Source organism: Fibrobacter sp. UWR3 (assembly GCF_900143055.1).
In the GTDB taxonomy this organism is placed as follows: Bacteria; Fibrobacterota; Fibrobacteria; order Fibrobacterales; family Fibrobacteraceae; genus Fibrobacter.
On the sequence record NZ_FRCW01000002.1, the window covers coordinates 230,686 to 286,943 of the forward strand.

General features: G+C 52.2%; 55 protein-coding genes and 1 tRNA gene (1 of these 56 running past the window's edge). 33 read left to right on the forward strand and 23 right to left on the reverse strand.

All coding sequences use genetic code 11. The features are described from left to right. Positions 1–95: 95 nt before the first annotated feature. The 11 genes from rpsP to BUA44_RS03135 all read left to right on the forward strand — a co-directional run bounded on the left by rpsP (position 96) and on the right by BUA44_RS03135 (position 8,340). Entirely contained in the window at positions 96–545 is a 450-nt protein-coding gene (rpsP, locus tag BUA44_RS16050) for a 30S ribosomal protein S16 (RefSeq protein WP_072808458.1), read from the forward strand. Between the two features lie 164 nt (positions 546–709). After that, complete coding sequence (gene rimM, locus BUA44_RS03095) at positions 710–1,303, forward strand: ribosome maturation factor RimM (protein WP_072808462.1); 594 nt, start codon at positions 710–712, stop codon at positions 1,301–1,303. Continuing rightward, positions 1,303–2,007 (forward strand): tRNA (guanosine(37)-N1)-methyltransferase TrmD, encoded by a 705-nt coding sequence (gene trmD / locus BUA44_RS03100; RefSeq protein WP_072808882.1) that lies wholly within the window; start codon positions 1,303–1,305, stop codon positions 2,005–2,007. Before rimM ends, trmD begins: the two co-directional genes overlap by 1 nt. Positions 2,008–2,023: 16 nt before the next feature. Continuing rightward, on the forward strand, positions 2,024–2,371 hold the full coding sequence (gene rplS, locus BUA44_RS03105) for a 50S ribosomal protein L19 (protein ID WP_072808466.1): 348 nt from the start codon (positions 2,024–2,026) through the stop codon (positions 2,369–2,371). 24 nt (positions 2,372–2,395) lie between these two features. Then, positions 2,396–3,307: a Crp/Fnr family transcriptional regulator gene (locus BUA44_RS03110; RefSeq protein WP_072808468.1), complete on the forward strand. Its 912-nt coding sequence runs from the start codon at positions 2,396–2,398 to the stop codon at positions 3,305–3,307. Then, positions 3,307–4,233, forward strand: a complete 927-nt coding sequence (locus tag BUA44_RS03115; RefSeq protein WP_072808470.1) for a cyclic nucleotide-binding domain-containing protein — start codon at positions 3,307–3,309, stop codon at positions 4,231–4,233. Before BUA44_RS03110 ends, BUA44_RS03115 begins: the two co-directional genes overlap by 1 nt. A 75-nt stretch (positions 4,234–4,308) precedes the next feature. Beyond that, the gene (yajC, locus tag BUA44_RS03120; protein ID WP_072808472.1) at positions 4,309–4,695 is read left to right on the forward strand and encodes a preprotein translocase subunit YajC; all 387 of its coding nucleotides are present in this window, start codon (positions 4,309–4,311) and stop codon (positions 4,693–4,695) included. Continuing rightward, the gene (def, locus tag BUA44_RS03125; RefSeq protein WP_072808474.1) at positions 4,695–5,237 is read left to right on the forward strand and encodes a peptide deformylase; all 543 of its coding nucleotides are present in this window, start codon (positions 4,695–4,697) and stop codon (positions 5,235–5,237) included. The genes yajC and def overlap by 1 nt, the downstream gene beginning before the upstream one ends. A 119-nt stretch (positions 5,238–5,356) precedes the next feature. Next, positions 5,357–6,850, forward strand: coding sequence for a SpoIID/LytB domain-containing protein (locus BUA44_RS03130; protein WP_143151844.1), 1,494 nt, complete (start codon positions 5,357–5,359; stop codon positions 6,848–6,850). 123 nt (positions 6,851–6,973) lie between these two features. Beyond that, positions 6,974–7,135, forward strand: a complete 162-nt coding sequence (locus BUA44_RS15545) for a hypothetical protein (protein ID WP_178348731.1) — start codon at positions 6,974–6,976, stop codon at positions 7,133–7,135. Beyond that, entirely contained in the window at positions 7,111–8,340 is a 1,230-nt protein-coding gene (locus tag BUA44_RS03135) for a MiaB/RimO family radical SAM methylthiotransferase (protein ID WP_072808476.1), read from the forward strand. Before BUA44_RS15545 ends, BUA44_RS03135 begins: the two co-directional genes overlap by 25 nt. Positions 8,341–8,806: 466 nt before the next feature. On the opposite strand, the gene BUA44_RS03140 is transcribed toward BUA44_RS03135, so the two are convergent. Then, positions 8,807–11,569: a fibro-slime domain-containing protein gene (locus tag BUA44_RS03140; RefSeq protein WP_072808478.1), complete on the reverse strand. Its 2,763-nt coding sequence runs from the start codon at positions 11,567–11,569 to the stop codon at positions 8,807–8,809. 216 nt (positions 11,570–11,785) lie between these two features. Here BUA44_RS03140 and BUA44_RS03145 point away from each other — a divergent pair, with 216 nt between their 5' ends. Next, positions 11,786–12,400, forward strand: a complete 615-nt coding sequence (locus BUA44_RS03145) for a hypothetical protein (protein ID WP_072808481.1) — start codon at positions 11,786–11,788, stop codon at positions 12,398–12,400. A 306-nt stretch (positions 12,401–12,706) separates the two neighbouring features. Here BUA44_RS03145 and BUA44_RS03150 read toward each other — a convergent pair whose 3' ends face one another. Continuing rightward, the gene (locus BUA44_RS03150) at positions 12,707–13,582 is read right to left on the reverse strand and encodes a DUF3078 domain-containing protein (protein ID WP_072808482.1); all 876 of its coding nucleotides are present in this window, start codon (positions 13,580–13,582) and stop codon (positions 12,707–12,709) included. A gap of 105 nt (positions 13,583–13,687) precedes the next feature. Between BUA44_RS03150 and BUA44_RS03155 the strand changes: the two genes are divergently transcribed. Next, positions 13,688–14,239 carry a hypothetical protein gene (locus tag BUA44_RS03155; protein WP_072808485.1) on the forward strand — a complete coding sequence of 184 codons (552 nt, stop codon included), beginning with the start codon at positions 13,688–13,690 and terminating at the stop codon, positions 14,237–14,239. Positions 14,240–14,481: 242 nt separating this feature from the next. On the opposite strand, the gene BUA44_RS03160 is transcribed toward BUA44_RS03155, so the two are convergent. From BUA44_RS03160 to BUA44_RS03170, 3 genes are read right to left on the reverse strand one after another with little or no spacing between them, the layout of a single operon-like run. Next, the gene (locus BUA44_RS03160; protein ID WP_072808487.1) at positions 14,482–15,753 is read right to left on the reverse strand and encodes an argininosuccinate synthase; all 1,272 of its coding nucleotides are present in this window, start codon (positions 15,751–15,753) and stop codon (positions 14,482–14,484) included. Positions 15,754–15,795: 42 nt separating this feature from the next. Continuing rightward, positions 15,796–16,659, reverse strand: coding sequence for a hypothetical protein (locus BUA44_RS03165; protein WP_143151845.1), 864 nt, complete (start codon positions 16,657–16,659; stop codon positions 15,796–15,798). A gap of 47 nt (positions 16,660–16,706) precedes the next feature. Next, complete coding sequence (locus BUA44_RS03170; protein ID WP_072808491.1) at positions 16,707–17,456, reverse strand: acid phosphatase; 750 nt, start codon at positions 17,454–17,456, stop codon at positions 16,707–16,709. Positions 17,457–17,535: 79 nt separating this feature from the next. Here BUA44_RS03170 and BUA44_RS03175 point away from each other — a divergent pair, with 79 nt between their 5' ends. From BUA44_RS03175 to BUA44_RS03185, 3 genes are all read left to right on the forward strand, one after another. Continuing rightward, positions 17,536–17,946: a very short patch repair endonuclease gene (locus BUA44_RS03175; RefSeq protein ID WP_255370442.1), complete on the forward strand. Its 411-nt coding sequence runs from the start codon at positions 17,536–17,538 to the stop codon at positions 17,944–17,946. Positions 17,947–17,998: 52 nt separating this feature from the next. After that, a complete protein-coding gene (locus BUA44_RS03180; protein WP_072808495.1) occupies positions 17,999–18,931 on the forward strand; it encodes a bile acid:sodium symporter family protein in 933 nt (310 codons plus the stop codon). Between the two features lie 94 nt (positions 18,932–19,025). Next, positions 19,026–19,430: a GNAT family N-acetyltransferase gene (locus BUA44_RS03185; RefSeq protein WP_072808497.1), complete on the forward strand. Its 405-nt coding sequence runs from the start codon at positions 19,026–19,028 to the stop codon at positions 19,428–19,430. Between the two features lie 8 nt (positions 19,431–19,438). On the opposite strand, the gene BUA44_RS16115 is transcribed toward BUA44_RS03185, so the two are convergent. The 6 genes from BUA44_RS16115 to BUA44_RS15550 all read right to left on the reverse strand — a co-directional run bounded on the left by BUA44_RS16115 (position 19,439) and on the right by BUA44_RS15550 (position 22,074). Further along, positions 19,439–19,774, reverse strand: a complete 336-nt coding sequence (locus BUA44_RS16115) for a type II toxin-antitoxin system RelE/ParE family toxin (protein WP_072808499.1) — start codon at positions 19,772–19,774, stop codon at positions 19,439–19,441. Continuing rightward, the gene (locus BUA44_RS03195; protein WP_072808501.1) at positions 19,761–20,039 is read right to left on the reverse strand and encodes a type II toxin-antitoxin system Phd/YefM family antitoxin; all 279 of its coding nucleotides are present in this window, start codon (positions 20,037–20,039) and stop codon (positions 19,761–19,763) included. Before BUA44_RS03195 ends, BUA44_RS16115 begins: the two co-directional genes overlap by 14 nt. A gap of 64 nt (positions 20,040–20,103) precedes the next feature. Then, positions 20,104–20,364 (reverse strand): HTH domain-containing protein, encoded by a 261-nt coding sequence (locus BUA44_RS03200; protein ID WP_072808503.1) that lies wholly within the window; start codon positions 20,362–20,364, stop codon positions 20,104–20,106. A 214-nt stretch (positions 20,365–20,578) separates the two neighbouring features. Further along, on the reverse strand, positions 20,579–21,112 hold the full coding sequence (locus tag BUA44_RS03205; protein ID WP_072808505.1) for a MarR family transcriptional regulator: 534 nt from the start codon (positions 21,110–21,112) through the stop codon (positions 20,579–20,581). Positions 21,113–21,268: 156 nt separating this feature from the next. Further along, positions 21,269–21,760 carry a CdiA C-terminal domain-containing protein gene (locus BUA44_RS03210; protein WP_072808508.1) on the reverse strand — a complete coding sequence of 164 codons (492 nt, stop codon included), beginning with the start codon at positions 21,758–21,760 and terminating at the stop codon, positions 21,269–21,271. Positions 21,761–21,900: 140 nt separating this feature from the next. Further along, the gene (locus BUA44_RS15550) at positions 21,901–22,074 is read right to left on the reverse strand and encodes a hypothetical protein (RefSeq protein WP_173382104.1); all 174 of its coding nucleotides are present in this window, start codon (positions 22,072–22,074) and stop codon (positions 21,901–21,903) included. A gap of 797 nt (positions 22,075–22,871) precedes the next feature. Here BUA44_RS15550 and BUA44_RS03215 point away from each other — a divergent pair. Beyond that, positions 22,872–25,145, forward strand: coding sequence for an N-6 DNA methylase (locus tag BUA44_RS03215; RefSeq protein WP_072808509.1), 2,274 nt, complete (start codon positions 22,872–22,874; stop codon positions 25,143–25,145). 42 nt (positions 25,146–25,187) lie between these two features. On the opposite strand, the gene BUA44_RS03220 is transcribed toward BUA44_RS03215, so the two are convergent. Beyond that, complete coding sequence (locus tag BUA44_RS03220; protein ID WP_072808510.1) at positions 25,188–26,525, reverse strand: ATP-binding protein; 1,338 nt, start codon at positions 26,523–26,525, stop codon at positions 25,188–25,190. Between the two features lie 197 nt (positions 26,526–26,722). Between BUA44_RS03220 and BUA44_RS03225 the strand changes: the two genes are divergently transcribed. Beyond that, positions 26,723–27,004 (forward strand): addiction module antidote protein, encoded by a 282-nt coding sequence (locus BUA44_RS03225; protein WP_304456031.1) that lies wholly within the window; start codon positions 26,723–26,725, stop codon positions 27,002–27,004. A gap of 43 nt (positions 27,005–27,047) precedes the next feature. Here the strand turns inward: BUA44_RS03225 and BUA44_RS03230 are convergent, their stop codons facing one another. Further along, on the reverse strand, positions 27,048–31,652 hold the full coding sequence (locus tag BUA44_RS03230) for a DUF4011 domain-containing protein (RefSeq protein WP_072808515.1): 4,605 nt from the start codon (positions 31,650–31,652) through the stop codon (positions 27,048–27,050). Positions 31,653–32,040: 388 nt separating this feature from the next. Between BUA44_RS03230 and thrS the strand changes: the two genes are divergently transcribed. After that, entirely contained in the window at positions 32,041–33,978 is a 1,938-nt protein-coding gene (thrS, locus tag BUA44_RS03235) for a threonine--tRNA ligase (RefSeq protein WP_072808517.1), read from the forward strand. A gap of 143 nt (positions 33,979–34,121) precedes the next feature. Here thrS and BUA44_RS03240 read toward each other — a convergent pair whose 3' ends face one another. Then, the gene (locus BUA44_RS03240) at positions 34,122–35,168 is read right to left on the reverse strand and encodes a hypothetical protein (RefSeq protein WP_072808519.1); all 1,047 of its coding nucleotides are present in this window, start codon (positions 35,166–35,168) and stop codon (positions 34,122–34,124) included. 265 nt (positions 35,169–35,433) lie between these two features. On the opposite strand from BUA44_RS03240, the gene BUA44_RS03245 reads away from it, so the two are divergent. Then, positions 35,434–37,299, forward strand: coding sequence for a glycoside hydrolase family 9 protein (locus tag BUA44_RS03245; RefSeq protein ID WP_178348732.1), 1,866 nt, complete (start codon positions 35,434–35,436; stop codon positions 37,297–37,299). A 92-nt stretch (positions 37,300–37,391) separates the two neighbouring features. On the opposite strand, the gene coaE is transcribed toward BUA44_RS03245, so the two are convergent. Beyond that, positions 37,392–37,979: a dephospho-CoA kinase gene (gene coaE / locus BUA44_RS03250; RefSeq protein ID WP_072808523.1), complete on the reverse strand. Its 588-nt coding sequence runs from the start codon at positions 37,977–37,979 to the stop codon at positions 37,392–37,394. Between the two features lie 61 nt (positions 37,980–38,040). Beyond that, a complete protein-coding gene (locus tag BUA44_RS03255; protein WP_072808525.1) occupies positions 38,041–38,913 on the reverse strand; it encodes a DMT family transporter in 873 nt (290 codons plus the stop codon). 83 nt (positions 38,914–38,996) lie between these two features. Here BUA44_RS03255 and mscL point away from each other — a divergent pair, with 83 nt between their 5' ends. Further along, entirely contained in the window at positions 38,997–39,437 is a 441-nt protein-coding gene (gene mscL / locus BUA44_RS03260; RefSeq protein ID WP_072808527.1) for a large-conductance mechanosensitive channel protein MscL, read from the forward strand. Between the two features lie 103 nt (positions 39,438–39,540). On the opposite strand, the gene BUA44_RS03265 is transcribed toward mscL, so the two are convergent. Genes BUA44_RS03265 through BUA44_RS03280 form a run of 4 tightly spaced genes read right to left on the reverse strand, consistent with a single transcriptional unit; the run spans position 39,541 to position 44,172 of the window. Beyond that, positions 39,541–40,812 (reverse strand): DNA replication/repair protein RecF, encoded by a 1,272-nt coding sequence (locus tag BUA44_RS03265; RefSeq protein ID WP_072808529.1) that lies wholly within the window; start codon positions 40,810–40,812, stop codon positions 39,541–39,543. After that, positions 40,809–41,909 (reverse strand): PorV/PorQ family protein, encoded by a 1,101-nt coding sequence (locus BUA44_RS03270; RefSeq protein ID WP_072808531.1) that lies wholly within the window; start codon positions 41,907–41,909, stop codon positions 40,809–40,811. Before BUA44_RS03270 ends, BUA44_RS03265 begins: the two co-directional genes overlap by 4 nt. Beyond that, positions 41,906–43,534, reverse strand: a complete 1,629-nt coding sequence (locus BUA44_RS03275) for a hypothetical protein (protein WP_072808533.1) — start codon at positions 43,532–43,534, stop codon at positions 41,906–41,908. The genes BUA44_RS03270 and BUA44_RS03275 overlap by 4 nt, the downstream gene beginning before the upstream one ends. A 2-nt stretch (positions 43,535–43,536) precedes the next feature. Then, on the reverse strand, positions 43,537–44,172 hold the full coding sequence (locus BUA44_RS03280; RefSeq protein WP_072808535.1) for a LolA family protein: 636 nt from the start codon (positions 44,170–44,172) through the stop codon (positions 43,537–43,539). Between the two features lie 107 nt (positions 44,173–44,279). Between BUA44_RS03280 and BUA44_RS03285 the strand changes: the two genes are divergently transcribed. Both BUA44_RS03285 and opgC read left to right on the forward strand, forming a co-directional pair. Continuing rightward, positions 44,280–45,422, forward strand: a complete 1,143-nt coding sequence (locus BUA44_RS03285; protein WP_072808538.1) for a hypothetical protein — start codon at positions 44,280–44,282, stop codon at positions 45,420–45,422. A 34-nt stretch (positions 45,423–45,456) separates the two neighbouring features. Continuing rightward, positions 45,457–46,515, forward strand: coding sequence for an OpgC domain-containing protein (gene opgC, locus BUA44_RS03290; RefSeq protein WP_072808540.1), 1,059 nt, complete (start codon positions 45,457–45,459; stop codon positions 46,513–46,515). 71 nt (positions 46,516–46,586) lie between these two features. Here opgC and BUA44_RS03295 read toward each other — a convergent pair whose 3' ends face one another. Beyond that, on the reverse strand, positions 46,587–47,648 hold the full coding sequence (locus tag BUA44_RS03295; protein WP_072808542.1) for an LptM family lipoprotein: 1,062 nt from the start codon (positions 47,646–47,648) through the stop codon (positions 46,587–46,589). 146 nt (positions 47,649–47,794) lie between these two features. Here BUA44_RS03295 and BUA44_RS03300 point away from each other — a divergent pair, with 146 nt between their 5' ends. The 5 genes from BUA44_RS03300 (at position 47,795) to BUA44_RS16055 (ending at position 51,693) form a co-directional block, all read left to right on the forward strand. Next, positions 47,795–49,225: a glycogen synthase gene (locus tag BUA44_RS03300; RefSeq protein ID WP_072808544.1), complete on the forward strand. Its 1,431-nt coding sequence runs from the start codon at positions 47,795–47,797 to the stop codon at positions 49,223–49,225. Continuing rightward, positions 49,216–49,289 (forward strand) — tRNA-Ile (locus tag BUA44_RS03305). The genes BUA44_RS03300 and BUA44_RS03305 overlap by 10 nt, the downstream gene beginning before the upstream one ends. Positions 49,290–49,382: 93 nt before the next feature. Further along, a complete protein-coding gene (locus tag BUA44_RS03310; RefSeq protein ID WP_072808546.1) occupies positions 49,383–49,574 on the forward strand; it encodes a 4Fe-4S binding protein in 192 nt (63 codons plus the stop codon). After that, positions 49,567–50,784: a geranylgeranyl reductase family protein gene (locus tag BUA44_RS03315; RefSeq protein ID WP_072808548.1), complete on the forward strand. Its 1,218-nt coding sequence runs from the start codon at positions 49,567–49,569 to the stop codon at positions 50,782–50,784. The genes BUA44_RS03310 and BUA44_RS03315 overlap by 8 nt, the downstream gene beginning before the upstream one ends. A gap of 150 nt (positions 50,785–50,934) precedes the next feature. Further along, on the forward strand, positions 50,935–51,693 hold the full coding sequence (locus BUA44_RS16055; RefSeq protein ID WP_072808550.1) for a type II secretion system protein: 759 nt from the start codon (positions 50,935–50,937) through the stop codon (positions 51,691–51,693). Between the two features lie 55 nt (positions 51,694–51,748). Here the strand turns inward: BUA44_RS16055 and BUA44_RS03325 are convergent, their stop codons facing one another. Both BUA44_RS03325 and BUA44_RS03330 read right to left on the reverse strand, forming a co-directional pair. Then, a complete protein-coding gene (locus BUA44_RS03325; RefSeq protein ID WP_072808552.1) occupies positions 51,749–52,456 on the reverse strand; it encodes an NAD(P)H-binding protein in 708 nt (235 codons plus the stop codon). A gap of 9 nt (positions 52,457–52,465) precedes the next feature. Then, a complete protein-coding gene (locus BUA44_RS03330) occupies positions 52,466–53,119 on the reverse strand; it encodes a fibrobacter succinogenes major paralogous domain-containing protein (protein ID WP_072808554.1) in 654 nt (217 codons plus the stop codon). Positions 53,120–53,341: 222 nt separating this feature from the next. Between BUA44_RS03330 and BUA44_RS16120 the strand changes: the two genes are divergently transcribed. The 5 genes from BUA44_RS16120 to BUA44_RS03355 all read left to right on the forward strand — a co-directional run. Beyond that, a complete protein-coding gene (locus tag BUA44_RS16120; RefSeq protein WP_072808556.1) occupies positions 53,342–53,677 on the forward strand; it encodes a type II toxin-antitoxin system RelE/ParE family toxin in 336 nt (111 codons plus the stop codon). 3 nt (positions 53,678–53,680) lie between these two features. Continuing rightward, a complete protein-coding gene (locus BUA44_RS03340) occupies positions 53,681–53,992 on the forward strand; it encodes a helix-turn-helix domain-containing protein (protein WP_072808558.1) in 312 nt (103 codons plus the stop codon). Between the two features lie 18 nt (positions 53,993–54,010). Continuing rightward, positions 54,011–54,262: a hypothetical protein gene (locus tag BUA44_RS03345; RefSeq protein ID WP_072808560.1), complete on the forward strand. Its 252-nt coding sequence runs from the start codon at positions 54,011–54,013 to the stop codon at positions 54,260–54,262. Further along, positions 54,255–55,289, forward strand: a complete 1,035-nt coding sequence (locus BUA44_RS03350; protein ID WP_072808562.1) for a hypothetical protein — start codon at positions 54,255–54,257, stop codon at positions 55,287–55,289. The genes BUA44_RS03345 and BUA44_RS03350 overlap by 8 nt, the downstream gene beginning before the upstream one ends. 127 nt (positions 55,290–55,416) lie before the next feature. Further along, positions 55,417–56,258: the 5' portion of a glycogen/starch/alpha-glucan phosphorylase gene (locus tag BUA44_RS03355; protein WP_072808564.1), read on the forward strand. Its footprint extends 1,633 nt past the window's final position; 842 of the gene's 2,475 nt are visible here — the first part of the coding sequence; it begins with the start codon at positions 55,417–55,419; the stop codon falls past the right edge of the window.

The window sequence follows — 56,258 nt, forward strand, 5'->3', positions numbered from 1 at the left end:
TACATTTCCGTCCTTTACACACAAAAGTTTTATTTCTATATTGCCCCGGCAAAAACAATAACCCCGCATTGCGGGAACCCCAAAAAGAGGTTAAAATGGCAACTGTTATCCGTCTCGCCCGCTTCGGCAAGCGTCACAACCCCATCTACCGTGCCATCGTCATCGACAACCGCAAGGCTCGCGACGATAGCTTTATCGAACAGGTCGGTTTCTACAACCCGAACCTCAAGAAGGCCGAAATCCGCTTCGACCAGGAAAAGATCCTCAAGTGGCTCTCCGTCGGCGCCCAGCCGTCCGACACCGTCCGCAACCTCCTGAAGCAGGTCGGCATCCTCGACCTGTTCCACGAGATCAAGGCCGGCCGTTCCATCGAAGGCAAGACCGCCAATCCGCGTCCGGAAAAGAAGAAGGCCGTGAAGCTCGGCCCCAAGGCCCTCGCCAAGATCGAAGCCGAAAAGGCCGCCAAGGAAGCCGCCGCTGCTGAAGCTGCCGCTGCCGCCGAAGCCCCGGCTGAAGCTGCTGCCGAGGCTCCCGCCGAAGCATAATCATGCTTTTCTAAAGAGTCCTGTGCCCCGCGCACGGGACTTTTTTTATCCCGATCGTCACTAGTCGTTAGTCAATGGTCATTGGCTTCTAGCCAGGCGGCAGAGCCGCGATTATTCAACTAACAACTAATGACTAAAGACCAATAACCATATCCCGATAAGCAATGTCCGACTCTCAGGAATACATCACCGTCTGCCAGCTCATGCGCACGCATGGCGTGAAGGGTTACATCAAGGCGATGCCCCTCACCCACGACATTACGCGCCACAAGAGCCTCAAGGACGTGCGCCTCAAAAAGACGAACGGCGAGGAACTGGACCTGCGTATCGAGGATTCCAAGCAGGCGAACGACATCTGGCTCCTGAAGTTCGAGGGCTACGATACGCCCGAATCGCTTACGCATTTCGTGAACGGCGACGTGATGATTCCGGAATCGGAGAGGTTGCCCGCACCCGAGGGCGAGTACTACATCGACGACCTGGAAGGCTTCCGCGTCCATACGGAAGACGGCAAGGACATTGGCGAAGTGCTCGAGGTCCAGGAACTGCCTACGGTCAACGCTTTCAACATCAAGTTCGACGACGCGTTCAAGTCCGAGTTCAGCGCGAAGTCCATCCTCGCCCCGTGGATAGACGACTGCGTGCTCGAAATTGACGAGGACGGCGGGTTCATCGTGTGCGACGCGGCCTACCTGAAGGCGCTCTGCCCCGAGGACCACTCCGCGGAAGCGCTGCCCGAAAAAAGCGCGGAGGCATGATGGTCATCGACTGCATTACCATATTCCCCGAGATGTTCGCCCCGATGAAGCAATCCATCATGGGGCGCGCACAGGCGAAGGGCCTGCTGGAATTCAACACGGTCTACCTGCGTGACTTCGCGATAAACGACTACGGCCAGGTGGACGACGTGCCCTACGGGGGCGAACCGGGCATGGTGCTCCGGCCCGAACCGCTCGCCGCCGCCATCCGCAGTACCGGCGTAAAGCAGGACGGCGGGAAGGTCATCTACCTCACGGCAGACGGCGTGCCCTTTACGCACAAGATTGCGGAGGAACTCTCGCACGAATCCCACCTGGTTCTCGTGTGCGGGCACTACAAGGGCATCGACGACCGCATCCGCCAGACCGAGGTCGACATGGAGATTTCCATAGGCGATTTCGTAGTCAGCGGGGGCGAACTGCCCGCAATGCTCGTGACCGACGCGGTCGTGAGGCTCATCGACGGCGCCCTCGGGAACCGCGAGAGCGGCGATACCGACTCCTTCGCGCAGGGCGTACTGGGGTGGCCGGTCTATACCCGCCCGGAGGAATTTGAGGGAAAAAAGGTGCCCGAAGTGCTGCTTTCGGGCCATCACAAGAACATTTCTGAGTGGCGGAGGCAAGAATCTTTAAAAAGAACGCAAGAAAGACGCCCCGACATCTTTGAAAAACTGAAATTAAATACTAAATTTGGCGACAAATAAAAAGAGGTACACAATTATGTCCCTGAACATCGAAGCAATCCACAGCGAAAACGTTAAGTCCGACGTGCCTGCCTTCCGTGCCGGCGATACCGTCACTGTCAACGTCAAGGTCATTGAAGGCACCAAGGAACGTATCCAGCCGTTCAAGGGTGTTGTCATCCAGCAGAAGAACTCCGGCATTTCCAAGACCCTCACGGTCCGCAAGATGTCCGGCTCCGTGGCCGTTGAACGTATTTTCCCGATCAACAGCCCCCGCATCGATTCCTTCGTTCTCGACCGCGCCGGTAAGGTCCGCCAGTCTCGCATCTACTACATGCGCAACCTCCGCGGCAAGGCTGCCCGTATCGAAGAACGCGAAGCCTAATCAGGCTTCTGGGGTAGTTTCCCGATGTACGGGAATTCCCGGCAACAAGTTATCCCGCCCACGCGCTCCCGCGTGAAGGCGGGTTTTGTTGTTTATTCTCCCGAATCGGACACGCGGGAACTCATAATCCTGGACGAGGGCGAGCTCATTGCCGTCGACAAGTCGGGGGGCAACCGCGACATCAAGTTCAAGATGCACCCGGGCGATATCGTGGGCGTCGCAGCGCTTTTCGAACGCGAACCGCTCCGTTACACCATCGAGGCCTCCGAGGATTCCGTCATCACCGTGCTCTCGGAAGAATGCCTTGAGTCCGAACTCAAGAACATCCCCGTCTGGCTGCTCGCCATCCTCAAGAACCTCTCCGTCCGCACCCGCGAGTTCAAGCACGATTCCAGGCGCACGCCCGTCGAGAACACGCTCAAGAGCCTCGCCGAATACTGCGCCCACCTAGATTCGAACATCAAGTACCCGCTGGAAGAATTCATCCGCGAGTTCAACTGGCTCACGCGCATTCCGGCGGCAACGGTCAAGGGCGATATCAAGGCGCTGCTCCGCCGGAGTTTCATCGGCCTCGTGAAAGATGGCGAAGACCTCTACGTGCAGGTCCACAACGCCACGCTCATGCAGATTTATTCCGACTACCTGCAGGCACAGGACGATGGCGCGCTCTGGGCGCCGCTCCGGCTGAACCTCGCACAAAAACGCATCCTGGTGCACCTCACCACGCTCGACGAACACGTGCAGATGGAAGCGCCGGAATGGATAGCCTACCTCAACCGCAAGGGACTTGCCATCGACGTATCGCAGTGGATAACGCTCGAGGACCTCGGTTGCTTTGCCACCGGCGAAGAGAGCAAGTACCATATTGACCAGGCGAAGGTGGAATACTACCTCACCGCCATCCGTTACGATTCCAACCTCCGGGGGGCCGTCTGATGCTCGTGAGAGAAGGCGAATACCTGTTCCTGGAAGGCGACAAGGCCTCTAGCCTCGTCATCGTGAAGTCGGGCATGCTGGTGGGCACCTCCAAGCAGTTCCGCATGAGCCGCTTCCAGAACTTCGGGCCCGGTTCCCTCATCGGGGAATTCAGCATTCTCGAAAGCAGCCCGAGGGAATTCACCGTACGCGCCGTCGAAAACAGCGAGGTGCTGTTCATCGAGCAGAAAGACCTGATGCGCGAACTCGAGCACAAGCCAGGCTGGTTCCGCTCCACGCTCACGTTCCTCGCAAGCCATTGCCACCTCGCCGAAGAAACCAGCAAGAAGATGCGGATTGTGCAGGCGCTCCCCTCGCTCCTGTTCCTGTTCAAGAACCACCTCGAGACATCGGGTTCAGACAACATAACGCTAGCAGTTCTGCAGCAGAAGATGCTCGTTCTCGACAACGTCGACTACTCCGATACCGAAAAGCTCTTGCAGATTCTCGAAGGGCTCGAACTGCTCCGCATCGAGGGCGACACCGTGCGCGTCTCAAACCTGCAGATTGTACCCATGCTCTACGAGGCACTCCGGTTCCGCGCCATCAACAAGCAGGTATCGCCCGAGATACTCCCCATTACCGACCAGTTCGTGCTTACCACGTTCGTGAAGGCGGTGCGCGAAAACGGCATTCCTATCCGGAGTGCACGCACGACCGTCAGCGCCCCCCTGTTTATCGCGCAGGCGAAGAAGACCATGTTCGGGAGCCTTACCATGCGCACGCTCGCACCGCTACTGCAAAGCGGCGTGCTCTCGACCGAGCCCGCCTACAGCGAGGCCACCACGCTCGAGACCATCGAGAGCATCTCCGGCGACTTCGAGCATATCCTCGACCTGCTCGAACTCAACCGCATATTCCCGCTGCTGGATAAGAAGCTGGTGTAGAGGCGCTGCGCGCCTTCTGGCACATTTTCTATATTTACATCTGTAATAAACCATCACCTTAAAACAAGGCAAAACATGAAACTTTCCGCACTCATCGTGACCCTCTCCTCTATCGCCGCATTCGCCCAGGAAGCCGCAGAACAGGCTGAACAGCAGCCCGGTCTCCTTGGCAGCCCCATCATAATGATGGTGCTCATCTTCGGCGTGATGTGGCTGTTCTTCATCCGCCCGCAGAGCAAGGAAAGGAAGAAGATGGACGAAATGCGCAAGGCCCTCAAGAAGGGTGACAGGGTCATGACCACCGCCGGCATCCTCGGCACCGTCACCAACATCGACGAAACCGGCACGACCGTCACCGTCCGCACGGGTTCCACCACTTTTATCGACTTTGACAAGCAGGCTATCCTCCGCGTGATTAACGCCGAAGTGAAGGCCGAAGAAAAGAAGGACGAAAAGAAGTAATGGCTCTTCTCCCTATCAAGACTTACGGCGACCCGGTGCTCCGCAAGAAGAGCGAACCGATTACCGAGATTACGCCGGAACTCCGCCAGCTCGCGCAGGACATGCTCGAGACCATGTACGACGCGCCGGGTTGCGGGCTTGCCGCTCCGCAGATTGGCAGGAACATCCGCCTGGTCGTCATCGACACGGCGATTCCCGACGAAGAGGAACCGCGCCCCTACATCATGTTCAACCCGGAATGGGAACCTGAAGAAGACGCGAAACCCGCCTGCCACGAGGAAGGCTGCCTCTCGCTGCCGGATATCTTCTGCAACGTGACACGCCCCGACAAGGTGTGCGTGCGGTTCTTCGACATCAACGGCGAACCGCAAGAAATCCATGACTGCGAAGGGCTCTTTGCCCGCTGCATCCAGCACGAGACGGACCACCTGAACGGTGACCTGTTCGTGGACAAGATTTCTACCGCCGACCGCACGATGAACCAGTCCAAGCTCCGCAAGATGGCAAAAGAAACCCAGGCGAAGCTGAAGAAGAAGAAGTGACATTTTCGCCGCAGGCGAAAATGTCATCCTGAGCCCTTCGACAAGCTCAGGGCAGGCTCTGCAACAAAGTCGCGGAGTCGAAGGATCTAGAAGTGAGTGTTACAGTTGTGTTTTAAACAATGTCCAGCGCACGTCTTAAAATTTTCTGGCTTTGCCTGCTCGCATTCCCGGCGATAGTTTTCGCCGGCGATTTTGACTTGCCGGAACTGCCCGAAGCAAAGAACGCTCCGGCTAAAGACACACAAATCACTCCGGAACCGGCGAAAGCATTCAAGCCGATTGCCGAACCGGCCGCAAAACCAGCCCCTGCAGGAGATGCTAAAGATGCGACTAATGATGCGTCTAAAGATGCACCTAAAGATGCGCCGGCAAAAAATATGCACAAGGACGCACCTAAAGATGCGCCGGAGCAATCGGATTACGACGGTCCCGTAAACTTCGCGCCCATCGAAGCGACAAACGTTTCCGACGCGCACAGCGCGGGCGCAAATTTACCCGCAGGCATCATCGCGAAGAAGATTCCCGCGAACCTGAACCGCCCCCTGCAGGTGGGCGTATTCACCGGAGTGAAGGAACTCCTCTGGAAATCGCACGACGCTACATACAAGTTCACCGCAGAGGGGAACAAGGTTATCGCCTCCGGACCGGGGAAACCGCAACCCGATAGCAAATACCAAATCAATACGGACGGAGCCTGCATTGCGCTCGCCCCCTCGCAAAAGGAGCTTGCCTCCTCGTGCTACCCGGGCAGTTTTACCCTCACGGCAAAGGGCGGGCTCTTGACCGCAGTGAATACCGTCGACGTGGAAGAATACCTGCGCGGCGTGGTGCCCTACGAAATCGGCAAGCTCGACAGCAGCAGGTTCAGCGCACTCGAATCGCAGGCGATTGCCGCACGCACGTACGCCTACAAGCACTTCGGCAGCCGCGAATCCATGGGATTCGACGTGTACGCCGACACCAAGGACCAGGTTTACAAGGGGCTCGCGAGCGCAACCCCGCTTACCGACAGCGCCGTGAAGGCCACCGCCGGAATCGTTATGACATACAACGGCGAGTTCATCATCGCGTACTACCATTCCACCTGCGGGGGCATGAGCGAGACGCTCGCCACATGGGGCCGGCCCGACCTCCCCTACCTCAAGAGCAAGCCGGACCTGCGGCCCGATGGAACGCCATGGTGCAACGAATCGAGTTACAGCAAGTGGGAACGCAACTTTAGCGAAAAGGAACTCCCCGCGCTCTTCAAGAAGAACGGCAAGGAAGCAAACGCGAAGGTGCCCGAGTTCAAGCACGTGAAGGCGATTGGCGTGAAGGATACGCTTGCTAGCGGAAGAATCCTCACGCTCGAAGTCACTACGGACAAGGGAAAGTTCACGGTCGCGGGCGACAAGGTGCGCTGGCTGTTCAAGAAGAACGGGACAATGCTGCCCTCATCATTCTTCAGGGTAAAGCACCACAAGCAGGAATGGAAAATCGAGGGCAAGGGGTTCGGGCACGGAGTCGGAATGTGCCAGATGGGCGTGCGCGCCCGCAGCGCCGCAGGCCAGGACTTCGCGACCATACTCACGCACTACTACCCGGGAATCACGCTGGAGCGTTTCGAGAAATGAGCGCCGAAAATCCGGTATTTGCCGTACTGAGCCAGGGATGTGCCGCGAACTTCGGGGACGGGGAAAAGATTGCGCGGGCGCTTGCCGCACGCTACAACGCGCGGGTTGTATTCCGGCTGCCGGATGAGCAAGATGCTGCGGGAAGCGTTCGCAATTTACAGGATGCAGCGGGATGCGCGCCATCCGCACAAGATGTACTCGGGGCTCAAGATGCTGCGAGGAGCTTTTGCACATTACAAGATGTACTCGGGGCTCAAGGTATGCTCGGGACTCAAGATGCGCTGAGCCTCGGGTCGCAAAGTCCGCCCAGGACTCAAGATGCGCCTAGGGCACAAGATGCGCCGGACGCCATATACTTGAATGTCTGCACGGTGAAGGGGAACGCGGGTGCTTTGAAACTGCTCCGCACCGCAAGCGAAAGGTTCCCTGGCACACCGCTGTTCATTACGGGATGCGCCCCGAAGGACTTCCGCGAAGAAGCGGTCAAGGTTACAGATAAAGTATCATTTACGAGTTTAGAGGAAATCGCCTCTCTAGAGCAAGGCGAAGCCACTGCGATAGAGTCCAACGTTCTACGCGGATCCCCGTTCGTGGGTATCGTAAACATCGAGGAAGGTTGCCTCGACGCCTGCGCGTTCTGCAGCACGCACCTCGTGAAGGGGCGGCTCAAAAGCTATGCCCCCGAGGGAATCGTCGAGCAGGTCAAGCGCCTTGTGGCCGACGGATGCACCGAAATCCAGCTGACCGGGCAGGACTGCGCCTGCTACGGGTTCGATATCGGCACGAATCTCGCCACCCTCACGCAAAGCATCCTCGTGCATGTTCCCGGCAATTACAAGATACGCCTCGGCATGGGAAACCCGCGACACGTATGCGGTTACGCAGGTGCCCTGCTCGAATGCTTCCAGGACAATCGCGTCTACAAGTTCATGCACGTTCCCGTACAAAGCGGGAGCGACAGAATCCTGAAGGCGATGAACCGGAGGCACACTGCAAGCGAGTTCCGGCGACTCACAAGCGAGTTCAATAAACGGTTCCCGCTCGCCACCCTCAGTACCGACCTGATTGTAGGCTTTCCCGGCGAAACGGAAAGCGACTTTCGCGAAACATTGCGACTGCTCGAAGAAACTCGCCCGACGGTATGCAACATCACCCGCTTTGTCGCCCGGCCGGGTACGGCCGCCGCGCGAATGGAGGCAGATGCAGGCCTCCGCATTCCGGATAGCGTCAAGCACGAGCGTTCCGCCCGCCTGGCGGAAGCGTTCCAGAAAATCGCCCGCGAGAACAACGCCCTGTGGGTCGGCAAGACCTGCGACGTGGTGGTAGAGAAACCCGGGCACCGCGCAGGCACCTCCATCGCGCGGAACGAGGCCTACCGCCCGGTAGCCCTCGCCGGCGACATTCCCGCCGGAACAAAACTGCAAGTGCGCATCACCGACGCAGAAGCATTTGCTCTTATAAGTTTAATTCGCCATTCCGCCCGAAAATAGGACTAAACGCTATGTTTTTGTGCGTTTAGTCCTACGAAAAACAAGTGCATCAATCTGCGGATAGGACTAAATCGTGCATTTTTTCTATTTAGTCCTATCAAAGCCTCATTTTCTCTGTCGTTCATTTGTCCGAAACGCGCTTTTGTCCCTTTAACGCATTGCGAGATAGGACTAAAGCACCTTTTTACAACGAAATAGTCCTACATCAGCCATCAGAACCCCTCCCGAGATAGGACTAAAGCACCTGCATTCCACGATTTAGTCCTATTTTAGCCGGAAACACATAGCTGCAATGCGCGGAGGCGCGTGCCGAACTAAGCAAGCACTGGAACAAAGTGATAGTGTGAGCGTGTTCGACACGCCCGCAGCCAAGTATCTATAAACAAAGAACTTCAGCAAACAACACTCGCAAACATAAAAAGAACCCGGCTTTATGCCGGGTTCTTTCTTAAGTTCGTTTGTCGCCTTACTTCGTCGTACGGCGGTACCCGCGCGTCGTCGTGAACGAAGCACGCTGGTACGGAGCATCCACGTACTGGAAGCCGCCACCGCCCATGTAGGCGCAGTACACATAGTGTTCCTTAATAATGGACACCTGGTAGATGTACGGACCCGTACCGATCTTACGACCCTGCTGGGAAACCGGGTACATCTTGATGGTCACCATCATTTCGCCCACACCAGTTACATTGGCATAGTCGGTACCGTCGGTACAAGTATTGGACGTCGCGTTCGGCACAGTCTGCGCACTCACCATAGCCTTGAACAGGGCAGGGTCGGTAACGCCTTCGGTGTACTGGCTAATGAAGTGGCCAAGGTGGTCGAACACGCGCACGTTCACCTGGAACGGCTGAGACGTACGGAACGAAATGCTGGAGCAGCTTTCCGTGCCGTTCGCATCGGCGTAGCAACGGCCCGAAGCGGCACCGCCCTTATCGCTCACCACAGTCGCACCCGGGCTAGACACGCCACCGTTGGCATGGCCATCGGCACCCACCGGAGCCGCAGTAATTTCGGTCCAGTGCTCCTCGAGCCAGCCGTTCTGGTCGCCACCGTCAATGAATCCAGGCGGAAGCGGCGTAATCAGGAGTTCTGCCGTAGAGTTCTTCGGCAGGTCATCGCCACCGGCCTTGTCGGTAAGTTCCTTGTTGTCGAATTCCGGACGCACGAGCGAAGTATCCTTCATCTCGATAACCGTCGTCGGGTTCACAAGCAACTTTGCAGAAGCCCACTCCGGCGGATACGTTTCCACAGTCTTGCCCGCCTTGGACGAGACAAAGAGCGGAGTACCGAACATGGCGAACGTACCGTTGTACATCATGGTCGTCCAGTAGTTGTTGGCTTCGCTCAGCGGGTCGTTGTTCGGGTAGTTGAAAGCAATCTCGTCACCGGCCTGGAGAGAGTATTCGTTTCCGGCCTTGTCCTTGAGCTTGCCCTGGAGGTCATAGATAACGCCATCGGCGCCCTTGTCCATCGTGAAGTTAGCGCTTTCGACAAACATGCCAAGTGTATCGTGAGCAAGACACGTTGCAGCCTCGATGCTGTAGTTGGTGCAGCGGACAACCACGAGTGCAGGAATGGTCCCACTCTGGCCGCCGGCAACCATCATGGCGAGCGTTTCGTCAGAAAGTTCGGTATTCAAGATAAGGCTCGTCGTAGCGACACCGTCGGTAACCGTAACTTCGGCACCGGTAACAGTCGGCTGGCCGTACTTGGTCGGAGCAATTTCGGCAAGGGTGGTGCGCATATACATGTTGGAACCATCGGACTGGCGGTCAGCATAGAAGAAGTGCAGGTGGTGCCAGGTGTTGTCGGCCCAAGAGCCGTCCGGGTTCAAGAAGCAGTTCTGGCCAGCAGCAGTCTGGTTCATAAGAGGAGGATCCATGTAACCGCTCGCCGCAAGCACAGGGTCTGCATGGCAGCCGTGGCCGTTAGCGGCAAGCACGGAAATGTCCACGCGGCCCGGAGCGGCAAGGTGAGTACCACCAAGGTCCACCACGAGCACGCCGTCCACGAAGATCCACATGTCGTCGTCACCAGTAAACTCAAAGATTTCCGGGTCCGGAAGGCCAGCGGCGTTCACCTGGTTCTTGGAGTTGTACTTGAACTTGGCGTAACCCATCATGGTAAAGCCGTAGTTGCGGAGGTGACGAGGGCCAAGCACCGCATCGCTGTTGGCAGCGGTCAAGGCAGCAATCGGGCTACGCGGGCCACCCGCCATGAGCCACGTGGCACAGAGGCCGGCAGTCTTCGAATTCATCATATCGGCCTGGGTAGAGGCGTACTGGTAGTCGTAAGGCGGGCAGAAGATGGAGAGCGTCTGCGGACCGTACTGGTCGCACTGGTCCGTGGTGCATCCGCCGTTAGCCTTTGTCGCCATGTCCAAACGGGTCTGGGAGTTGGTATCCACGATATCGAGCGGGAAGTAACCACCGTTACCGTAGTTGTAGTCCATCGCGTAGATGTTCTTGGAAGAACCGGCAACGTTCGCAGGCGGGAGCGTAAGCACCGTGTTGGAACGCTTGGCGAATTCGTTGTTGTCGGAATACCAATGTTCAAAGAAGAAGTTGTCACAAGCATCCTTCGCCTTCAAAATTTCCACGCCATCGAGCATGTCGATTTCGGCACCGGCAGCCGCAGGGGCAAACTTCAGGAACGGCTGGACCATGCCCGGAGTGTAGTACACGGCGTTCGCCCAGACGTTGCCGTTACACTTCGTTCCGCTGACCATGCCGTCAACGTACTTCTCGTAACCGCGCTGGGTATAACCGCGAGCAGTCTTGTTGTTGCATTCACCGTACTTAAGCGTATCGGCCGTGGTCGTCAGCTGGAGGTACGACGGGAGCATCGTGTTCGGCAAGTGGGGCCTACCGTCCTGGCCAATCCAGTCACCCGCCTTGGAACGACCGTTACCGCAGGTCGCATGGAACGGAGCATAAGTCGTGTACCAGGTGGCATCGTAACCAATAGCGCCCTTCGACACACTCGTATTAAAAATCAGTTCACCGCACGTACCGCCCGTAGCGCCATGGTTCGCACAATAGTTATTGTCACCCGTGCTGATGAACTCTTCCGAAAAGTTCTCGAAGTCCGGATGCGTCACCGGGAAGTCACGCACCACAATGTCGAGGTTCGCGGCACCAGCCACGTCGGCATGCACCGGCGTAAAGCTAACCAAACCAAAAGACACCGCGGAGAGTGCCAATCCTGCTACCAATTTTCTTTTCATAATATCCAATCTCCACCTATTTGCACAATAGGTAAACAATACATACCTAAATATAAACCAAAATTGCGCTTTTATTCCCGTCTGGAATTGAAAAATATCATAAATATGGGCATTTTTCGCATTTTTGTGACCTAAAACATAGCGTTTAGACCACCTCCCCAGGTCCAAACGCCCCGTTTTTCCAAATTTGCAGGGTACTGTTCTATATTTGCGGGCATGAACTGGTCGCTACTTTTTGTCATCATCATCATGATTCTCCTGCTCCGGGTCGTGTACCTGAGGCTCAAGGCAAACTCCATCAAGGCGGAATCTTTCCGGAACCTGAGCGACCGCGACCAGATGGCGGTCCTCAAGGAATGCCTGCTCAACACCCCCACACGCACAAACCTCGAGAACCTCGCCGAATTCGCGAAGGCCCGCGGGTTCAATGTCGATACGGCAACCTACCTCAAGTTTATCGAGAGGCACATGAAAAACGCCTGGGGCAAGAACGCCATCGCCGAAGACAACGAGATTTACGCTGCGGAATCCGCTTGGGTGGACGCCATCCGCCCGTTGGAATTTGCCGAGGCGGAAAAGGCGCGCGCCGATGGCGACATGGAGAAGTTCGTGAAGTGCAGCCTCGAGGGCGTATCGCGGCTGTATTCCGACGAGGCGATTCTCTCTGAACTGGAAAAGCTGGTCCCGCACTGCAAGAAGGCGAAGTCGCTTATCGAGGGGTACCGCGACCTGATCGCCGCCCGCGACGCAAGCGAGGCCGACGACAAGTCGCTCGAGAAGCTGCGCAAGAAGCGCGACGCGTGGATGAGCGAATTGATGATTGATGATTGATGATTGATAATTGATGATGGATGCGGGGGGCGAGAAGTTTGTCGCAAGTGGCGAGAAGTTTGTTGAGGGAAACGAGAAGTTTATCGCGGGGCTTACAGACCAAACTCACGCTTTATGGTATTTTGATCCGTATAAAATTAGTTTATTTACAAAAAAAAGCCCTCGGGTATTAACCGAGGGCGATTGAAAGAGCGAGCGGTCTCCCGTGAGCAAAAAGCGACCGGTATTAACCGGTCGCGATTGCGAGAGCGAGCGCCAGCCTTGAACTTGTCATTCAGATTCTAGCGCGAGCGGTCTCATAACTACTTAAAACCAGCGCCAAGTGATGCCGAAGAGCACCATCGTCTTGTACTGTGCGTCTTCGTCGAGATCCTTGTCGTAGGCCATATCGTAGCCGACCTGCAGTTCGATGTACGGCACGATCGTCACAGCGAGGAGGTTTTCCCACTTGCCGTCGATTTCGTCGACACCCTTGAAGTTCACGAAAGCCCACAGGCGGGTCTTGAAGCTAGCGATGGAAGATAACGCGTACTTGAATTCCGTGATGGATTCGAGACCCGGTTCGTCCTTGAACTTTTCAACCTTGTCTTCGGTATCCTTGTCATCTGCAAAGCCGTAGCCGTTAGAAATCGTCATACGGTTAGCAAAACCGATACGCTGGCTGAACATGTCGTTCGGAACGTAGGCAAGACCGGCGACCTGCGTTTCGTATGCCGGATCCATGAAGCAGGAGATGGCCTTCTTAATTTCGTTGCCTTCTTCGTCTTCACTGTAGGAGTAGCCCGAAAGGAACTGCGTTTCGAAGCGGTTGCCAATGTAGGGCTTCAGGACTTCGGTCATGTTGAAGTCGAGCATGGATTCCCAGAATATCTTGTCGGCGGACTTGCGCTGACCGAGACCGTCAGTCCAAGTCTTGCCCAAGGCGAGGTTCACCAGGTTACGCCAGTTGGCGACCTTCCACTTGCCCTGCACGTCGGCATCGTAAGTGATGAGCCAGGTGTAGTTGGATGTTCCGTCCTGCTGCCAGTTAGAGAAGTTGTAGTAGTTCCACTTGACAGCGGCGACCACATCGGCAGTCCAGTTTTCGGGAAGGGCACCTTCGAACATGCCGCCTTCCGCCATTGCAGGAGCGGCAAGAGTGCAAGCAGTGGCACAGGCCAAAAGAAGCGATTTGATTTTCATATCTTTTCCTCGTTATGGCCCGTGGTATTCCCGCAAGGCCGGTTTGACGCCTTAAAAATAGCATATTTGTATTTTTTGGGGAAGGTACTTTCTATAATTTAGCGCATGCTGAAGGCTTTTTTGAGGTTTATCGCCACTGCAGGGCTCGTTCTTTGCACTGCCGCAACTGCGGGTGCGGCGGACCAGAGTGTCGCAAGCGCGGGGCAAGCCGGCGAAGCCACCCCCTGGCACTTTGGCGCGGGCGTATCGGCAGGCAGGCTCACTCCGGTAATGCTCGAAGGCTCCGTTCGCTACAAGGCAGCCACCTTGCATGTCGCCGGATTCGGGTTCCACAAGGGGGCAAACGACTTCTGGTGCGGCATTCGCGGCAACATCGGGTGGACGTTCCTGCGCGATTTCCCATTCAACCTCTTCTTGGGCGTTGGCGGCGGGTATGAATTTGCGGAAGCCCCCAACGAGATGCACCGCGCAGTGAACCGCGCAAATAACGCGATGTACCTGTACCCCTACAACTACAAGGAACTGCTCGACATTACCGCAGACCTGCGCATTAACTTGTTCGGAGTGTTCACTCAGATATCCTTCCCCGCTTACAGGTTCAAGGACCACGACGCGCCCGACTTCAGCTGGCGGGTGGGCTACCTGATGGAATTTTGATGATTGATGATTGATAATTGATGATGTAGAGCGTGAAATGAAAAAATCCTCGGTTGAACCGAGGATTTTTTATGAATTCAGCGAGCGTTCTCCCGTGAGCCGTAGGCGACTCGTATCAACGAGTCGTCGCAGGCGACCTTTGGACACTTGCGCTTTAGCGCTTAGTGTACATGGCCACCTTTAGGTGGGAGCGAGCGCAAACCGGAGCGATTTAACACCCTAGTTTAGCGCGAGCGGTCTCATTACTTCTTCGGGAGCACGACCGGCTTGCCGAAGTCCACGTTCGTCTTGTTGCCGAGCAACAGGGCGCGGGTCTTCAGGGGCAGGCCGAAGCAGCGGATGAAGCCCGTTGCGTCCTTCTGGTCGTACATGTCGACGTCGGTGAATCCGCCGAGGCCCATGTCGTAGAGGCTGTACGGGCTCTTGATGCCGGCCGGAATGATGTTGCCCTTGTAGAGCTTGAGCGTCACTTCACCGGTAACGACCTTGTTGACTTCGGCGAAGAAGGCGTCCATAGCCTGGCGGAGCGGAGTGAACCACTGGCCATTGTACACGAGGTTCGCGTACGTCATAGACATCTTCTGGGCTTCGAACAAAGTTTCCTTGTCGAGTACGAGCTGTTCAAGGCATTCGTGAGCCTTGTACAGGAGCGTGCCACCCGGAGTTTCGTACACGCCGCGGCTCTTCAAGCCAACGAGGCGGTTTTCGACGATGTCCAACAGACCGCAAGCGTTCTTGCCACCGATCTTGTTCAGGTATTCGAGGAGTTCGACTGCGCCCATCTTCTTGCCGTCGATAGCCACCGGATTACCCTTATCGAAGGTAATCGTCACGTGGTCAGCCTTGTTCGGGGCCTTTTCGTACGTGTTGGTGTGCTTGAGGAATTCGTACTTGTGTTCCTGTTCCGGGAATTCCAGGACGCCACCTTCGTGAGAGAGGTGCCACAGGTTACCGTCTTCGGAGTAAATCTTCTTCTTGCTGATGCCGTTCAGCGGAATCTTGTGAGCGGCAGCGTAGTCGATAGCATCTTCGCGGCTGTGGAAGTGCCACTTTGGATCCTTCCACGGAGCGATGACTTCGAGCTTCGGATTGAGGGCAGCGTAGGTCAGTTCGAAACGGACCTGGTCGTTACCCTTACCGGTAGCACCGTGAGCAACAGCGTAGGCGCCTTCCTTTTCAGCAATCTTCACCTGGTACTTGGCGATGAGCGGACGGGCGAAAGAAGTACCCAGGAGGTAGGTTCCTTCGTACTTAGCACCGGCGCGAACGGTCGGCCAAACGTAGTCTTCGAGGAATTCCTTCTTGAGGTCGAGAACGTAGCACTTGGATGCGCCAGTCTTCAAAGCCTTGTCTTCGAGAGCCTTGGCGTCCGGGAAGTCGTTCTGACCGAGGTCGGCGGCGAAAGCGATCACTTCGCAATCGTAGTTTTCCTTGAGCCAGGGGATGATGATGCTGGTATCGAGTCCACCGCTGTAAGCGAGGACAACCTTTTTCTTGGATTCTTTCTTAGCCATTTTATTTCCTTTGAGAAAATTTTAGACGAACCAAATATAGAATTAAAAGCCGATAACGGCACCCAAGTAACCGGACATAGCCCAGGAATCAACGGACCTGTTGAAGAAGCGCTGGAAGCCAGTTTCGATAGAGACCCATGCGGCGGAGAGGTGCTTTTTTGACCAGGGCCAAACTGCCTGGAGATTGTAGGCTATACCCGGAGCAATCGTGAGCAGCTGGGCTCCGCCGAAATTGTATTCGTATAGGATGCTCGCCGTAGCGCCAAGCGTGTTCCAGAACTCGATGCCACCGCCCAGGTCTACACCGATGGAAAAACCGTCCAGCGAAAACATCTTCTCGCAGTCTTCCACTTCCTGTTCGTTCTTCGTGGAAACGCCGGGAATCCAGCCTTCCATGTCGCGCTGGTGCCATTCCTCGCGAATTTCCTCGAGGTCCGTGGATTCAAAACCGACAACCGGGCTCACGTACCAGCTCCAGCGCCCCTGCGGGAAATGGAATCGCGTATTGATACGGTAGCGCCGGTACAGCACGGACTTGTCGGCATCCAGGTCACCGCCAAAGAAGCGCACATCGCCACCCGCACTTATCCAGTCGTTGTAGAAATACTCGAACTGACCCTGCCAAACGCCCAGGCAGTCGCATTCCTCGGTCGGGTTGTAGAGGCCAAACGCGAGACCCACCAGCAGGCCGTAACCCGTATAGGCGGAAAGGCGCGGGAGCGGAACGCTGTGGCGTTCCAGAACGGCCGTATCGGGGTCTGCAGTGTCCGCAACAGCACTCGCAGTATCGGCACTTGCAACAACGTTCGCGGAATCTGTGTTTTCAACAACGTTCGCGGTATCCCCCACGGCAGTTTCCGCGAGGGCATTCAAGGCAAGGAACAATATCACCCAGAATATCCGCATATTCTTTAATTATACAAAATAAATCTTCAGCAAGCCACGCAGTACCGTCACTTCACCTTCTTGCCGTTCTTTGCGGCAGAAAGTTTCTTGTATTCCTCGCGGGCCTTGCGCATATCGGCCATAAACACATCGTTTGTATGCAGGCTCGGGTAAGCACCCGAAACAAGCACCTTGGAGGCATCCACGTCGCTCTGCCAGTGGAACCCGGCAATCACGCGGCTCTGGCCCCATTCGTAGGCGTATTTCAGCAGTGCATCCTGAGCGGACGGGTTCACCTCGATCAACAACAGAGCCATAGACCACGCGCGAACGGTATGCCCCGACGGGTAAGAACCATTCGTTCTCAGGCGTTCTTCTTCGGACGGAACCAGGGTCGGTTCGTTAAAGCGGTCGTAAGGGCGACGCCTCATGTAATGCCTCTTGGGAAGGCTCCCCACCTGCTTGAGCGTCCGGACTCCGCGTTCGAGCAGGTTCATGATGGCGGGAGTCTTCTTTGCCGAAATTTCCATGCCGAAAGGTTCGCTGAACATCTTGGCCATGTCCTCAACCGTCTCTACCGCCTGGGCCACGGCCAGGGCCGCTCGCGCGGAATCGGCACGCATCTTTTTGCCCCAGATGTACTGCGACATGTCGTACATGAACTGCGGGGAGAGCGTGTCAGGAGGCGCCGGGTAGAAGTTCAGTGCGTTCGGGAGCGCATCTGCTTCCACGTAAGGTTTGACATCTGCAGCGAAACTGCAAAGCGACGCGCAACAAAAGGCGACAACGATAAAAACTTTCTTGATAAGATTGTTCATACCTTGAATATAAATAAAAAAGACTATCTTTTCAAATGCTAATCCCATGAAAAAATGCCGTCGTAAAAAACACTCTCCCATGAACCGTTCGCAAATGATGCAGGCGGTCCATTCGGAAGACACCCGGCCCGAACTGCTTGTGCGGCGGGCACTGTTTAAGGCGGGACTGCGTTACAGGCTGCACAAGCACGATTTGCCCGGCTCGCCAGACCTGTTTATCCTCAAATACGGCGTGGTTGTATTTATAAACGGCTGCTTCTGGCACCAGCACGGCTGCAAGTTCACGAGCCGCCCCAAAAGCAACCCTGAATTCTGGAATGAAAAGTTCACGAACAATATGGTGCGCGACATCAAGACGAACTGGAAACTTTCGCTACAAGGCTACCGCGTTGCAACCATTTGGGAATGTTCCGTCAAGAACGATTTCGACCGCACTATTGAACGCCTCAAGGCCTTTATTGCAAGCGATGAAGAAAGCATAGAGATTTGAACCACGGGTCGGAAAAAGACTATCTTTCTTTTTGATTTTGAAAGGTTTAAAAATGCAAGTTCTTGAAAAAATCAGTGATTTTATTGGCAAGTGGATGGCGGTTGTCGTCCTGGCTATTGCGGCGCTCTCGCTGTTCCTGCCCAAAGCCACACTCTGGATTGAGCTCAGCTGGGTGAATTACCTCTTGATGGTCGTGATGTTCGGCATGGGGCTCACGCTCAAGCTAAACGACTTTGCACTTGTCTTTGCGCGCCCTAAGGAAATTACCATCGGGTGCGCATCGCAGTTTATCGTGATGCCGGCACTCGCATTTTTGCTCTCCAAGATTTTCGGGCTCGATGCCGCGTTGATGGCGGGCGTCGTTCTCGTGGGCACTTGCCCGGGCGGGACCTCCAGCAACGTCATCACATATCTTTCGAAAGGCGACGTGGCACTTTCTGTTGGAATGACCAGCGTGAACACGCTGCTCGCTCCCGTGCTGACTCCGGCGATTACCTACCTGCTTTTGCGCACCACCGTGAACGTAGACGTGATGGCGATGTTCCTTTCCATCGTGAAAGTCGTCATCGTGCCGATTGCGCTTGGGTTTATCATCAACAAGTTTTTCGGCAAGTGGACTGCCCGCGCAGTGAAGGTTTTGCCGCTCGTTTCCGTGATTGCGATTGCAATGATTGTGGCTGCGGTCGTCTCACACAATGCATCGAAGATTCTCTCTACGGGTGCCATCGTGTTTGCCGTGGTGATTCTCCACAACCTGCTCGGTTACGGCTGTGGATTCGGCCTCGGGAAGCTGCTGAAATTCTCGACACCCAAGACGAAGGCGCTTTCCATCGAAATCGGCATGCAGAATTCCGGACTCGCTACAAGCCTTGCTGCGACCGCGTTCTCGGGCCTTGCGATGGCGACCGTCCCCGGCGCAATTTTCTCCGTGTGGCACAATATCTCCGGCGCGATACTCGCGAACGTTTATCGCCGAAAGGAATAAAAAGATTTCGCAGAGAATAAACACCGCGCCCACCCTCTGTCATCCTGGAGCCGCGTAGCGGCGATAGGATCCAATAAGCATCTCCAGCATAATTATGACCATTGAATACAAAAACACCCACGAATTTTCTGAACAAGATTTAAAGGACCTCTTCCTCTCCGTCGAATGGTCTTCGGGGCATTTCCCCGACAAACTCATCATTGCGATGAAGAACTTCAAGACCGTCATTTCCGCCTGGGACGGCGAAAAACTCGTCGGAATGATTTGCGCGATGGACGACAGCATCATGAACGCCTACGTGCATTACCTTCTCGTACGCCCCGAATACCAGGGCAAAAGCATCGGCAGGGAACTCGTGGAACGCGTCAAGGTAATCTACAAGGATTACCTGCGCGTCGTCGTGGTCGCCTACAACGAAGAACTCGCCTTCTACGAACATTGCGGCTTCAAGAAAGCCGACGATGCGAGCCCGATGTTTATTACGAGTCTGTGGACGTAGGTTACGCCCTACAACCGGAACAATTTGGCAACGAGGATGTCCTGAAGATTCCTTCTGCTGTCAATGACGGCATGGACAACAACATTCTCTGCCTGAATTTCGTACACAATACGATAGAGCCCCTGAATTATTTCCCGATACAGCTCAATCCCCTGGTCATATAATTCGGGAACAACTCTGCCGCTTAAGGGGAAATGCGACAGAGACAAAATATTGTGTTCAAATTGTGCGATGACAGATTCTACATAGGACGAATTTAAGGCTTTGTAGTAGTCTACAATCTCTCTCAAATCGTCTTCGGCAGACTTCGATATGATTACATTGTAGACCTTACTTTTTCGCATTGAGCCCCTTCCTCAATTCCTGGAAAACCTGCTTAGCGGGCTTTGCGCGACCTGCCTGAACGTCCCTTTCCGATATCTGCATCAGTCTCAATAAAGCGAAGGCGTCCTGCATTTTCTGGTACGAGTCAACATCGAGAATGACCCCGCGGGCCTCCCCGTTTTGCGTCACGATATAGGGAGTATGCGATTCGTTCACCGAATCTAGAACCTTGGCGGCATTCGCCTTGATGTACGAAATCGGCTTGATGTTCTTAAGGGAGGCCATTTTCGACTCCTTGTTTAAGTCGGACTGAATTTGATACTAAATATAGTCTTTTATCTGACAACGGTCAAGACCGCAATTTGCGAACCCAACGACCATTTTTCGATGCGCCTTCCCAAGCGTAGCCAAGTTTTTTGAGGTCACGTTTAATTGAATCGCGGCTTACATTCAAATTTTGAGCAATGACAGAAATTGCAATAGAGCCATTTGCCAAAATCATAGTTGCAACCGCTTCAAGACGCTTTTGGAGTGCACTTTGAGGTGCACTTTGGAGTGCATTTTGAGGTTCATTTGGGGTGACAATCCTACCGTTCAGCTTTGCAAGCATCCATTATGCGCTTCGTTTCATCTTTAGAAATCAGTTTTTTGAGTTCTTCCAAAGTCATCGAATAGCCTCGCTATTAAAGTTTTTCATCTCCTTTTATCCTCTCGGGTAACGTAGTTTCGCACCGCATTTTGGGCAACGCAGAATCAGTTCCTTAAGCCGCTTGATTTCGGCATCTTTGTCTTCTAGCACCTTGGCAAAATCCCCGATGGCGTTGTTAGCACAATCCCTTTTTCACCCAATAGCCGCCAGTCTTTTTAGAACCACGGCGTTCAATAATCTTCTTTTCAAACAAAGAGCGAATGATTTTATTGAAGGTATCTCTTGGCATGTCAAGGACTCCTGTGATTTCCTTTCCCATACAGCCAGGATTTCTCATAATAAAATCAAAGACCTTTGATTGAGATGCGTTAAGCGATTCTTTTATATTCTTGATTAATGTGCCATTTAATGTGCCGTTTAATGTGCCATTTACAGGGACATTTAATCCGCCACTTAATCCGCCATTTAATCCGCCACTCTTTTCTCCTTCTGGCACATGATCAAGAGGCCGTTTCTTCGTTTTTCGAGCAAAAGACCCAAATTGAATATTTACATCAGGATACAACCTAAAGAAACCTCGACAATCGAGTTCACCAATATTTTCCAGCAAATTATCCCTGCTATATCTCGCTGTTACAACATCTTTGGGGTCCAAATCTACCGAATTTTGCATAAATTCAGAAAAAGCTTCATTTATTGTTTTAGCCATATATCCTCCCTACCATAATTTCCCTCATGAAGCTATTGACTTCAGCACAAAAATATTGTATATTATGGTCAAGTTCAGCAATGAACTTTGCCGGGGCTATATGCTCGGGCAGCCAGGGTTTTCCACGTTTTTGTGCCGAAAAAACGTGGATTTTTTTTATATCTCGTCAAAATCAAACCTCCTTACATCCGAGCCAATAATAACAAAAAGGGTTCCGACCTTCTTGTTTTTTACATGTTTTTTTATTTTGCCCAATACGCGGGAAACATTCCTTTCATCAAGCAGTCTCAAAACCACATTATTCGCCTGCTTAAGAGCCTCTACAAAGCGCTGCTCCACCTTCGAAAGCTTAACTTGTTTAAAATCATATATCAATCCATCAATGATTGCATCGGGATTCTTGCCCACAGCATTGTTTTCAGGCAACATCCAAACGAAATGTCCCGCAGCAGCCAACATTGATGCAATCTCCATTTCTTTTTCAAGAACGTCCTTTGCATTCTTGCTCTTTTCAGATTGTATTTTTCGGGTCTTAGAGAGTCGCACCCCATTTACGCGAATCCAATCCTCTTCGGGAAATTTTGTCAAAGCCAAATTTTTTGCGGCAAGTTCGTACGCCGACTTTAGCGAAGCGTCCAACTTCGCCATTCTGCGTTTCTGCGAACTTCTTTTTGTTTTCACTTTTTTGGTCAAAACAATCTCCGATTGCCAACATTCTTAAACGTATCGAATTCGCTACGTTTAAGAAATCTTTTAGTGCCTTGATGATATTTTATTTTCACCTCCTTTCACCCTCTCGGGTAACGTAATTTCGCACCACATTTAGGGCAACGCAGAATCAGTTCCTTAAGCCGTTTGATTTCGGCATCTTTTTCTTCTAGTACCTTGGCAAAATCCCCAATTGCATTGTTAGCACTGCGATTCGGGCCTCCGTTGAATTTTCCAAAAATTTCATCGAACATGATATCTCCTTATAAATTTTAGTTGAACGTCGCCATTGGGCGACAATTTGACTGGCCGTTGCGATTATGCTGAAAAACAGCGCACAACATGCCCTTGCTTATTTGTTATGTATTGAGATTTTCCACGCCTTGCGCGGAATGGGATGATCTTGCAATCCTGTTGGCGGGGGCCTTCCCCGGCGTTACTTGGCACCCGCCTTAGCGAGCACACTCGAGTAGGTCGTGTTCCTACCAGCTATCCAACAGCATCAACAAGAAGGTTAATGCGCCTCGCCGCGAATGCACGTACGGACCCGAAGGTCTATGTCGACTGTCACGGGGATTATCGAATATCAGCTACAATATATACAAATAAGTTGTCGAAGTCAAGGGATATCTTAACGCTGTTTTTTTATAAAAAGTGGACCACTGGACTAGTTTTTCCCTCAAATTGTCATGCCGGGCTTGACTTGTTAACTCCTTTTTCCCTGTCATCCCCGCGTAGGCGGGGATCTCCCTCTCGCATATTTATATATATTTTCCACTGACATAGCTCCGTACCGAATGGTGCGGAGCGACCAGAATTTTTGAGATTCGTCTCTTATTCTTGGACCTGAAACTACCACTTTCTAATGACCTAAGAATAAGACGAACGCTCACGTCCCATCTGGGGCGTGGGTCGTTTGTGCTTATTAGGTCAAGGGTGTGGTAGCCCGCAGGTTCGATAAGCGCTGCGACTCCACGCCTTTTTTGTTTTGGCTAAAGTTTTTGTGCTCCTGAGTAAGAGTCGAATCAGACGCTTGCATAAGGAGCCTAGGATGGCAAAGAAAAAGAGTGAAACGAAAACAGAAAACCTGTTCCGTAGTTTTTATGGAACGAATACATTCTTGGAAAAATCAGCCATTCCTGATTATTATGGTTTTACATCTAAAAGAAAAACTGGTGAAAAAGGATATCCCGACTTCTTTAAAGATTGCGACAAATATTGCATAATAGTTGAAGCCAAAGCCGACAATTTCAAATTGGCCATTGACGAAGTTAAGTGGTACATGGAGCACAACTTAATTGAAGGGAAAGATATTATTGGCATTGCAATATCAGGTCAAGCCAAAGATAGTATTCAGATAAAGTATTTTTGCAGACTTTTAAAGGATGATGTTTTATCCCAAATAGACGATTTAACAGATGCAGAAGCACTACTCTCTTTAAACAATATTGAAAAAATTTACACCCGAAAGAAATATGGAGACACAATATCAGACGAAGCTTTAACCACATTTTTATCTGAATTGAATAAAAAATTTCACGACAAAAGCAGAGTCAGAGACACAAACAGAAGCTTATTCTTTTCAGGATTAATGATAGCCCTAAACGACAAGACTTTTCAAAAAACATATAGGAGTATAGAAAAGCCAGAATCTGGCATTGAGGCAGACCGCTTAAACGAAGCTATTTTAACGGCAATTACAAATCAATTGGAAGATAAAGCCAATAGTTTTAGCAAAAAAATCGTATGGAAAGACTGTTTCGCATTTATAAGAACCATCAGTTTTCCGTTGATTGAATACAAAAAGATTATCAAAGATATAGAAGAAAAAATTTTCATTCCTTTTAAGCACGAAGAAAAATATGACATTCTAGGGAAAGCCTATAAAATCTTTTTATCTAGGGCAGGAAAAATCGAAAACAAAAATATCATTTTAACACCTGACCACATAAAAGACTTGATGGTGAAATTAGCAAACCTATCTGTCGATGATGTTGTTTTGGATACATGCACTGGTCCTGGAGGTTTTCTAATGTTCGCATTAGAAAGACTGGTAAGTCTCGCAAATGGGGACGACGCAACAATTGAACACATAACCAATCATCAATTAATTGGCTTTGAAATAGACCCTGTACTTTATTCTCTTGCCTGTTCCAACATGTTCTTGCACGGTGATGGCAGAAGCAATATGATACATAGAAGCAGTTTGCTTGATGTAGATAATCTTGTAGAAGACGATGGGCAAAAACTTCTTGATCATATTCACAGATTAAAACCGAGAAAATGCATAATCAACCCTCCTTACGAAAATAACCTTGCCTTTGAATTTGTTTGGTCTGCTATTGACTATTTAGAGCCGGATGGTGAATTAATTGTCATTATGCCATCAATCACTTTGGAACAAAATCAAGAAAAGACCTCTAAAAGAAAACAGCTAAAAAGCACTGAGAATCTACTGAAAAAAGCAACGTTAAACTTTGAAATTAAGATGCCTCCAACACTTTTTAGAGAACAAGGAAGGACGATTCAAACTTCTATTTTTGGATTCACAAAAAAACCGCATAACCAAGACAAGAATGTTCTCTTTTACAATCTCAAAGACGACGGCTTGGAGAGTATTCAACATAAAGGACGTGTAGATACAAAAAAACAATGGCCACAAAAAGAAGAAGAAATTTTTGATTGCGTTTTAAATGGAACCGAAATATCAGGAAAATCATTCAAACGAAAAATATTTGCCAAGGGTAAACTGGTTTTACAAAATAAACAAAAAACTCAAAAAGGTTTTGTTCCCATAGGTGATTTATTTAATGTAGCCAAAGACCCTCAACTAATACAATCAACAAAAAATACTCCTGGAAAAATACCATTCATTACAGCCGCAATCGAATGGAAAACTCACAATAAAGCATCTTTCAAAAATACTGAAGCTTTAGTATATGTTGTTGGTGCAGAAGGATCTCTTGGCAACTGCCATTACATCAATGGTGATTTTACAGCAAGTTCTCTTTGCCTTGTTCTGACAGAAAAAGATAAAGAACAATATCCAGTGAATCTTAAGTTCTATCAGCTCTACTTTGAAAGCATCAAGCAAGAAGTTCGCAAAGGTCTCAATGGCTGGAAAAAGGGAAAATCAAAGCAATCGATAAGTCAATCACGATTTGAAACATTCGAAATCCCGTATGTTGATATCAATAAACAGAATCAGGTTGTGAAAAGGGTTGAGAAAATAAAGAAGGATATGGAAGAAATAGAAAAAAAGAAAATCGAGTTGGAAAAGCAGTTAAATCAGCTTGTTGTTGACAGCACAGAAACCTTGAATTGACAAAGCCCAAGACGATACAGGAACCCCTACCGAATTATAAAATCACTCCAGAAACATAGCCATGTAGTACGGCAGTGTAACCATCTTGCCAGCAACACCTATGTTGTTTTCGGAAAGTTTGTAGCAAACCTTGGCTGCGTAGTTGTCGTTACTCAGAACGGTCTTTGCCGACTTGGAGCGTCCCGTTGTTGCCTTGACTTCAATAATGGCGAGTTCGCCGCCGACATTTTCTACAAAGTCAATTTCTAGCCCGGATTCTTTGCGGAAGTAGAATAGTTTGCGACCTTGTTTAGAGAAACAATCTGCGATGATGTTCTCGTAGATGGCGCCTTTATAGAATCCCAAATCACCGCTTAAAATCTTGGCCGCGGTGCCGCGTTCCAGCATGGCGACGAACAGGCCGGAATCCTGCACATAAATCTTAAACGTATTCTCGATCTTGTAGCCTTCAAGGGGTTCTGCGATGTTGGTCAGGTTGTGGCAAATGTTGATTATGCCGCAGTCGTAGAGCCATTGGATTGCGGTTTGATAATTTTCGGAACGGCCCTTCTTTTCTAGTTGCGAATAGACAAACTTGTTGTTTTCCTTCGCAAGTTGGGCGGGAATCGAATCAAAAACGCGATTGATGCGGCCAAGAAGCGTGCGGTCGATTTCCTCGTTTTCGTTCTCGTCAAGGTGCTTGCCAAAGTCGTCCTTGTATTCTTCAAGAATGTCCTGCTGTTCCTGCCAAACGACATTCATGTCGTTCGTCTCGACAAATCGAGAAACAACATAAGGGAGCCCGCCTACACAAAGGTATTCCTTGAAGTAGCGGAGCATGGCGTTGTGCGTCGCCTCGCTTACGGGTTCCTTTTTCGCGAAGCATTCCTTCAGGTAACTGATGACTTTTTCATCAATTCCCTTCGCCCACAGAAATTCCTCGAAATCCATGGGTTTCATATAAATTATTCTTTCAAAACCGGTCGGGACGCCTTTCCCTTTTTTTCGGTTGTATCCTTTAATGCCTAGCAGGGATCCGGTACAAATGATATCGTAACGACCATCTTCCATAAAAGGCTTGATGCTTGCGCGGGCGTTTGCACATTCCTGAATTTCATCGAAGATGATGACGGTCTTGTTCTCGACAAAATGCGCATTGGGGAAAAGCGCCGAAAGGTCTATAGCAATCCTATTGACGTTCAGGTCTCCCTCGAAAACCTTCTTCGCATTTTCATTTTCCTTAAAGTTGATATAGACGACGCTCTCGTAGTTGTTGCGGGCGAATTCCAGGACGCTGGATGTCTTGCCGATTTGGCGCATTCCCTTGACAACCAGGGCCTTCTTTTTGCCCCCCGAGATCTTCCAATTTTCAAATTCTTTAAGGATTTTTCTCTTGAACATATCCCAAAACTACACTTTTCCAACCGAATCGTCAACACTTTAGTGCACTTTTTCGGCCGAATCAGTGTATTATAATCGCACTTTTTCACACGAAAAAGTGCATTTTTGTGTATACGCCTGATTTCATTACGTGTTTTTGAGGCATTTCGTTGCGTGTTTTTGTGGTAAAAATTGCCGATTTTAGGTAAATTTCGCCAATTTTAGTCAGCGAATCTGATGACCCCGCGCTGTTCCTCCGAGCCATTGGGCACATCGCCAGAAGCAAGGGTATGTCGCTGATTGCCGAAAAGACCGGACTCGGTCGTGAAAGCCTTTATAAGGCTTTAGACGAAAACGCGCATCCACGCTTTGAAACAATTTTCAAGGTGCTGAACGCCATGGGGATCCAGATGACGCTTGTCCCTAAAATGAAATTCAGAAAGCGCGCCAAACAAAAAGAACTTTGCGTCGCCGAGAAAAGGGCGCGATATAGGGTGTGAAAAAATGATTTCTATCGGCAATCTGATGGACGAAAATATTTTGTCACGAATGCTCATTTTCATCTTTTACAGGACTGATTCTTTCACCTTCAATTTTAAAGCCATCGCCAATTTGTCTAAGTGCTTTTTCCATACATTCATTAACATTCGAACCTAGACGATTAATACCTAGTAGCTTTGCTATGGCTTGGAATAACGACTTCTTATCTACAGATCCATCCTGTTTTATCAATGTCCGCATACCATCTGCAAGTTCCTGAGGATGAATTTCTTCAATCTTTCTTTCATCTCCAGGGATTCGAAACGGGATCTTTTCAATATTATCTAACCATATAAAGCCTTTCCTACGAAGGATTCCTTCTCGATTACAAAAAAGCATATCTTCGTCAAATTTTGCATTAATCTTTTCTGTAACCCGAGTTTGTCCATAGCAAGGGAAAACTATTCTTTTCAAGAAAGACTCCTCAGAAACTGCTATTTCCTTTTCCAAAACCTTACGAACACACTTTTGGAAGGATCCCCGATTCACCCCACTGCGAAAAATTTTTTCAACATCCGATTTCTCATACTTAGGAAAGCTGGACTCAGGACTAAAATTAGCATCAACTTCTATTTCTGTTTCATCGGAAACAACTGTAGGAGATTCTTCAATTTTTGTCTTAGGTTTACTTTCTGCGGCAGCTACAGCATCAAGCAGCCTTCGCTTTTCGGTCTTATTATTTTTAAACCAATCTGTAGACCAAACTCGATAGAAATTCCATCCCATACGTTCTAGGATTTCCTGACGAAGTCTATCTCTATCTCTGGCATTTTTCGAAGAATGATAGGCAGCTCCATCACATTCCACGGCAAGGAAATAATCAGAACTATTTGGTTTCCTTATACCCATGTCAATTCTAAATCCAGAACAACCAACCTGAGTGTCAACATCATAGTGATTGTCTCGTAAAAATTGGCACACTTCTTCTTCAAAGACAGAATCAAACTGATCATCTGATTTAACATCCGTAACCTTATCAAGGGCAGCAACACCGCGTTCAGCATAATCAAGATATTTTCCCAAAAGAATAGCTCCTTCAGCAGAAGTTCTCTTTGGATCGATATCACAGCCGTGAATTGAGGCGACCACCTGCAAATTGTATTTTGCACGAGTGACAGCAACATTCAGACGTCTTTCTCCACCAGCCTTATTCAAAGGACCAAAATTATGCATTAAGCGATTCGTATCATCCTTAGCATAGGCAATACTAAAAATGATGGTATCTCGTTCATCACCCTGAACCGTCTCAAGATTTTTTACAAAAAAAGGTTCGATTACGTCTTTTTTGAAGAAAAATTCATATTCGGGATGTTTCTGGCGCTCTTCATAAAGCAACGTATCAATCAAATCCTGCTGAGCAACACTAAAAGCAACAACACCTAAACTACGCTTTGGATATTGCTTGATATTTTCAAAGATAAGGTTTACGATGTACTTGGCCTCATTCTCATTTTGTCGACTTTTATGACTGAATATACCATTCTCGCAGAAATAATAGTCAACACCTACCCAACGTTTGTCCGTTTCCGATGAAGGGAACGTTATCAAACGATCATTATAGATATATCTGTTAGAAAAGGAAATCAATTGTTCAGAGCGACTACGATAATGCCACATTAGATAAAGCTGATCAAAACACGTTGAACATACATCAAGTATGGATTCATAATCGTTAACATTGTCATAATCGTCGTCATCACTATCTGATTCAGTACTGGAATTAAAGAAATTGCTGGGGGGCATCTGTTTGGAGTCTCCAACAACAATTACTTGCTTTCCACGATAAATTGCTCCAATAGCATCTTCAGGGAAAACTTGAGACGCTTCATCAAAAATAACTGTATCAAACGATACAGCCTTTGTACTTAAGAAGGCGCTTACACTAAGCGGCGACATCAAAAAGCAAGGCTTTAATTTTTGAATTGTTGATCCAATTCTATCAATCAAAACACGAACAGGCATTTGTTTTCTTTTCTTTTCACCTTCATGACGAAGAATAGCAACCTCACTGCCAGCAACAAGATTATTGGGGGACGGCCGTTGTTGAGCCAACGCTACACGGATAATAGTCCTATTAATCATTAAACTATTACGATCTTTTTCTGCAAAAATCTCAACTTCTTTATCTTGAGCAGACCTATTGAACCTGCTCAAAACAGGTGTTGAAGCAAGAATCTTGTCAATCCACAAGTCATAATATCGTCTATTAAAAGTAGATGCATAATCCTCGGGATTCAAGGATTTATCTATGCAATAATCAAGATATCCTCTCATCTGGTAGCGATCTATTTTTGCAAGCCATTCTTGGAATGCTTTCCAATTTTCTAACGAATCAATTTGACTTAGACATGATTCCAATTTTTTGCACAACGGCTCAATTTCAAAGCCAACCAGATTGACCTTATTTTTATCAAAATCATCCGATATTTTTTCAATTAAAGTTTCATTCTTTTTTAAGAAACCTCCTGCAAAGGTAATAAGACCAGCAGCATCCTTAATCATTTGATTAAATGTATTCTGAGGATAGTTCAATATAGGCAAAGGAATTACTTTAACAGACTCAAGATATCCAGCTAATTCACTTAAGGATTCCTTAATATGCCCCCAATTAGAATCAATCCCTTTGTAAGACGGACCTAGTAGTATCTTTTTTTGGGAGCAAATCGCTTCATATTCAAGCACCATTTGCTTATATGTAGATATCTTCTGAGTAATATCAAGAGCCCTTTCATAATTAACTTTTACACCAAGCTTGGCAACTAATTTTAGTTGCTTCATTGTCTTATGGTAATCAAGGCTTATAAGCCGTTTGATAAACGTATCATACAATTTAGAAAGACGATTATGAATATCATCTGAATCAATTTCTAATGCCTTCTGTTCAAAGTCTGTAGTAATCTTTTGCCTAAGTTTAATTATTTCCTCAGATTTACTTGCCAGTTCATCAACAAAATTTCTTGTCGAAGATAAGACTCCTTTATCAAAGAGTTCCGGAACAAGAACTTCATTGGAATTAAGAATGTTCAAGCAAGGAATACAGGCCTTTAGTGTTGAAATTGTTTTTCCTTTAGCTCCATAGACATCAACCAATTGCCTAAGGAGAGGGGTAATTTCCCTTAATGCATCAATCATAGACGCAAAGTCTACTTTAATAGCATTTTTCCCCTTAATGGACGTGTCTTTAGCTAAATAGCCATTCCAGGGATTACATCTATAATCCTGACCAATAGTGGGAACATACGAGGGATACTTTTCCAACATATAGCTGATTTCTTTGCGACAGCTATCGTTCATGTATTCAAAATTATCGATATAGAAATCTATTTGCGGTGCGTTCTTGTAATGAGCGTGAGCACCGTACATCTGAAACAGTGATAAATTAACATATGGTCGGACACAATGCAACTCGTGTTCATACTGATCAAGAACCTTTTGCGATTGTGCTCTACGTATCATATCGTCAGTAACTTTGGATGCGCTAATTTTGGGCAAGTGCAGTGTTCTGCACAATTCTTCTATCACCTGCCTTTTGTTAGACTTATGACTATGAAGTTCTAGGCAGAAATCAGAAAGTCCAACCTGACGGAGTTTATCATACACAACATTCAATGCAGCTTGTTTTTCAGAAACAAATAACACTTTTTTGCCATCATACAGGCATTCCGCAATTATGTTCGTAATGGTTTGGCTTTTACCAGTACCTGGAGGGCCCTGCAACACGAAACTTTTTCCAGACTTCGCCATCTTAATGGCTTTCATTTGGCTAGAGTCTGCGTCAACTACAGTGTGTAAATCACGTAGATCATCAAATTGACCTTCAGAATTTAAACCATCGGAATCATTATTTTCATCAGAAATGCCAAATAAGGCCTTAACATTTCTATTTTCGAGGATATCTTCTTCATGTTCCTTCAAATCATTATACATATTGATTTTTAGAAACGAGAACGTACTAATCCAGCAACCTCGATCTAAAGTCCATTTTAATTTTTTTGCAATTTTTTCAGTTTCATCGAAGAATGATTCAACATTTTCGCCATCAAATTCAGGCAAATGCACATTGAATTCAGAATTGAGTTTATGATCAAATGTGGGATTTACAACAACGTCATCGCCAGTTGCAGAAATAAAGAAGGGATCAACGGCCGATTCATTTTCAATAGAAATCGGAACCAAAAGAAGAGGGGCCTTGTGAACTAATGTAGAAGAGTCCGCCTCCAGCCAACTCATAAAGCCTATCGCCATGTAGGCAATATTTACACCTGTTTCATTGATTGAGGTATCGGCTTTTTTATCAATATTCTTAAGAATTCTAATAGAATTAGCATCCGTCTTATTATATGCCAAAATATTATTCTTTTTTAGCAAAGGTTTAAAAGACTCAATGAACTTTTCTCGAGACATGGTTTTCGGAAAATCTTTATCATTCACCTTTTTAGGATCAAAGACTTCCAGCCGAACACCTTTATCAAGCAACTCAAACAGTTCTGACCCAGAATGAGAAATAATTTCAAGAGAGCCTTTATTCTCTTTAAAATTAACCAGATTGTTGCGCAAACCAGTATCTAAAAGCTTTTTTGCCCAGTTTTCCAATTTCTCATTAAGCATGTTGAACCTTTATATAACAACTACACTCAAAAATATAATAACATCATCAATATCCACTAAAAAAAATAACAAAAAGCGTAATTCCAATAATTATTTTTTAAGCCCTGGGCGTTGCGGGCGCGGCGACTGAGCGCCCGCTAGAAGGGGTAGCGGAAAACGCCGAAGGCGGTTGAAGCGAGGGGAAGGCTTTCCCCTCCCTTTTTGTATGGATTGCTTCGTCATTTCATTCCTCGCAATGACGTTTTTCGGGTCAATTTCCGATTACATTCCCTAACCACTAATCACCAACCACTAGCCACACTTATAGTCTTTTTCTATCTTACGCCCTACCGCCAGATGTCGTATTTCTGGGGAACCGGGCGAGAACCGCCCACAAAAAGGATTATTTATGTCTCAAATCGAACTCACCTTCCCCGATGGCTCCGTACGTTCCGTAGCATCGGGCACCACCGGCCTCGAAATTGCGAAGGGCATTTCCGAAGGTCTTGCACGCAAGGCGCTTGGCGTCAAACTCGGCGATAAGGTCCTCGACCTCACGCGCCCGCTCACCGAGAGCGGCACCATCAAGATTATCACGCCGAGCAACGACGACCCGGATGCTCTGATGCTCCTGCGTCACAGCTGCAGCCACGTGCTTGCCGAAGCCATCTGCGACCTGTTCCCGGGCACCAAGCTCGCCTACGGTCCGGCTATCGAAAAGGGTTTCTACTACGATTTGATGACACCGACCCCGATCCAGCAGTCGGATTTCGAGCGCATCGAAAAGCGCATGAAGGAAATCATCAAGGAAGACCGTCCGTTTACCCGTTGCGAAGTCAGCGCCGCCGATGGCCTGAAGCGCACCGAGGGCGACAAGTACAAAACGGATAACGCGCAGCGCGCACTCGCCCGCGAAGGCAGCGACGGTACGCTCAGCTTCTACGTGACTGGCGAACCGGGCAAGAACTTTGAAGACCTCTGCGCCGGCCCCCACGTGCCCTCTACTGGCAAACTCAAGAATTTCAAGGTGCTCTCGATGTCGGGTGCATACTGGCATGGCGACCAGAACAGCGACCAGCTGACTCGCGTGTACGGCACCTGCTTTGCCGACAAGGAAGGTCTCGAAACTTACCTGAAGTTCCTGGAAGAGGCCGAGAAGCGCGACCACCGCAAGATCGGCAAGGAAATGGACCTCTACCACATTGAAGACCACTCCCCGGGCATGGTGTTCTGGCACCCGAAGGGCACCAAGATGGTGAACGCCCTCAAGGACTACATCCGCGGTAAGATTGACCGTCGCGGCTACCTCGAAGTGATCACGCCGGAAATCGTGAACAAGACTTTGTGGATCAAGTCCGGCCACGCCGACAAGTACAACGAGAACATGTTCAAGACGCTCGCTGGCGACGTGGAAATGGCCGTGAAGCCGATGAACTGCCCCTGCCACATCCAGATTTTCAATACGGGTCTCCGCAGCTGGCGCGACCTTCCGATGCGCCTTGCCGAATTCGGTAAGTGCCACCGTTACGAACCTGCCGGCACCATGCACGGCCTGATGCGCGTGCGCGGCTTTGTGCAGGATGACGCCCACATCTTCTGTACCGAAGACCAGATTGCAAGCGAAGTGGCCGACTTCTGCGCTCTCGTCAAGGAAATCTACCACGACTTCGGTTTCGACGATATCGTGGTGAAGTTCTCCACCCGCCCGGAAAAGCGCGTGGGTTCTGACGAAATCTGGGACAAGGCTGAAGCCGCCCTCGCCGAAGCAACGAAACTCGCTGGCCTCGACTACATCCTGAACCCGGGTGAAGGCGCCTTCTACGGCCCGAAGCTCGAATTCACGCTGAAGGACTCCCTCGGTCGTGACTGGCAGTGCGGTACCATCCAGGTGGACTTCAACTTGCCGCAGCGTCTCGGCGCCGAGTATGTCGGCAAGGACAACCAGAAGCACATTCCGGTGATGTTGCACCGTGCCGCCGTGGGTTCCATCGAACGCTTCCTCGGTATTCTTATCGAAGAGTTCATGGGCGATTTCCCGCTGTGGCTCGCTCCGGTTCAGGCCCGCGTGCTCCCGATTTCCGAGAAGTTCGTTGACTACGCGAAATCCGTGGAACGCGAACTCGTGAACGCCGGCGTCCGCGTGGAAGTCGATGAATCCAACGAGAAACTCGGCTACAAGATCCGCCAGTGCGAACTCCAGAAGATTCCGTACAAGATTATTGTAGGCGAAAAGGAACAGGCAGAAGGTCTCATCGCTGTCAACAAGAGAAAGGAAGGCGACAAGGGTCAAATGACGGTTGCCGACTTCCTCAAGATGACGGAAGAAGACCGCAAGGTTGTGAGATAATCCTCGCGGCATAAAAGATCCCCACCTAGGTGGCCACGCACACTAAGCACTAAAGTGCTAAGTGTTGTCCGCCCGCCTCCGCGGGGATGACATTTTAGAAAACGCAGACTCATCGAGCCTGCGTTTTTTCATATCAATAAAAATCAAGCCAGTTCGTTCACGTGGTCGAGCACGAGCTTCTGGGCGGCCGCATTGTAGAGCACGGCCTCGTATTCCTCGCCGTTCTTGCCGATGCGCTTGTCCACGAGAATCCCCGCGGCAAGGCCCTGTTCCGTAGGCGAGAAGGAGACCTTCCCCACGACGCTCCTGCGTTCTTCGAGCAGGCCCTGCGCCACGAACCAGTCGCGGATCTTCTTGAAATACAGTTGCTCGATGTTCGCCCCCTCGGGGAGCAGTGCATTCAGGCGACGCGCGATTTCACTTACAGGCAGGGGCGATTCATCGACGGCGAAGTTCCCGATTTGTGCTTCCGTCAGGTGGAACTTTTCCTTGCCCGCGCGCTCTGCACGTGCCCCCGCAAATTCGTTGCGACCGCCGGTCGCATTCGCAAAGCCCGAAGCCTCGCGGGCAGCACGTTCCGCATTGCGCCTTGCTAGGCGTGCATTCGCCTGCGCCACCGCCTTCTGGATATTTTCAATCACGAACTTCTGTGCATCCACGTTGCACTTGGTGTAAATCGAGAAATGACCGCGGATGTCGGCCTCGGCCCGCACAAAGCCCTTCTCCTCGCCCTGCGGGGTCGGGAGGTTCGTCTCCTTGCCGGCGACGCCCTCCTGCTTCTGGAGGTAGCCTTCCTGCGTTAGCACTTCGGCCACGTCGGCATACATAAGGGGCATCATGCCGCTACCCTCGGGAATGAGCGCGTTTACCCGGCGCACGATGCCCGAAAGCGAGAGCGGTTCTTCCGAGAATTCAAACTTCGCAAGAGTCTCTTCCGTTAGGGCCAGTTCCTGGTTCGCCTGTTCCCGCTTGCGCTTGGGCGTCAGGGGCTTTTCCGCCTTCGCGGCCTTCGGTTTAGGACAAACTATCTGCTGCAGGTAATCCGCAACGTACAGGAGACACTTGCTGATTCGTTCCTGCCGGCAAGTATCATTTTCGGGCAGGGTCTCCTCGGTGAGCGGGTTCACCCCGCACGAGAGTTTACGCAAGTACATTTCGGCACGTTCCAGTATCTTCGATTCTGCAGCCATTTCCGTTTTCCTTTCTATTTTAGCATTCCTATTTGGCGGTACTACATATTCCGCACATTTTGCCTATGGGACAATATACATCTTTTGCAGGCAAAATAAGGGCTTTTTGGGTAAACCTTTGTAATTTTTGGGCTTTATCGGACACGTCCGTAAACAAAATAGGCCCTTGTTTTCAAGAGAAAACACTTTTGTAACCGCCGGATATACCCCGCAGGCGTTTCGCAATTTAAATTTCTAGACAAACAAAGGGAAGGTTCCAATGAACATGAAAAAGATTCTCCTCATTTCGGCTGTCGCGGCACCCGCGATTTTTGCCGCAACGGCATACCAGAACCAGGTCGGATTCATGACCAACGGTCTAAAGCAGATTGCAGTGGTCGATGCCGCCGGCAAGGATGTCGTATTCAAGGACAAGGACGGCAATGCGGCCCTCACGGTGAAGGCTCCGGAAGCCTCCATGTGGAAGCCCGCCAACGAGGAAGCATCGCTCGTGGACTTTTCCGAACTCAAGACGCCGGGCACCTACCAGGCATACGTGGGCGACGAGGCCGTAGGCCACCCCATCGTGATTGCCGACAACGCGCTCGAAGACGTGACAAAGGCGTCCATCAAGTTCTTCTACTTCCAGCGTTCCTCCACCGCACTCGAAGAGGAATACGCGGGCAAGTACGCACGTGCCATGGGCACCCCGGATACCGCGGTCATGTACCACGAATCCACCGGCAAGGAAGACCTTACCGCCACATTCAATGGAGCAAAGGGCTGGTACGACGCGGGCGACTACGGCAAGTACGTCGTGAACTCGGGCATTTCGACCTACACCCTTCTGCAGCTCTACCAGCAGAACAAGGCCTACTTCGATACGCTCAACCTGAACATTCCCGAAAGCAAGAACAACGTGCCCGACCTGCTCGATGAAATCCGCTGGAACATCGAATGGATGCTCACCATGCAGGATGACGATGGCGGCGTGTTCCACAAGCTTACCACCAAGCAGTTTGCAGGCATGGTGCTCCCCGAAAAGTCCACCAAGCAGCGCTATGCCATCGGCAAGAGCGTGACAGCCACCTGGGACTTTGTGGGCGTTACCGCTCTCGCAGCCGACATCTACAAGCCCTTTGACCCCGAGTTTGCAGAAAAGTGCGCCAAGGCCGCCGCCGATGCCCGCTGGTGGGCCCGCAACAACCCGTACGCCTTCTTCACGCAGCCGAGCGACGTGGGAACGGGTTCCTACACCGATGGCAACGCGGTTGACGAACAGATCTGGGGCGCGACGGAACTCTACCGCATTTCCCAGAAGCCGGAATTCCTCGAAGACATGCACAAGTACCTGCTCACCAAGCCGCGCCGCAAGCTTCAGGGCTGGCAGACGGTTTACGCACTCGCAGCCTTCACTATCGCTACCAACCCGCAGATTTTCGACGAAGCTGACGTGGACTCCGCAAAGATTCTCATTTTCACCCTCGCCGACAGTTACATCGAGCAGATGAGCAACGGCTACGGCCTCGCCATCGACAACAGCGACTTCTATTGGGGTTCCAACAGCGTCGTTGCGAACAAGGGCATGGTACTCATTCACGCCTACATCCTGACCAAGGAACAGAAGTACCTCGACGCAGCACAGGGAATCCTCGACTACCTCCTGGGACGCAACCCGCTCGACCTTTCTTACCTTACGGGCTGGGGCGTGAACCAGGTCATGAAGCCTCACCACCGTCCGAGCCAGGGCGACACGGTTGAAGTTCCCGTGCCGGGAATGCTTGTGGGTGGCCCGAACTCCTCTGCCGACGACTGCGCCAAGAAGCTCATCGACAAGGATGCCCCGGCAAAGTCCTACTACGACAATTCCTGCAGCTACGCCACCAACGAAGTCGCCATCAACTGGAACGCTCCGTTTGCCTACCTGGTCGGTTCGCTCCAGGCGATTACCGCCACGGGCAAGGTCTACGAAATCGGTTCCGACACTCCGGAAAAATACGATGTCGACAAGATTCCCTTCGTGAAGGCAAACTTCAGCAAGCAGGCCGAAGGCAACCGCCTCGTGTTCAAGAACGGAGCGGTCCAGGTCGAACGGAAGATGCGCGACGGCACCGTCCGCTACTTCAACCTGCGCGGCAAGAACCTCAAGTAAGTTTTCATAATCCTCCTCCAAAAAAGGCGGCCCGAAAGGGTCGCTTTTTGTTGAACTTGACCTTGTCACTGCACCGAAGGTGCCCATGCAAATTACAGGAGGAGCTGATCCAGCTGGTTCACGATGGCGGGCTTTCCTTCCGCATTTTCGAGCACTCGCACGCACTTGCCCGGGAAAAGCGATTCGTCGCATACCCCGCGCTGGTTCTGAATGCGGAGCCGCGCATCCTCCTCGCCAAGCTCGCGGGCAATCAGCCTGCGAAGCCGCACGTCCTCCGGAGCCTTCACAATCCAGATTTCATCGAGCATCGCGACTATCTCGGGTGTACGCGAAAAGAGGGCGGCCTCCACGAACTTCACGCCCGAACCACCCGGAATTTCGCTCATGAGGAAATCCCCCACGGACTTCGTCAGGTAAGGGTACACCAGGTTCTCGAGCCGTTCGCGGGCGCTGTCGTCCTTGAATATCAATCGGGCTAGGTACTTGCGGTCGACACCTTCCGGCGTAAGGCTCTCCGCGCCAAACGCCTGCGCAATGGAAGCCCGCAGGGGAGCGCTCGTGCGGTACAGTTCATGCACCTGCCTGTCGGCATCGAGCACCATATAGCCACGTTCCCGCAGGAGCGAGCCCACAAAGGACTTGCCCGACCCGATGGAACCCGTGATGCCGATTTTTTTCATAAAAGACATTATAGAAAAATACGACAAAGGAGGGCTCAAGCGATGGCCTGCGGGCTTGCCCCTACCCCTTGCCGAGCGATATAAGGCAAAGACCCGCGACTATCCCGAGCAGGGCCAGGAACTTGAGCTTGCTCTTGCGTTCGCGGAAAATCAGGATTCCCGCCACAAAGCTGATAAACACGCTCGACCTGCGAAGCACCGTGATGATGGAAATCAGCGCATCGGGGTTCCCCACCGCAAGGAAATAGCAACGGTCTGCGATAATCAGGAGCGCCGCCACAGCAAGGAAACTCCACCGGAACTTGAACGGGGTCGTCTTCTTGCGGGTCGGGTACCACGTGAACGCAGTCGTGATGAACTGCACCGCGAGCATATAGACACTGAACCACACCTGCACCGTCAAGGGTTCAAAGTTCATGCGCTGCAATATGAATTTGTCATAAATGCCGCTGCAACTTGCAAGAAGCGTGCCCAGGAGCATCGAAATCACCCAGCCGTTGCTGAAAAAGTGCCCCATCTCCTTCCTGCCCGCGAGACTCAGCCCGATGTACGAGCACACGCAGACGGCAATCCCCACCCACTGGAGCGGGAAGGGGCGCTCCCCCATAAACCCCACCGCAATCATGATGGTAAAGAGCGGGGCGAGCGCGCGTATCGTGGTCGAAATACTGAGCGGCATGTGCGCGATGGCATTGTAGGTAAACAGCCAGCTGAGCCCCACGATGACGGCCTTCGCCATCAGCAACAGGTGGTCGTGGAACGACAGGGGTTCGCAGTGCCCCAGGAACAGGACCGGGAGCATAAAGAGGGCATAGAAGGCGCTGCACAGGCAAAGGACCGGACGTACAGCGTTGTCCTGCACCGACTTTTTCTTGGCCAAATCGTAAAAACCAAGAAACACTGCAGACGCAAAAGCCAGAAACAACCATGACATAGCGCACACAATTTAGAAAATGCCTTGCCAAACTGCACGACAATACTATTTTTTCAAAAGCAACATCAACAAAAGGAGCCCACATGGGTATCAAAGGTAAAGCATCGTCCCTTCTCGAAGAGTTCAAGGCCTTCGCGTTCAAGGGCAACATCGTCGACATGGCCATCGGTGTTATCATCGGCGGCGCATTCGGTAAAATCGTCACCTCCTTCGTGAACGACATCGTGATGCCGAGCGTCACTGCCATCATCGCTATGGCCGGTGGCAAGGACGCGGGCGAAGGCCTCAAGGCTCTCGCCTACACCACCGCTAACGGCGTGACCATCCCGTACGGCAACTTCATCGGCGGCATCGTCGACTTCCTCATCGTCGCCATCGTGGTGTTCTTCGTGATGAAGAAGTTCCTCGGATTCATGCAGAACATGCGCAAGAAGGAAGAAGCCCCGGCCGCTCCTCCGGCTCCTCCTGAGCCGAGCGCCGAAGAAAAGCTCCTCACCGAAATCCGCGACCTGCTGAAGAAATGACGCGTAGCGTCATCCTGAGCGCGTAAGCGCGAAGGATCCAGTTATGGATTTTGTCATCCCCGCCTTTGTGCGGGGATTTTTCTTAGGGAGGACGAAGCCCGCCCTAGTCGCTTAAACTTATTTCCGCATCCGCCGTAAACGGCAGTTCCTCGACCTGCGGGGTGGCGATGAGCACCTGGCAGTCCTTCTCGCGGATGAGCGATGCGACCGCCCCGCGGCGATCCACGTCAAGTTCGGCGAATATATCGTCAAGCAGGAGCACCGGTTTTGTGAGGTAGCGGGCAGCCACATCCACCGCAGCAAAGCGCATGGCGATCGCCGCGGAACGGCACTGCCCCTGCGAGCCCACGGAACGCATCTCGTAGCCCGATGCACAAAGCGCGAGGTCGTCCTTATGCGGGCCCGACATCGTGATTCCCTGCAACTTTTCGATAAACTCGAGGCCCGCGAGTTTTTCTGCGAAGGCGTTCTTCAGCATTTCTTCGCTCACGGGAGCGTCGCTCGCACTGCCGCTACCCGCACAACAAGCGTCATTCGGATTGCAGCCAGCGCCATTTTGACCTGCGCCATTTTCTCCCGCATCGCAACTTTCCGGAGCGTACTGCGGGCTACTTTCGGCAGCAACCGCCTCCAGCTCATTCTCGTCCATGAACACCGCCGCATCCAGCGCGTCCAAATCCTTCAAGATGGAGCTCTTGTAATTGCAGGTAATGGTATCCACCCCGCCCGAGAGCCGCCTGTAGTATCCGGTGATTATCGGGGAAATCTCGTTCGAGAGGCTAATGCGCGCCGCCCAGAGCTTCGCCCCGAGCGCAACAAGCTGCTCCGTAAGCACGTGGAACAAGTCCTCGCCGCCGAGCGCCGCGCCTTCCTTCTTGAACTGCCTAAGCCACTGGTTGCGCTGCTGCAATACGCGTCTGTAGTCGCGCAGCACCTTCGCATTCGATGCCGACCTAAAGCACAGAATCTCGTCGAGCCAGCGCCGGCGTATTTCGGGTGCACCGCGCAGCAGTTCTATGTCAGAAGGCTGCATAATGACCGCAGGCGCCTTCCCGAAAAACTGCGAAACCGCGCGCAACGGCTCACCGTTTTCCTTCACGATGTTCTTGTAACGCCCAATCTGCACAGCACGCGCAAGTTCACGCCCGTCGTACTCGAATGCGCCCCGCAGAATCATCTCGTTCGCATTCCAGGCAATAAGTTCCTTCAGGTCGTGTGCCCGAAACGAGAACCCCTGCGCCAGCAGGTGCACTGCCTCCAGCACCGTAGTCTTTCCGCACCCGTTCTTTCCATGAATCACGTTGATTCCGGGTACAAAGCGGTATTCCCGCCCGTCAAGACTGCGGACGTGCGCTAGCGACAGCGAACTTATCACGGGATAAAGCCCCTCACGCCAAGGCTCAGCGGGTTCCATAGCCCAGCGCTGGATTCATACGTCAGGGCATAGTTCACGTCGAACAGGTAACGTTTCTTGCCTATGCGTATGTTGAACTTGTATCCCAGGCCAATCATCGCATCCAGGTCGTCCATACCTATACGCACCGTTCCGTCGGGAATAATCTCGCACTCGAAACCTACGCGACCCGTCCACACGTGATGCTGCGGGTCGAACACGAGCAAGGTATCCGCCACCTGGTAATCGAGCGCTTCCATCCAGGCATATACGGGCTTGCCCAGCACCTTCGAGCGGTAGCCGAGCCCCACCTGCAACACCTTCGGGCGTACGCCTTCCGTAGAGGCTATGCTGTTGTCCGTACTCGGGCTGCGAGACCAGCGGGCCGAAAGGTTCCTGCCGAAGCTGATGTTCCTGATGACAACCGACGTGGACCACTTTTCGTTCCACTGCCTGAGCCAGCCCAGGTTTATCGCCACCGGGCTCGTGAAGCCGTCCACCATCTCGATGCCGTCGTAGTATTCGGCGACATCCATGTTGTCGTAGCCCAGCGAGAGCGATATACCGAAGGCATCGCGGCGAGTCGCGCGGTAAGAAAATCCGAGGTACATCATCGTGAAAAACGGGGTCGCCGTACCGAGAGTCTGGTCGTCGTCATCAATCACATCGAAGTTTATATCGCCGCGGTAGAGCATCGCGAACCCCACACCCATGCGGTTTCCGACCGGCGTTTCGAGCCCGAGGGAACCGCCCATGCGGTCAAGGCTCCTGCGTTCGGCATTGAGCGTGTAGTTGAAGTTCTGGCGGAACCCGAGAATAGCGGGGTTCCAGTAGGCACCGGGCATAGAGGCCGTATCCGCGGAACCCGTATTGCCGCGCCCGAGTTCGCGCGTACCCGCACCCATGCGTTCCACAAAGCCGTCAAAGCCACCGAGGGCAGCCTTCTTGTCGACAACGCCCGCAAATGCAGATGAAGCCAACAGCAATCCAACAAGGAGAGCATGCAGGAAGGAGATTGCCACGGACCTGCTGCGCAGATCCTCGCAATGACAATTCCGAATCTCAAATCTCGAAATCATCGCGTACCCCCTAGCGTCATGACCTTGCCCCAGCCCACGTGGCCATGGTTATCCTTCACGCGCACGTAGTACACACCCATCGCGCAGGGGTTACCGTAATCGTCAAGCCCGTCCCAAACATCTTCCTTCGCGTTCGTGGAGCGCGAGGCATCCGCAAAGCGCGGGGCGGATTTCACAATCTTGCGTACCTTCTTCATGTCGTAACTGAACACCTCGATGGTAATCTTCGAATCCTTGCTTACCTTGTACGAAACAAGCGACTCGCTACCCGCAGTTATCACCGAAGGCACCATGCGCACCGTTCCCAGGTTTCCGCTCAGTTTCGCGCGGTTCAGTATCGGCGTCCAGGTTCGCCCCGTATCCGCCGAAACAGATATGCCGTTGCCGTAGGTGGCAACCGCAAGCCCTGTCGTATTCTTCTCGAGCGGGAAAGCGGCTATATCGCAAATCATCACGTCGCGGTCGGTCACACCCATCTCGAAACCGAAAAGCCACTGGCTTTCTTCTTCGTCGCTTTCATAGGCTCGCACCCCGAGCGAATCGACCCGCAAGAGCCCGGTCACGGAGCCGCCCACAGTCCGTACCGCAACAAGCGCCTGTTTCCCGACAAAGGCCACATTGCTTACCGTGTAATCGGCATTGTCGTACACGTCCTTCTTCTGGGAGTTTCCCTTCACGTCGATAAACGGCACCTTCGCAAAATCGCCCGACTTTTCTACATACTTGCGCCAGAGGCCACCCTTCATGGATTCCTTGCCCTGCGCCTGAGTCTCGGCAATAACCATAAGCGGGTCGCCGCCAACCCACACGCCCGTAACGCGCATGGAATCGAGCACCTTCGAAGCGCTAGCAAGCCTGCCATCCGCAGAAAGCACCCAGAGCCCGCGGGCCGTCGCCATCCACAGGTCGCGCGTATTCGGGTCCAGCGCCACGTCAAATACCTCGGTGTACTTCTTGAGGTCCTTCGAGGCATTCAGCTTGAGCGTATCGAGCGCCTTGTTCTCGCGGTCAAAGATAAGCCTGAATTCCTTCGGGTCGTTCGCACCGCGCGAGATGTCGTAACCCGTAAGGCCGAGCATGCCGCGCGCAATCCAGAGAGTCTTCCGCGTCGAATCGTAGGCAAGGCCGCTCACCGCATACGTCATCGCAGAATCGAGCTCTTCCGCCGCGCTCGGGAGTTCAAGCGGTGTCTCGAAAATGTCCTCGGTACTGCGCACCGAGATAATACCCTCGGGCTGGAGCAAGTTCCCGTTGTTGTCGAGTCCGTACATCGGGTAAACGAGCCCGAGCCTGCCCGCATTCTCGGCAGGTATGCGGCGGTGGTTCGCATTCACGTCCGTAAATATGCCATCGTGCACGGCAGTCACCGAATCAGAGAGCGGGCCCTGTTCCGTACCCGAAACCTGCACCTGCCCCGAGGCAGAAACCTTCAAGTCCAGGCGGGTCACCCCGCTGTTCATATCACCACGCGAAAACACCCACAGCGACCCGTAGTCACCCCCCGGTGCTACAGAAAACGCCCAGTTGCTGAACAGCGTCTCGGTGGCGGCAAGGGCAAGCGAAGACGCCACGGCAACAACGCCCGCGACACGCCTAGCAAAACCCGCGTCTACAAAAAACTTCATCGTTACCTCATGTCGATTTCGTCGACATCCTTGCCCGGTTTAAACTTGAAATCGTCGGGCGAAACCTTCTTTACCACGTTCAGTTTGAGAATGTTGTACCACGAGGAATTCCCCGCGGGGTCAACCGTAAACAGGCGCACCGGCGAAAAGTCCTTCTTCGAGAGCCATACTTCCATCTGGTCGAACTGGCCCGCATACTTTGAGGCGTCGAGCTTTAGCACCCACAACTTTTGCTTGTTGAATTCCGCTTCCTTCAGTTCCTTCGCCTTGCATTCCAAATACTTGAACAGCATCTCGGAGGGGTGGAACGCCGAAGAAAGGTCCTCGATAGCCTTGATGAGCACCTGGTTCTGTTCGGGGTTGTACTGCCACATGCTCTCGCCGTCGCTCACGAACTCGATTCCCGCAACCTTCAGGCGGAACCTGTCGGCATCGGCCACCAGGAGCGTTCCCGTCTGGCTTACGATATCGGGCGACTCCGCATAAAAAATCTGCACCTGGAACTCGAGATTCCAGGCCTTGCCGGACTTGAACCACTCCTTGGAGCCCTTGAGGGCCTCGTCGGCGGTAACCGCGAAGGAATTGACGGCCAAGACGCCCAACGCACACAAAGCAATAAACAGACTACGAATTTTCATAAATCTCCTGTATATACACAAAAATACAAAACGTAAGCGCCCTCGACGTTGGGTTTTTGCAAGATATATTTCTATCTTTTGTCCAAGAACTTTTTTGGAAGGATTTTATGCGCAAACTCATTTTGCCCATCGCCCTCGCGTCCGCATCTTTTGCCCTCGCCTTGGATGTCGAACTGCACGGTAACGTAAACTTTGACTACGGCAGCTATTTTGACAGCGATTTCGACCCGACTAATGCCGCCAACCAGGATATCGACCTTGCCGCCAAGGCAAAACTCGACGAGAACGTGTCCGTAACCGTGAAGGCCAACACGCACAGCACCTACGTCGATTCTTCCGACGGCATGGCAAAGGCGTCCGAAACCCGCCGCCACTACTTTGCCCGTTCCACCGCCATGGGTGACGGCGGAAGGTTCACCGAATTCAACTTTGATGGAGTGGAACTCCGCTGGGACGTGACCCATTCCATCGGCCTCGTGTTCGGCGACCTCACCTACTCTGCAGGCGCGTTCAACTACTACTACTGGCGCGACCCCGCCCGCTACGCGGTCATTGTCCGTGAATCGCACCTGCGCGGTGCCGGTATCGAAGTCGGCAACGAGAAGTACGGCAACGGTAAGGTCTATATAGGTGCATCCGAGAACAACGTGCACTCCATGGCCCTTTTCGGCACGTACTCCTACCCCATCCTGAACCACGTGGACGAACACCTCGTGCTTACCCCGAGCGTGGACTGGCTGTTCGGCAGCGAAATCAGCCGCAGCTACACCTACACGTTCGGCCTGGAAGTGGACTACGCCAAGAGTTTCGAGAAGATGAACTACGGCATCTACGCCGTGTGGGGCATCCACCCGTACAAGGGCAAGGGCGTCCACTCCTTCCTCCTGGAACCGAGCTTCAACTACGACTTCTTCAACCTGAACATGAACTTCTTCTACGCGATTACCGACGAAGAATATGACGCCGAACCGCAGATCTTGACAGAAGACCAGATGATGTTTGCCGTCGAGCCGAGTTTCAACCTGCACAAGAAGTTCACCATGGGCGTGAGCTACGAATACCACGACCGCGACACGAACAAGGATAGCAACAAGTCCGAAAACTTCGACGACTCGTTCCACTACCTCGGCATGAACTTCTACCTGTACCCGACCCTGAAGACGGAACTCGTGTTCTGGTTCGGCTACAACTTCAACGACCAGGTCGATACCGACTTCGCGATGGGTATCAGCGCGAAGGCCAGCTTCTAGCCTTTGACAGGCGAGCCTTCCCCCGGAAGAATCCGTGAGAATCAGGGCGCTTGACTCGATCCGCGGTCTTCTGCTGTTGCAGATGACCCTCGACCATTTCGGAAGGCCCATATCGTACTACCTGTACCAGTGCTTCGGCTTCTTCAGTGCGGCCGAAGGCTTTTTTTTCCTGTCGGGATTCGTCGGGATGCTTGCCGCCACAAGCAAGGGAGTGAAGGACCCGAAGCAGTCCTGGATGCGTTGGCGTGCGTTCAAGACGTGGCGCTACCACATCGTGACGCTTGTGTCGCTTTGCCTGGCAGCGTGGCTGTTCCTGCCGCGAGTGGGCTACCTGTTCGAATCCATCTACAGCCACCCCGCATCGGGAAGCGCGTTCAGCCTCCTGCTCGCAAATACACCCGAGTATCTCGACGTGCTGCCGCTGTACGTGATTTTCCTTCTGGCGGGTTCGTTCGTGTTCCCGCTGTTTACGCGGGCGGCGCGCAAGCGGCAGGTGCTGTGCCTCTGGCTCCCCGCCCTCGCGCTCTGGATTGCGGCGCAGTTCGGGCTCCGCGACGCGTGTAACGGTATCTTCCCGCAGTGGATACACCACGGGGACTTCGACCCGTTCGGCTGGCAGTTCGTGTACTTCTCGGGAGCGGCGACCGCCTCCTGGTGGCGCATCGCCCGCAGGGACGAATCCGCCGGCAACGCGCTCGCCGTAAACGCGGTCCGGCGAGCAACCCCCGCAATCATCGTGCTTCTCGTTTTCTGCTTCCTCTGGTCGCACCAGTTTATCGCCCTCGCGGAGCCGGCCAGTTTCTGGACCAGCAAGGTGCACGTCGGCCCGCTCCGCTTCGCGAACTTCTTTACCTTCATGCTCTTGATATGTGCGGTTGTGCGCAGGTGGCCCGCCCTGCTCGACTTCAGGGCGACCAACGTGATGGGGCGGCATAGCCTGGACGTCTATACCGCGCACATCGTGCTCATTTATCTCTGGATGGCGACCCCCGGAACGGTCCGTTACCACGGGCCGTGGAACGTCCTTGTCCCGGTCGTCGCGTGCGTGTTGCTGTGGGCACTCGCGAAGGCCCGCGAACCGCGGGCACCCTGATGTGGTTTTCGGTTCATACAAAAACACCCCGGTTTTTACCGGGGTGCGCGTTGAAATTCTTGTAGCGAGAATTACTGACCGAGGAACTTCTTGCCGATGCCGAATTCATCCTTGTACTGGATGTAGTCCGGAACGAAGCCCTTCTCAAAGTTGAAGGTCACGTTCAGGCCACACTGGAATTCGTTCATCAGCTTGCCCTTTTCGCCGGCCTTGAGGTTCTGGCGCTTCTTCTCGATCTTTTCGTCGCCCTTCTTGCCCACGAGCACTTCGGCTTCGCACCAGCCGGTACCGGCCTTGGCGTTGACGGACTTGCCCTCGGTAGAGACGAGCGTGATGTTAGCCGGGTCGAGCACGGTGTTGTTGCCGGTCGATGCCCAGAACTGCAGTTCGCCGCTCAAGGAAGTCGGGGTAATCTTGATGGTCGGGAGAGCCATCACGTAGCCCCACTTGTCCACGCGGTTCTTGCCGGACGGGTCGGGAATGTTTTCGCCGAAGATGAGGAAGTAGCCACGCGTGCCCTTGCGGCTCTTGTTGAGCGCAGCCTTCACGTCGGCATTTTCCGGAGCGATTTCGGCAATGCGGAGCAGGTAGTATTCGCAAACCACCGGATCGGTTTCATCGTTCGCTTCGGCGAGGGCCGGTCCGACATAGAGGTTTTCTGCTTCGGTACGGATGGTCTTCACGGAGGCCTCACCCACGTTCATCCTCTTCGCGATGGAGAGCGCAGTGTCGATCTTTGCGAACGCCTGAAGGGTAGAACCGTAGTCCAGTCCCTGCTGGGCAGCCTGCTGCTTACCAATGGTAGCGTAGCTCGTCACGAATTCTTCAATCACTTCGGGCTTCTGCACCTTGGAAATGTTGGTGGCGGCCTTGTCGAAGTAACCGCTGATAAGGTCGCTGTTGATGTTGCTCTTGGCTTCGATGTTCGCGCCGCGCACTAGGGCGAGCGTGAAGTTGTCATAGAACTCGTCAGAGACTTTACCCTTCTTGAGGGCATCCAGGTAGGAGTTGATGGCGTTCCTGTAACGCTGGTTTTCCAGGTGTTCGTCGCCACGCTTTTCGTTGGCACCCTTACAGCCGGAGAGCGCAAAGGCGACCGACACGGCTAAAGCGGCAAGAAAAATTTTCTTCATTGATTTAATCCTCAAGGATAAAGTTCAAAATAAGCCCCAAATCGAGCCAAAAGCGCGTTTCAGGTCTACCATACGATAATTTAATTAAATAAATTTGTCATATATCACTCGTATTCGTAAATTTTTATTTGGAGTGTGTATAGGGAATGAGAATTCTGGTCGTCAGTCCAGAAGCGGGCAATTGGCTAGTGCCCAGTCCGCTCACCACGGCAGTCAACCGACTTGCCGACGCATTCGCCCAGGCCGGGGTGAATGTTGTTACCTGTTCCCCGTTTTACAAGAACCATTTACAGAATCCGGAAAACTACAAGTGCGTTTTCCGCGGGACGGAGCGCCTTCAGGGCAAGGTTTACGAAATATGGAAATCCGAGACCGACCCGCTGCACACCTATATCTATAACGAGGAATACTTCGGCAGGCCCTACGTCTACGGCCCTCCTAAAGACGTCCCCTACGGCGACAACCACCTCCGGTTCGCCTTCCTCGCTTCGGCCTGCCTGAGCTACGCCATCGAGTCCAAGACCGAATTCCAGGCAATTCTCGGGCACGAATGGGGCGGAGCACTCGCCGGAGCACTCGCGCACAACACCTACAAGGAAGAATTCGGCGACGTGCCGTTCTTCTTTACCGTCCACAACATCACCTACGACTTCCACGTGAGGTCCGAGGAAATCGAGAAGATCGGCCTCCCGCGCGAAAGGTACAACATGGACGGCTACGAGTTCTGGGGCAAGGTAAGCCTCCTCAAGGCGGGCATCTGCTTTGCCGAGAAGGTCCTGTTCCCCTCGCCCGGCTACCGCGACGCGATGCTCAACACGAACCTGCCCGGCGGACTCAGCGGCTTTTTGAACCACAACGCCGACAAGCTTATCGGCGTCCAGTTCGGTGTAAGTTACCGGGTATGGGACTTCAACCGCGAAGAACAGCTCCCCATCAAGGAAGCGAAACACAGGGCCAGGCTTGCGCTGCAAGAGCAACTCCACGTGGACTTCGGGTCGAAGTTGGTCCTCTACGTGCACCTCGACGAAGAAGCGGGCAACACCTCCGAGACGCTCGCGACAATCCTCGCCGACATCACGAAGCAGGACGTGTTTATCGTCGTGGGCATCTCGCCTGAAGACCCGGAATGGAATTTCTACCAGGACGTGTCGAAGCAGTACCCCGACATCATGCACGTGATGCCCATCGACCGCGAGACCGAGAACGTCCGACCGCTCAAGGAGGTCCTCGCCGGTTCCGACATCCTGTTTGCCGCAAACCTGCGTGAACCGTCCACATCGATTATCCTCAAGGCGCTCGCCTGCGGAACACTCCCGCTTACCGGATTCAATGTCGGCGTAGCCACAATGCTCGACGACTACACTCCCGAAACGGCAGGCCGCGCAAACGCATTCCTCGTCGAAGACGCGAACGCTCCGCACCAGATGCTGCGCAGGCTCAAGGACGCGTTCCACGTGTACAAGAACGAAGTCGCCGACTGGGACAAGGCGGTGGTGAACGCCTACAGCGGATTCCACTACGAGTGGGCACGCACAATTTCAAAATATTTGCTAATATTGGGCGAACTGGGGCTTTAGCTCAATCGGTTAGAGCCACGGACTCATAACCCGTTGGTTCCCGGTTCAAGTCCGGGAGGCCCCACGAAAACCCCGCAGCCGTAAGGTTCGCGGGGTTTTTCCTTACCCACTGTCATCCCCGCGTAGGCGGGGATCTCTTTTACTATATTATTTAACGATGAAGAAACTCGTTCACGACCGTAAAATCTGTCTCGCCTGCGCGGGCTGTGTAGGCATTTGCCCCAAGATGGCGCTCGACATGTTCGGGCTCGACCTGCAGATTGATTCTGAAAAGTGCGTGCGCTGTGGCATCTGCGTGAAGGCGTGCCCCGTCGGTGCGCTCACGATTACGGAGGTGAACGATGCTTGATTCCCGTTACGATGTCGTGGTGATTGGCGCAGGGCCCGGCGGCTCCGTTGCCGCAAGGAACTTAGCACGGGCGGGGCACAAGGTATTGCTCCTCGAGAAGCGCGAACGCATCGGCTTCCCGGTACGGTGCGGGGAGGCGAGCACTACGCTGGCCGACCTCCAGACATACGGCCCCATCGACGAGAGCTGCATCGAGAGCATCATCAACGGGCTCTACATTTACGGCCCGAACGGCGTGAACATCGAAGTCCCGAAACCGAACACGGGCATCATGCTCAACCGCGAAATCTTTGACCCGTGGCTCGCAAAGCTTGCTGCCGACGACGGCGCCCAGGTAGAGACCTGCGCACGCGCCGAATTCGTGGGCGATGTTCAGGGCGACACCCGCATGGTGCGAGTCGTGCTCGGGAAGGGCAACGGCGACGGTAGCGTGACCGAAACGGGCACGCAGGAAATTTTTGCGAAGATGGTCATCGCGGCCGACGGCGTGGAAAGCCGCATCGGGCGCATGGTGGGCCTCAAGAGCGCACAGGACCCGCGCGAGACATGCACGGGAGTCGACATCCAGGTGCAGGGAATCTTGACCAAGCCCGACTACCTCACCTTCTGGCAGGGACACGACTTTATCAACGACGGCTACATCTGGAGTTTCCCGAAGCAGAAGTCGAACGTCACGAACTTCGGCGCAGGGTTCCTCGCCGCGGGCAAGCATGCGGGCAACATTCTCGAAATCACGATGGAATGGCTCGAGAAGCTCTTCCCGGGGGCAAAAATCAACCATACCGTAGGCGGGCTCGTGCCTGTTTCCAGCACGCTCAGGGACTACACGCTCGACCGCCTGGCCCTCGTGGGCGACGCCGCCCACCACACCAACCCGCTCACGGGTGGTGGCATCGCTGCCGCGATGAGGGCCGGCCGATTCTGCGCCGACTACGTGGACATGGGCCTCAGGGCAACCTCCGGCGAGGCTGCGGCACTCAGCCGCAACTTCCTCAAGCAGTACGAAAAGCGCTGCTACGAGTACTTCGGCAAGACGCACGATTTCGAGTACAAGTTCCGCAGGTTCCTGCTCGCCATCAATCGCGAAGACCAGATTGGCCTCTACAAGGTACTGCAAGGGTTCGCCCTGAGCGGGTACAAGAAGAGCGCCTTCCTCAAGACGCCCGTCCAGACCGCCAAATACCTGTACAAGTTCTGGAAGTTCAAGTAGCGGTCTTCGGCGACCACCCCTTTGTCGCTAATCACAATAATTAGGCATTCCGTACACTAGGTGAAAAATGTATTGCACCTGGCGTTTCCATATATTATATTTTTGCTATCGTAAACTTACGACTCCTGTAATCTTTTCAAGAGACCCCTCATGGATAAAAAGAACGGCTTCACCCTTATCGAGATAATGGTCGTCATCGTCATCATGGGCGTACTTGCCGCAGTCGGCGTGCCCAAGCTATTCGGCATGATAGCCAAGGCGAAGGCGGCCGAAGTCCCCACGGCGGCAGGCGTCTACATCCGGTTGCAGGATGCATTCGTCCACAACGATCACGGTATCGGAACCTGGAAAGATATCGGGTATGCCGCACCGGGCAACGGAAAGACAAGCAACTTCGAATATGGCGACTGCGTCGTGGCGAAAAAGGAAATAGACAAGGACGCAGAAAGTTTTCTCGGATGGAGCGCGACGAACCTGAGTTCGCTCAACGAATGTTCGGCACGTAGCGCCTGGGGCATCATCATAGACCCTGTCGCGGAAAGTACGGTCAATTTCACGCAGGTCGTTTCTTCTCAGGAATGTGCATCGCTCACCAGTAACTGGCCCGTCGGAAGCGTCGACGCAAGCGCATGCAGCGCAGGTGCAACGCAAACTGCAGAGCCGGACCCCAAGGTGCCGGAACCGCAGCAAACTACAGAGCCAGAACCTAAGGAGCCGGGACAGCAAACACAGCAAGATGAGCCGAAAGAAGAAGAACCAGAAGGAAGTACTTGCCTTGGAACCAATACGCCCTGTTCAAACGACAACAAATGTTCCTTAGGTGGCGGAGCAACAAATCAAGGCAAGAAAAAGAATATGGACTGCAGTAAGAGCCAGTTTAGCGGCTGTTGCGCCTGCTGCGGGACATAACCCACCTTGCGAGCAGGCCCTTTGCCAGCCCTTAACTCAGCAATAAAACTCTTTCTTAAAAAACGTCAGCCGGCGTTTGCGCCAATATTCGGTTGTATATAATCCGCTTGCCCTTCACGCCGTCACTTGCGCACACATGTTCGAAAGGCGGCTTGAGCATCGATGCCACGAGATGAGCCGCGGCGGATTCCGCGAACACCGGACGGATTCTCGCCGGCAGTATCGCGAGATGCTTGCCAAAAATCTTCTGCATGAGTTCTTCGCCGAATCGCTTGTCCTTGTGCTTTCCGAGCAGTAGCGACGGCCGCACGATCGTGAGCGCCTCAAAGTTCATCATCGTGAGGCCTTCCTCGAGCATGCCCTTCAAGCGGTTGTAGAAGAACGGCGAACGCGAATTCGCGCCCTGCGCACTCACGCACAAAAAATGCCTCACGCCCGCCTTCTTCGCGACAGCCGCAAGCGATAGCGGGAGCCTCACATCGATTTTCTCCTGCGCGGGCTTGCTACCCGCCTGCTTGATAGTCGTGCCGAGGCAGCATATCGCCGCGTCGAGGCCCGCAAACTTCTCGCGCAACGTGTCCACCTGTTCAAAGTCAACCACATCGAAGTCGATTTTCGCGGCACCCTCTAAAATACCGGTTTCGGTGGGCTCGGGCACGCGACGCACCGGGCAGTACACATGCTCCACCTGGTCAAGGCGCACCAGGAGTTTCAAGACATTTTTCCCGACAAGGCCGGTCGAACCGAAAAGCGCAACTTTCATACTGTAAATTTAGTCCTTTATGCAGCGGACAGAGTAAGCATAATATTTTGGTTTGTAATCCAATTCAACAGAACCATATATACGCAACCCCATATACCACGCCTCATAGCTACTTTCTTCTTCAGAGCACCAAAAAAAGGCTTCCTCCTCTCCCACAAAATAAATTCCGTCATCACGTCGATACCCAGCACGATCCAACCCAAACGAAAAAGACCACAATGTTTTCGTTGAAAACTCATATGTAAGTAAACTATCAAGGTCAAACACATATGTAAGATCAGGAAAATCACCAAGACCCAGCCTCCTATTGGACGTGAAATCTAGAGCTTCGCCTGCAATTGAATCGCCACCGACAACATCTAGCAACACTCCAAATTCTTTTTCACTCGGCAGGTGCCAACCCGCAGGGCAGGCCTTTAGTGCAACCTGCCACTTGTACAGGCGACCATACTTGGAGCATTTTGATTCGTTGTCTTCATAGCAATAGCTATCCTGCGTCTTGAAATTGAGGTTTTCCGCCATCCACGTTTGGTTGCCAATCTTCACTGTCTTGTACTTCTTGCCATCGCGCAAATCCATGAACGAGCCCGTCACGGCGGAAGTCGCCGCCACCGCAGCAACCGCCATCAGCGCAATCAAGATGAAAAAGAACCTTTTAGACATGTTTTAAATATACGATTTATGCCTTCAAAAAAATTTTTCACACCACAAATTCTTACTGATTAATCACTGATTTAAGCGATTAATCACCCAATTACAAAATCCGCTGTTGCTGTTTTTCGTTCAAAATCAACATTTCCAGGCTTGGCACGATTCTTGCAAATATATAAGAAGAATTTTTCACCCTTCAACTATTGACAATATGTCAAATCTGATATATATTTTATGAGTCCGAAACACAAACCTATAGTCTGGCTGCACGAGCAGCCACAAACGCCACCACTATCTCAAAAAGCGAGGATAGAAACAGGATATTTACTACGGTTGCTGCAGTCGGGGATAACTTTGTCGCTACCACAAAGCCGTCCGATGCCATCCATAGGAGCTCACTGCCATGAGCTTCGAATTCGTGACGAAAACAAAAACTGGCGCTTATTTTACCGCATAGACACAGATGCAATAATCGTGATTCTATGGGCAGAAAAGAAAACGGCAAAAACACCTGACGAAGTAATAGACCTATGTCGCAAGCGATTGAAATCTTACGATGCGGAGGACTGATTTATGGATAAGCTGAAGAAAGAAAGATTGAAGAAGAAGGGTTGGAAAATCGGGGACGTGGACGAATATCTCGGGCTAAGCCCCGCCGAAATGGCGATTGTCGAGATGAAGGCCGCTCTGGCAAAAGCGCTCATCGCCAAGCGGAAGGCTTGCGGCGAAACACAGGTCTCCGCCGCAATCCTTGCGAAGACGAGCCAGTCACGATACGCGAAGGTGGAACACGCCGATTCGAGCGTCTCGCTAGAACTGATGATCAAGATGTTCTTTGCCCTAGGGGCAACCAAGAAAGAACTGATTAGGACGCTGTCGGCGTAGATTTCTATCTTTTTCACCATGGCATTCTTCACGAGATCGAACCTTGACGACCTGCGGCGCGAAGCGGACCAGCTCTCCATCTGCGTCGAGCATTTTTTGTACGCCTCCGAAATCGTGCCCGAATGGGACGAGAAGACGAAGGGATTCTACGACAACTGCATCGAAAAGTGCAACGGCAGGCTCAAAGCCATCCACTTCCTGATGGAAAACATCCGCACGCAGAAGGAATCGGCCCCAGAATCCGAGGAACCCGACAAATCGAATGACTAAACTTTCGGAAATAAGGCTTACGAAGTTTGGCTGGTTCCTTACAATCGGCTGCTTATTTCCCATAGTTTTTTTATTTCTTGCCCCATTTCTCCTAGGGGGTTTATCAAAAATCAACGATGCTTGGGAAACCAAATGGACTTCCTTTTCATTTGAAAAAGAGACGTATTGGATAGACAACGTCTTTGGTGGGTATATGGGGGTGGAAGAAATAGCAATAGAAAACGAAAACACCTTCACCCTATTTGGAGCTTCAGATTCAGTCTCGAGAGATAAACGCCACCCGATAGCCATGCGAACGACAGATGGCGGCAAAAACTGGAAACTATCAAGGGAACCCATAAACTTTCGTTACGCCCAATTTTTTCACAGGTGCGACAGCGTATTCATGGTTCGCTATTTAGAAACAAGGTATAGAGGAGAGCATCAAGTTTATGTTTCTACTGGCAATTATATGAACTGGGAGTATTTCGGAAAGACTGTATACTCAGGTCTTGGGTACGCTAGAGTGAAACAAGAAGACTCTTCTTTTGAAACAAAATCTTTCCTGCTAGAAAAAGAAAACATAGCTACTTGGAGTTATGGAGACCTATGCAGCAGCTTGGGTAAAAAATACGCCCAGAGCGACAAGAACTGGATTATTTGTGGATACGACCGCCCTGACTCATCGATTCATGAAGTCCATATTCTGCATAAATACAAGGGCGAATACAAGATACACAGTTCTTTTCCGAACAAGTGGCATATCTTCACTGCCGTAGGAATGAATCCGTCCGATTTCTACGTTGAGGATAGTTTGTTTGTAGCGCTCCTGGATTTCAAGATGAGCAACTCAGGCGTGAGCTGGCTCCACTACTTGTACTACAGCACTGACGGCGGAAAATCATGGCACAACAGGAAACTTCCGCGTTTTTCAGAAGAGCGCCTGATGGTCACCGAGGACAAGATCCTCATTCTTGGCTTAGACGAATACTCGCAAAAGGGTCGGATACTAGTCTCCATTCTCACAATGCCGAGACCCAAAAGATAGCGTACAAGCCCCCTTTGCCCCGTTTTCATTAAATTCCTTTTACATACGGGGCAGATTTTTCTAAATTTACCGCCGTAAAATCGGGTTTCCCGAACCAGAATTTAAACTTTAACCCATAGGCTCATCCATGGCAAAAACATTCAAGAAAGCTGAAGAAGTCGAAGTGCTCGGCACCGACGCGGAATCGTTCCGCAAGGCGTTCACCGACCACATCCACCACACGCTCGCCCGCAACAAGGTGACCGTGACCGACCACGAGAAGTTCCTCGCCGTCGCTTACGCCGTCCGCGACCGTCTCGTGGACCGCTGGATCAAGACCCAGGAGACCTACTACAAGCAAGACGTGAAGCGCGTCTACTACCTCTCCCTCGAATTCTTGATTGGCCGTACGCTCGGCAACTCCGTGCTGAACCTCGACGTCGAAAGCGCCGTCACCGAAGCGCTCGACGAAATCGGCATGACCCTCGAAGAACTCCGCGAACAGGAAGTTGACGCGGGCTTGGGTAACGGTGGCCTCGGCCGCCTCGCCGCCTGCTTCTTGGACTCCATGGCCACGCTCGAACTCCCGGCCACCGGCATGGGTATCCGCTACGAATACGGCATGTTCAGCCAGAAGATTGTGAACGGCGAACAGGAAGAACAGCCGGACAACTGGCTGCGCCTCCCGAACCCCTGGGAAATCGCCCGCCCGGCCAACGCCATCAAGGTCCCGTTCTACGGCTATGTGGTGAGCTGGGTCGACGACAAGGGCAGGCTCCGCAACCGCTGGGAAACGAAGGACTACGTGCTCGCCCTCCCGTACGACACCCCGATTCCGGGCTACAAGAACAACACCGTGAACAACCTGCGCCTCTGGAGCGCGAAGTCCACCGACGACTTCGGCCTCAGCTACTTCAACAACGGTGACTACATCGCCGCAGTGCAGGACATGGAACTCTCCGAAACGATTTCGAAGGTTCTGTACCCGAA

What these genes read in the sequence shown, in the direction of transcription:
- rpsP (WP_072808458.1), top strand. Translation starts at nt 96, where the DNA reads ATGGCAACTGTTATCCGTCTCGCCCGCTTCGGCAAGCGTCACAACCCC.
- rimM (WP_072808462.1), top strand. Translation starts at nt 710, where the DNA reads ATGTCCGACTCTCAGGAATACATCACCGTCTGCCAGCTCATGCGCACG.
- trmD (WP_072808882.1), top strand. Translation starts at nt 1,303, where the DNA reads ATGGTCATCGACTGCATTACCATATTCCCCGAGATGTTCGCCCCGATG.
- rplS (WP_072808466.1), top strand. Translation starts at nt 2,024, where the DNA reads ATGTCCCTGAACATCGAAGCAATCCACAGCGAAAACGTTAAGTCCGAC.
- BUA44_RS03110 (WP_072808468.1), top strand. Translation starts at nt 2,396, where the DNA reads ATGTACGGGAATTCCCGGCAACAAGTTATCCCGCCCACGCGCTCCCGC.
- BUA44_RS03115 (WP_072808470.1), top strand. Translation starts at nt 3,307, where the DNA reads ATGCTCGTGAGAGAAGGCGAATACCTGTTCCTGGAAGGCGACAAGGCC.
- yajC (WP_072808472.1), top strand. Translation starts at nt 4,309, where the DNA reads ATGAAACTTTCCGCACTCATCGTGACCCTCTCCTCTATCGCCGCATTC.
- def (WP_072808474.1), top strand. Translation starts at nt 4,695, where the DNA reads ATGGCTCTTCTCCCTATCAAGACTTACGGCGACCCGGTGCTCCGCAAG.
- BUA44_RS03130 (WP_143151844.1), top strand. Translation starts at nt 5,357, where the DNA reads ATGTCCAGCGCACGTCTTAAAATTTTCTGGCTTTGCCTGCTCGCATTC.
- BUA44_RS15545 (WP_178348731.1), top strand. Translation starts at nt 6,974, where the DNA reads ATGAGCAAGATGCTGCGGGAAGCGTTCGCAATTTACAGGATGCAGCGG.
- BUA44_RS03135 (WP_072808476.1), top strand. Translation starts at nt 7,111, where the DNA reads ATGCTCGGGACTCAAGATGCGCTGAGCCTCGGGTCGCAAAGTCCGCCC.
- BUA44_RS03140 (WP_072808478.1), bottom strand. Translation starts at nt 11,569, where the DNA reads ATGAAAAGAAAATTGGTAGCAGGATTGGCACTCTCCGCGGTGTCTTTT.
- BUA44_RS03145 (WP_072808481.1), top strand. Translation starts at nt 11,786, where the DNA reads ATGAACTGGTCGCTACTTTTTGTCATCATCATCATGATTCTCCTGCTC.
- BUA44_RS03150 (WP_072808482.1), bottom strand. Translation starts at nt 13,582, where the DNA reads ATGAAAATCAAATCGCTTCTTTTGGCCTGTGCCACTGCTTGCACTCTT.
- BUA44_RS03155 (WP_072808485.1), top strand. Translation starts at nt 13,688, where the DNA reads ATGCTGAAGGCTTTTTTGAGGTTTATCGCCACTGCAGGGCTCGTTCTT.
- BUA44_RS03160 (WP_072808487.1), bottom strand. Translation starts at nt 15,753, where the DNA reads ATGGCTAAGAAAGAATCCAAGAAAAAGGTTGTCCTCGCTTACAGCGGT.
- BUA44_RS03165 (WP_143151845.1), bottom strand. Translation starts at nt 16,659, where the DNA reads ATGCGGATATTCTGGGTGATATTGTTCCTTGCCTTGAATGCCCTCGCG.
- BUA44_RS03170 (WP_072808491.1), bottom strand. Translation starts at nt 17,456, where the DNA reads ATGAACAATCTTATCAAGAAAGTTTTTATCGTTGTCGCCTTTTGTTGC.
- BUA44_RS03175 (WP_255370442.1), top strand. Translation starts at nt 17,536, where the DNA reads ATGAACCGTTCGCAAATGATGCAGGCGGTCCATTCGGAAGACACCCGG.
- BUA44_RS03180 (WP_072808495.1), top strand. Translation starts at nt 17,999, where the DNA reads ATGCAAGTTCTTGAAAAAATCAGTGATTTTATTGGCAAGTGGATGGCG.
- BUA44_RS03185 (WP_072808497.1), top strand. Translation starts at nt 19,026, where the DNA reads ATGACCATTGAATACAAAAACACCCACGAATTTTCTGAACAAGATTTA.
- BUA44_RS16115 (WP_072808499.1), bottom strand. Translation starts at nt 19,774, where the DNA reads ATGCGAAAAAGTAAGGTCTACAATGTAATCATATCGAAGTCTGCCGAA.
- BUA44_RS03195 (WP_072808501.1), bottom strand. Translation starts at nt 20,039, where the DNA reads ATGGCCTCCCTTAAGAACATCAAGCCGATTTCGTACATCAAGGCGAAT.
- BUA44_RS03200 (WP_072808503.1), bottom strand. Translation starts at nt 20,364, where the DNA reads ATGCTTGCAAAGCTGAACGGTAGGATTGTCACCCCAAATGAACCTCAA.
- BUA44_RS03205 (WP_072808505.1), bottom strand. Translation starts at nt 21,112, where the DNA reads ATGGCTAAAACAATAAATGAAGCTTTTTCTGAATTTATGCAAAATTCG.
- BUA44_RS03210 (WP_072808508.1), bottom strand. Translation starts at nt 21,760, where the DNA reads ATGGCGAAGTTGGACGCTTCGCTAAAGTCGGCGTACGAACTTGCCGCA.
- BUA44_RS15550 (WP_173382104.1), bottom strand. Translation starts at nt 22,074, where the DNA reads ATGTTCGATGAAATTTTTGGAAAATTCAACGGAGGCCCGAATCGCAGT.
- BUA44_RS03215 (WP_072808509.1), top strand. Translation starts at nt 22,872, where the DNA reads ATGGCAAAGAAAAAGAGTGAAACGAAAACAGAAAACCTGTTCCGTAGT.
- BUA44_RS03220 (WP_072808510.1), bottom strand. Translation starts at nt 26,525, where the DNA reads ATGTTCAAGAGAAAAATCCTTAAAGAATTTGAAAATTGGAAGATCTCG.
- BUA44_RS03230 (WP_072808515.1), bottom strand. Translation starts at nt 31,652, where the DNA reads ATGCTTAATGAGAAATTGGAAAACTGGGCAAAAAAGCTTTTAGATACT.
- thrS (WP_072808517.1), top strand. Translation starts at nt 32,041, where the DNA reads ATGTCTCAAATCGAACTCACCTTCCCCGATGGCTCCGTACGTTCCGTA.
- BUA44_RS03240 (WP_072808519.1), bottom strand. Translation starts at nt 35,168, where the DNA reads ATGGCTGCAGAATCGAAGATACTGGAACGTGCCGAAATGTACTTGCGT.
- BUA44_RS03245 (WP_178348732.1), top strand. Translation starts at nt 35,434, where the DNA reads ATGAAAAAGATTCTCCTCATTTCGGCTGTCGCGGCACCCGCGATTTTT.
- coaE (WP_072808523.1), bottom strand. Translation starts at nt 37,979, where the DNA reads ATGAAAAAAATCGGCATCACGGGTTCCATCGGGTCGGGCAAGTCCTTT.
- BUA44_RS03255 (WP_072808525.1), bottom strand. Translation starts at nt 38,913, where the DNA reads ATGTCATGGTTGTTTCTGGCTTTTGCGTCTGCAGTGTTTCTTGGTTTT.
- mscL (WP_072808527.1), top strand. Translation starts at nt 38,997, where the DNA reads ATGGGTATCAAAGGTAAAGCATCGTCCCTTCTCGAAGAGTTCAAGGCC.
- BUA44_RS03270 (WP_072808531.1), bottom strand. Translation starts at nt 41,909, where the DNA reads ATGATTTCGAGATTTGAGATTCGGAATTGTCATTGCGAGGATCTGCGC.
- BUA44_RS03275 (WP_072808533.1), bottom strand. Translation starts at nt 43,534, where the DNA reads ATGAAGTTTTTTGTAGACGCGGGTTTTGCTAGGCGTGTCGCGGGCGTT.
- BUA44_RS03280 (WP_072808535.1), bottom strand. Translation starts at nt 44,172, where the DNA reads ATGAAAATTCGTAGTCTGTTTATTGCTTTGTGTGCGTTGGGCGTCTTG.
- BUA44_RS03285 (WP_072808538.1), top strand. Translation starts at nt 44,280, where the DNA reads ATGCGCAAACTCATTTTGCCCATCGCCCTCGCGTCCGCATCTTTTGCC.
- BUA44_RS03295 (WP_072808542.1), bottom strand. Translation starts at nt 47,648, where the DNA reads ATGAAGAAAATTTTTCTTGCCGCTTTAGCCGTGTCGGTCGCCTTTGCG.
- BUA44_RS03300 (WP_072808544.1), top strand. Translation starts at nt 47,795, where the DNA reads ATGAGAATTCTGGTCGTCAGTCCAGAAGCGGGCAATTGGCTAGTGCCC.
- BUA44_RS03310 (WP_072808546.1), top strand. Translation starts at nt 49,383, where the DNA reads ATGAAGAAACTCGTTCACGACCGTAAAATCTGTCTCGCCTGCGCGGGC.
- BUA44_RS03315 (WP_072808548.1), top strand. Translation starts at nt 49,567, where the DNA reads ATGCTTGATTCCCGTTACGATGTCGTGGTGATTGGCGCAGGGCCCGGC.
- BUA44_RS16055 (WP_072808550.1), top strand. Translation starts at nt 50,935, where the DNA reads ATGGATAAAAAGAACGGCTTCACCCTTATCGAGATAATGGTCGTCATC.
- BUA44_RS03325 (WP_072808552.1), bottom strand. Translation starts at nt 52,456, where the DNA reads ATGAAAGTTGCGCTTTTCGGTTCGACCGGCCTTGTCGGGAAAAATGTC.
- BUA44_RS03330 (WP_072808554.1), bottom strand. Translation starts at nt 53,119, where the DNA reads ATGTCTAAAAGGTTCTTTTTCATCTTGATTGCGCTGATGGCGGTTGCT.
- BUA44_RS16120 (WP_072808556.1), top strand. Translation starts at nt 53,342, where the DNA reads ATGAGTCCGAAACACAAACCTATAGTCTGGCTGCACGAGCAGCCACAA.
- BUA44_RS03340 (WP_072808558.1), top strand. Translation starts at nt 53,681, where the DNA reads ATGGATAAGCTGAAGAAAGAAAGATTGAAGAAGAAGGGTTGGAAAATC.
- BUA44_RS03345 (WP_072808560.1), top strand. Translation starts at nt 54,011, where the DNA reads ATGGCATTCTTCACGAGATCGAACCTTGACGACCTGCGGCGCGAAGCG.
- BUA44_RS03350 (WP_072808562.1), top strand. Translation starts at nt 54,255, where the DNA reads ATGACTAAACTTTCGGAAATAAGGCTTACGAAGTTTGGCTGGTTCCTT.